This window comes from Ruminococcus sp. AF17-1AC (assembly GCF_003461385.1).
Lineage (GTDB): Bacteria > Bacillota > Clostridia > Oscillospirales > Ruminococcaceae > Hominimerdicola > Hominimerdicola aceti.
The window spans coordinates 1-57,671 of record NZ_QTWZ01000008.1 but is presented as its reverse complement, the minus strand read 5'-3'; the positions used below and the strand labels follow the sequence as shown (position 1 = coordinate 57,671).

At 42.0% G+C, this 57,671-nt stretch carries 44 protein-coding genes (1 of these 44 running past the window's edge); 38 read left to right on the top strand and 6 right to left on the bottom strand.

The window, feature by feature from the left end:
• The 5 genes from recF to gyrA all read left to right on the top strand — a co-directional run.
• On the top strand, positions 1-1,003 hold the 3' portion of the coding sequence (gene recF / locus DWW81_RS07170; protein WP_022287191.1) for a DNA replication/repair protein RecF. It extends 128 nt beyond the left edge of the window; only the last 1,003 of its 1,131 coding nucleotides appear in the window; its start codon lies off the left edge, out of view; its stop codon occupies positions 1,001-1,003.
• On the top strand, positions 1,003-1,263 hold the full coding sequence (locus DWW81_RS07165; RefSeq protein WP_022287192.1) for an extracellular matrix/biofilm biosynthesis regulator RemA family protein: 261 nt from the start codon (positions 1,003-1,005) through the stop codon (positions 1,261-1,263). Before recF ends, DWW81_RS07165 begins: the two co-directional genes overlap by 1 nt.
• A gap of 103 nt (positions 1,264-1,366) precedes the next feature.
• Positions 1,367-3,295: a DNA topoisomerase (ATP-hydrolyzing) subunit B gene (gene gyrB / locus DWW81_RS07160; protein ID WP_117897153.1), complete on the top strand. Its 1,929-nt coding sequence runs from the start codon at positions 1,367-1,369 to the stop codon at positions 3,293-3,295.
• Positions 3,296-3,310: 15 nt separating this feature from the next.
• A complete protein-coding gene (locus DWW81_RS07155; RefSeq protein ID WP_117897112.1) occupies positions 3,311-4,000 on the top strand; it encodes a YcxB family protein in 690 nt (229 codons plus the stop codon).
• A gap of 46 nt (positions 4,001-4,046) precedes the next feature.
• Positions 4,047-6,584, top strand: a complete 2,538-nt coding sequence (gyrA, locus tag DWW81_RS07150; RefSeq protein ID WP_117897111.1) for a DNA gyrase subunit A — start codon at positions 4,047-4,049, stop codon at positions 6,582-6,584.
• Between the two features lie 82 nt (positions 6,585-6,666).
• Here gyrA and DWW81_RS07145 read toward each other — a convergent pair whose 3' ends face one another.
• Complete coding sequence (locus DWW81_RS07145; protein ID WP_117897110.1) at positions 6,667-6,912, bottom strand: helix-turn-helix transcriptional regulator; 246 nt, start codon at positions 6,910-6,912, stop codon at positions 6,667-6,669.
• Positions 6,913-7,439: 527 nt separating this feature from the next.
• Between DWW81_RS07145 and DWW81_RS07140 the strand changes: the two genes are divergently transcribed.
• Positions 7,440-7,790, top strand: a complete 351-nt coding sequence (locus tag DWW81_RS07140) for a hypothetical protein (RefSeq protein WP_117934579.1) — start codon at positions 7,440-7,442, stop codon at positions 7,788-7,790.
• 37 nt (positions 7,791-7,827) lie between these two features.
• On the opposite strand, the gene DWW81_RS13250 is transcribed toward DWW81_RS07140, so the two are convergent.
• Entirely contained in the window at positions 7,828-8,001 is a 174-nt protein-coding gene (locus DWW81_RS13250) for a hypothetical protein (protein ID WP_181982697.1), read from the bottom strand.
• Positions 8,002-8,143: 142 nt separating this feature from the next.
• On the opposite strand from DWW81_RS13250, the gene DWW81_RS07135 reads away from it, so the two are divergent.
• From DWW81_RS07135 to DWW81_RS07050, 18 genes are all read left to right on the top strand, one after another.
• Positions 8,144-9,208: a hypothetical protein gene (locus DWW81_RS07135; RefSeq protein WP_117897108.1), complete on the top strand. Its 1,065-nt coding sequence runs from the start codon at positions 8,144-8,146 to the stop codon at positions 9,206-9,208.
• A gap of 106 nt (positions 9,209-9,314) precedes the next feature.
• Entirely contained in the window at positions 9,315-10,550 is a 1,236-nt protein-coding gene (locus DWW81_RS07130; RefSeq protein WP_117897107.1) for a CpaF family protein, read from the top strand.
• Between the two features lie 47 nt (positions 10,551-10,597).
• Positions 10,598-11,587 carry a kinase gene (locus DWW81_RS07125; protein ID WP_117897106.1) on the top strand — a complete coding sequence of 330 codons (990 nt, stop codon included), beginning with the start codon at positions 10,598-10,600 and terminating at the stop codon, positions 11,585-11,587.
• Between the two features lie 82 nt (positions 11,588-11,669).
• Positions 11,670-12,542, top strand: coding sequence for a type II secretion system F family protein (locus tag DWW81_RS07120; protein ID WP_117934585.1), 873 nt, complete (start codon positions 11,670-11,672; stop codon positions 12,540-12,542).
• Between the two features lie 17 nt (positions 12,543-12,559).
• Positions 12,560-12,775 carry a Flp1 family type IVb pilin gene (locus tag DWW81_RS07115; protein WP_117897104.1) on the top strand — a complete coding sequence of 72 codons (216 nt, stop codon included), beginning with the start codon at positions 12,560-12,562 and terminating at the stop codon, positions 12,773-12,775.
• A gap of 110 nt (positions 12,776-12,885) precedes the next feature.
• Positions 12,886-13,641, top strand: coding sequence for a hypothetical protein (locus tag DWW81_RS07110; RefSeq protein ID WP_117897103.1), 756 nt, complete (start codon positions 12,886-12,888; stop codon positions 13,639-13,641).
• Between the two features lie 59 nt (positions 13,642-13,700).
• A complete protein-coding gene (locus tag DWW81_RS07105) occupies positions 13,701-17,741 on the top strand; it encodes a DUF5702 domain-containing protein (protein WP_117897102.1) in 4,041 nt (1,346 codons plus the stop codon).
• 56 nt (positions 17,742-17,797) lie between these two features.
• Entirely contained in the window at positions 17,798-18,538 is a 741-nt protein-coding gene (locus DWW81_RS07100; RefSeq protein WP_117945379.1) for a hypothetical protein, read from the top strand.
• A 35-nt stretch (positions 18,539-18,573) separates the two neighbouring features.
• Complete coding sequence (locus DWW81_RS07095; RefSeq protein ID WP_117897100.1) at positions 18,574-19,296, top strand: hypothetical protein; 723 nt, start codon at positions 18,574-18,576, stop codon at positions 19,294-19,296.
• A 1-nt stretch (position 19,297) separates the two neighbouring features.
• Positions 19,298-20,038 (top strand): hypothetical protein, encoded by a 741-nt coding sequence (locus DWW81_RS07090; RefSeq protein WP_117945378.1) that lies wholly within the window; start codon positions 19,298-19,300, stop codon positions 20,036-20,038.
• Positions 20,039-20,142: 104 nt separating this feature from the next.
• Positions 20,143-21,519, top strand: a complete 1,377-nt coding sequence (locus tag DWW81_RS07085; protein ID WP_181984648.1) for a TadE family protein — start codon at positions 20,143-20,145, stop codon at positions 21,517-21,519.
• Between the two features lie 225 nt (positions 21,520-21,744).
• Positions 21,745-22,470, top strand: a complete 726-nt coding sequence (locus DWW81_RS07080; RefSeq protein ID WP_207661178.1) for an A24 family peptidase — start codon at positions 21,745-21,747, stop codon at positions 22,468-22,470.
• Between the two features lie 164 nt (positions 22,471-22,634).
• Positions 22,635-23,936 carry a WG repeat-containing protein gene (locus tag DWW81_RS07075; protein ID WP_147339768.1) on the top strand — a complete coding sequence of 434 codons (1,302 nt, stop codon included), beginning with the start codon at positions 22,635-22,637 and terminating at the stop codon, positions 23,934-23,936.
• A 56-nt stretch (positions 23,937-23,992) separates the two neighbouring features.
• Positions 23,993-25,450: a DUF6382 domain-containing protein gene (locus DWW81_RS07070; protein ID WP_117897095.1), complete on the top strand. Its 1,458-nt coding sequence runs from the start codon at positions 23,993-23,995 to the stop codon at positions 25,448-25,450.
• A 125-nt stretch (positions 25,451-25,575) separates the two neighbouring features.
• Positions 25,576-26,349: a PP2C family serine/threonine-protein phosphatase gene (locus tag DWW81_RS07065; RefSeq protein WP_181982696.1), complete on the top strand. Its 774-nt coding sequence runs from the start codon at positions 25,576-25,578 to the stop codon at positions 26,347-26,349.
• Between the two features lie 126 nt (positions 26,350-26,475).
• Complete coding sequence (locus DWW81_RS07060) at positions 26,476-28,224, top strand: serine/threonine-protein kinase (protein ID WP_117897093.1); 1,749 nt, start codon at positions 26,476-26,478, stop codon at positions 28,222-28,224.
• Positions 28,221-28,697, top strand: coding sequence for a hypothetical protein (locus DWW81_RS07055; RefSeq protein WP_117897092.1), 477 nt, complete (start codon positions 28,221-28,223; stop codon positions 28,695-28,697). The genes DWW81_RS07060 and DWW81_RS07055 overlap by 4 nt, the downstream gene beginning before the upstream one ends.
• A gap of 60 nt (positions 28,698-28,757) precedes the next feature.
• Positions 28,758-35,216, top strand: coding sequence for an Ig-like domain-containing protein (locus DWW81_RS07050; RefSeq protein ID WP_117897091.1), 6,459 nt, complete (start codon positions 28,758-28,760; stop codon positions 35,214-35,216).
• Between the two features lie 168 nt (positions 35,217-35,384).
• Here DWW81_RS07050 and serS read toward each other — a convergent pair whose 3' ends face one another.
• Positions 35,385-36,668 (bottom strand): serine--tRNA ligase, encoded by a 1,284-nt coding sequence (gene serS / locus DWW81_RS07045; RefSeq protein WP_038670146.1) that lies wholly within the window; start codon positions 36,666-36,668, stop codon positions 35,385-35,387.
• Between the two features lie 315 nt (positions 36,669-36,983).
• Here serS and DWW81_RS07040 point away from each other — a divergent pair, with 315 nt between their 5' ends.
• Both DWW81_RS07040 and secF read left to right on the top strand, forming a co-directional pair.
• The gene (locus tag DWW81_RS07040) at positions 36,984-38,366 is read left to right on the top strand and encodes a SecD/SecF family protein translocase subunit (protein ID WP_117856982.1); all 1,383 of its coding nucleotides are present in this window, start codon (positions 36,984-36,986) and stop codon (positions 38,364-38,366) included.
• The gene (secF, locus tag DWW81_RS07035; protein ID WP_117897090.1) at positions 38,359-39,339 is read left to right on the top strand and encodes a protein translocase subunit SecF; all 981 of its coding nucleotides are present in this window, start codon (positions 38,359-38,361) and stop codon (positions 39,337-39,339) included. The genes DWW81_RS07040 and secF overlap by 8 nt, the downstream gene beginning before the upstream one ends.
• Positions 39,340-39,396: 57 nt before the next feature.
• On the opposite strand, the gene DWW81_RS07030 is transcribed toward secF, so the two are convergent.
• A complete protein-coding gene (locus DWW81_RS07030; RefSeq protein WP_022287199.1) occupies positions 39,397-40,092 on the bottom strand; it encodes a JAB domain-containing protein in 696 nt (231 codons plus the stop codon).
• Between the two features lie 260 nt (positions 40,093-40,352).
• On the opposite strand from DWW81_RS07030, the gene DWW81_RS07025 reads away from it, so the two are divergent.
• Both DWW81_RS07025 and guaB read left to right on the top strand, forming a co-directional pair.
• Positions 40,353-41,687: an MATE family efflux transporter gene (locus tag DWW81_RS07025; protein ID WP_117897089.1), complete on the top strand. Its 1,335-nt coding sequence runs from the start codon at positions 40,353-40,355 to the stop codon at positions 41,685-41,687.
• 252 nt (positions 41,688-41,939) lie between these two features.
• Positions 41,940-43,418, top strand: coding sequence for an IMP dehydrogenase (gene guaB / locus DWW81_RS07020; protein WP_181982695.1), 1,479 nt, complete (start codon positions 41,940-41,942; stop codon positions 43,416-43,418).
• Between the two features lie 114 nt (positions 43,419-43,532).
• Here the strand turns inward: guaB and DWW81_RS07015 are convergent, their stop codons facing one another.
• The gene (locus tag DWW81_RS07015; protein ID WP_117897088.1) at positions 43,533-43,982 is read right to left on the bottom strand and encodes a C-GCAxxG-C-C family protein; all 450 of its coding nucleotides are present in this window, start codon (positions 43,980-43,982) and stop codon (positions 43,533-43,535) included.
• A gap of 293 nt (positions 43,983-44,275) precedes the next feature.
• Here DWW81_RS07015 and DWW81_RS07010 point away from each other — a divergent pair, with 293 nt between their 5' ends.
• The 10 genes from DWW81_RS07010 (at position 44,276) to cbiB (ending at position 55,738) form a co-directional block, all read left to right on the top strand.
• Positions 44,276-44,827, top strand: coding sequence for an NADH peroxidase (locus DWW81_RS07010; protein ID WP_022287215.1), 552 nt, complete (start codon positions 44,276-44,278; stop codon positions 44,825-44,827).
• A gap of 188 nt (positions 44,828-45,015) precedes the next feature.
• Positions 45,016-45,357, top strand: coding sequence for a hypothetical protein (locus tag DWW81_RS07005; RefSeq protein WP_117897087.1), 342 nt, complete (start codon positions 45,016-45,018; stop codon positions 45,355-45,357).
• Complete coding sequence (locus tag DWW81_RS07000) at positions 45,354-46,310, top strand: D-2-hydroxyacid dehydrogenase (RefSeq protein WP_117856972.1); 957 nt, start codon at positions 45,354-45,356, stop codon at positions 46,308-46,310. The genes DWW81_RS07005 and DWW81_RS07000 overlap by 4 nt, the downstream gene beginning before the upstream one ends.
• 19 nt (positions 46,311-46,329) lie before the next feature.
• Positions 46,330-47,127, top strand: coding sequence for a glutamate 5-kinase (gene proB, locus DWW81_RS06995; RefSeq protein ID WP_038670159.1), 798 nt, complete (start codon positions 46,330-46,332; stop codon positions 47,125-47,127).
• A gap of 5 nt (positions 47,128-47,132) precedes the next feature.
• On the top strand, positions 47,133-48,386 hold the full coding sequence (locus DWW81_RS06990; RefSeq protein ID WP_117897086.1) for a glutamate-5-semialdehyde dehydrogenase: 1,254 nt from the start codon (positions 47,133-47,135) through the stop codon (positions 48,384-48,386).
• Between the two features lie 121 nt (positions 48,387-48,507).
• On the top strand, positions 48,508-49,122 hold the full coding sequence (locus DWW81_RS06985) for a TIGR04100 family radical SAM protein (protein ID WP_242843644.1): 615 nt from the start codon (positions 48,508-48,510) through the stop codon (positions 49,120-49,122).
• A gap of 142 nt (positions 49,123-49,264) precedes the next feature.
• Positions 49,265-51,025, top strand: coding sequence for a sigma-70 family RNA polymerase sigma factor (locus DWW81_RS06980; RefSeq protein ID WP_117897084.1), 1,761 nt, complete (start codon positions 49,265-49,267; stop codon positions 51,023-51,025).
• Positions 51,026-51,196: 171 nt separating this feature from the next.
• Positions 51,197-53,392, top strand: a complete 2,196-nt coding sequence (locus DWW81_RS06975; RefSeq protein ID WP_117897083.1) for a sigma-70 family RNA polymerase sigma factor — start codon at positions 51,197-51,199, stop codon at positions 53,390-53,392.
• Positions 53,393-53,482: 90 nt separating this feature from the next.
• Positions 53,483-54,544: a histidinol-phosphate transaminase gene (gene hisC, locus DWW81_RS06970; protein WP_117897082.1), complete on the top strand. Its 1,062-nt coding sequence runs from the start codon at positions 53,483-53,485 to the stop codon at positions 54,542-54,544.
• Between the two features lie 222 nt (positions 54,545-54,766).
• Positions 54,767-55,738, top strand: coding sequence for an adenosylcobinamide-phosphate synthase CbiB (gene cbiB / locus DWW81_RS06965; RefSeq protein WP_117897081.1), 972 nt, complete (start codon positions 54,767-54,769; stop codon positions 55,736-55,738).
• Positions 55,739-55,874: 136 nt separating this feature from the next.
• Here cbiB and DWW81_RS06960 read toward each other — a convergent pair whose 3' ends face one another.
• On the bottom strand, positions 55,875-57,509 hold the full coding sequence (locus DWW81_RS06960) for a cellulase family glycosylhydrolase (protein ID WP_181982693.1): 1,635 nt from the start codon (positions 57,507-57,509) through the stop codon (positions 55,875-55,877).
• Positions 57,510-57,671: the final 162 nt, after the last annotated feature.

Genomic DNA, 57,671 nt, shown 5'->3' with positions numbered 1-57,671 from the left:
ATGGCTTTGCAGCGGAGTGAGGTCTTTTCGCAACACAAAAGACAGAGAAATGATAGATATAAACGGACAGTTCATGAATATCGACATTTCATTTAAAAACAGCTTTCGCAGTCAGGATATACATTTTGCAATGGCAAGACCTAATGTGAGAGAAAAAAACGTCACCTTGAACGGCGTAAAGCTGAAAACTCCCTCAAAGCTTTTCGGAAGCCTTGATTGTGTTATCTTTACTCCTGAGGATCTGGAGCTTTCAAAAGGCTCTCCCGAAAACAGACGGCAGTTTCTTGACCTTTCAGTGTCACAGATAAAAAATTCCTACAGCTCTGTTATCTCAAAATATGATGATCTTATAGAGCAGAGAAATATATTGTTAAAAAATATCTGTTACGGCAGATCAAAAAGAGAAGAGCTTGAAGTGTGGGATATCCAGCTTGCTCAGCTTGGGGCTTATATCTCGCTTTTAAGATATAATTATACCAAAAAGCTCGATATGTTCGCAAAAAAGCTTTATGAGGATATATCAGAGGGCAGAGAAAGGCTGGAGCTTGAATATTATTCCACTGTGTATTCCAATCTGGAGGGCAGAAAAGATTATGCAGGAGAAATGGCTGAAGAGTATCTAAGCTGTCTGCAAAATAATCTTGATGACGATATAAGAGCAGGATTTACACAGAAAGGCGTTCACAGAGATGACCTTGCGGGAAAAATAAACGGACTGGCAGTTAGACAGTTCGCTTCTCAGGGACAGCACCGCTCTCTCGCACTTATTTTGAAGCTTTCGCAGGCTTATATACTTGCCGAGGAGATAGACGACAGCCCGTGTATACTTCTCGATGATGTTTTGAGCGAGCTTGACCTATCAAGGCAGAAGTTCGTTATCTCGAAAATACACGATATGCAGGTCTTTATAACCTGCTGTGACAGGAATATCCCCTTTGACGAGAAAAGCCATGGAAAGATATTCAATATAGAAAACGGAATGATAGTTCAGGAGAATAAGTGATGTTTCTGCATTTAGGAAATAACTATTTAGTCAATACTAAAGATATCATAGGGATCTTCGATATAGAGAACACCTCTGTTTCTGCCAACACAAAGGAATTTCTAAATTTTGCGGCAAAAAACAGACGTGTTGTGAACTGCACATATGAGATGCCTAAAAGCTTTGTGGTGTGCCTTGATAAAGACTTTACGGAAACTGTGTATATAAGTCAGATGAGCTGTGCCACACTTTTGAAAAGAAGCAAAAGAATGCCTGAATGATGAATCAAAGATATAAGATTATAAGATAAAAACCAAGTGATGAGGGGGTTATTTTTTGGAAAATAACAACGAGATCGAGATCCAGAACACCGAGGAAATATCCATGGTGGATAAGCAAAATGATTATAATGAAAATCAGATACAGGTGCTGGAGGGTCTTGAAGCGGTAAGAAAAAGACCTGGTATGTATATCGGATCAACAGGTCCAAAGGGACTTCACCACCTTGTCTACGAGATAGTTGACAACGCTATCGATGAGGCATTGGCAGGATATTGCACTGAGATAGAAGTAGAGATACTTCCCGGGGACATTATCAGAGTTACCGATAACGGACGTGGTATCCCTACAGGTATACACCCAAAGGAGAAAATATCTGCTGCAACGGTAGTTTATACCATTCTCCACGCAGGCGGAAAGTTCGGCGGCGGCGGATATAAGGTAGCAGGCGGACTTCACGGCGTTGGTGCGTCTGTAGTAAACGCCCTCTCGGAATATCTTGAGCTTACAGTTTATGACGGAAAACATATTCATTTTCAGAGGTTTGACAGAGGTAATTATTCAGAGCCGCTGAAAATAATCGGCGATACTGATAAAACAGGTACTTCCGTTCTCTTTAAGCCTGACCCTGAGATATTTCAGGAAACAACAGTTTTCGATTATGAAACACTGCTGAAAAGACTTAGAGAACAGGCATTCCTTAATGCCGGTATAAAGATAATATTCACTGATAAGAGAAATGAAGCCGAGCCTGTGGGCGAAACTCTCCATTATGAGGGCGGTATAAGACAGTTTGTGGAGCATATCCACAAAACAAGAGGCGTTACTCCGCTTTCTGAGGAAGTTATCTACGTCAACGGCATGGAGGGCGATACCTTTGCCGAGATAGCTTTGCAGTATAACGATACTTATAATGACCTTATACTTTCATTTGCTAATAATATCCATACTCCTGACGGTGGTACTCATGAAACAGGCTTCAAAAATGCTCTTACAAAGGTAATAAATAACTACGGTAAGAAGTTCGGCTATCTTAAAGACGACGATAAGCTTCTTGGCGACGATGTAAGAGAGGGTCTGACAGCTATAGTATCCGTTAAGCTCACAAACTGTGAGTTTGAGGGACAGACAAAGGGCAGACTTGGCAATCCTGAGGTAAGACCTTTCGTTGACAAGATAGTTACCGAAAAGCTTATGAACTACTTCGAGGAAAACCCTACTGTGGCAAAGGCTATTTTTGATAAGTCCGTTCAGGCACAAAAGGCAAGAGAAGCCGCAAAGAAAGCAAGAGAGCTTACAAGAAGAAAATCTGCTCTTGAATCCTCTTCATTGCCTGGCAAGCTTGCTGACTGTTCTGAGAGAGATGCTTCACTCACTGAGATCTATATCGTCGAGGGAGATTCTGCGGGCGGCTCTGCAAAGGAAGGCAGAGATAGAAAATATCAGGCTATACTTCCTTTGTGGGGAAAAATGCTCAACGTTGAAAAAGCTAGGATAGATAAGGTATACGGCAATGAAAAGCTTATGCCTGTTGTTACCGCACTGGGAACATCAATAGGCGAGGACTTTGACCTTTCAAAGCTCCGTTACGGCAAAGTTATAATCATGGCCGATGCCGATGTGGACGGTTCTCATATCAGAACACTTCTGCTCACATTCTTCTTTAGATTTATGCGTCCTCTTATCGAGGATGGTCATATCTATCTTGCTCAGCCGCCGCTTTTCAAGGTCGCAAGGGGCAAGCAGGTCAGATATGCTTTCTCAGACGCAGAGAGAGATCAGTATATTTCTGAACTTTCGGGTGAAAACAATCTGAAAGTAAACGTTCAGAGATATAAAGGTCTTGGTGAGATGGACCCTGAACAGCTTTGGGAAACAACCATGGATCCTGAAAGAAGAACTATGATAAAGGTGACAATGGAGGACGCTGTTAAGGCGGACGAGATATTCACTATTCTTATGGGCGATAAGGTCGCACCGAGAAAAGAATTTATAGAGAAAAATGCAGAGTATGTAAAGGATCTTGACGTTTAAAGAAAGGATACTGCTTTGGATAACAACGAAAATAAAAATCAGGAAAAAGAGCTTGAAGAGGTAAAGACAGAGGAAGCTGTTGAAACGGCTGAGAAAGCTGTTGATAATGCTGATGGGGTGGAAGAAGCACAGATAGAAAAAGAGCCTGTTTTGAGCTTTGAGTATGATGTGAAAAACGAGGAAGAGGAAAGAGCTTTTTTAGCCTTTCAGAAGAAATTCGTTTATGCGCATAACTGGAAGATAACAGCGGCTTTCGGCGTTGTTGCGGTGCTTTTTATAGTGTCCATAGTGAGAAACCCTTCGGGATATCTTAACTGGGTGCTGGCGTTCATATGCCTTGCAATAATCGTTCTCACATGGTATAACACCAGAAGAATAAGAAAATATCTTATGCAGGCACTTAAACCTCTTGAGGACGACAAGTATGTTTTCACCCTCTATGATGACAGCTTCAAAATAGAAACGCTGCCGACAGAGGAGGAAAAGCAGGAGGAGGACTTTACTCCTGTTCCACCGAGGATAGTTGGTTTTGAGGATATCTCACTAAACGTTTTGGAAAATGACGAGATGTTTATTATAATACTCAAAAAAGAAACTATTTATGTGCTTGCAAAAAGAGTTATGAACGAGCAGCAGCAGGAAACTCTTAGAAAAACTTTTTCAGAGCTGCTTGATAGCGATTATGAAATGATAGATAATAAATAAGAACAGGATATGTTCTTTTCAAAGTAAACCGAAAGGTTAAAAAGGAGTGGATAAAGTGAGCGATTATAACGTTATTGACACTGATGTTGAAGCGATAATGAAAGAATCTTTCATTCAATATTCAATGGCGGTAATTGTATCCAGAGCCTTACCTGATGTAAGGGACGGACTTAAACCTGTTCACAGAAGAATTTTATATACCATGTATGAAAATGGTCTTACACCTGATCAAGCTTACAGAAAATGTGCAGATACGGTCGGATCTGTGCTTGGTAAATATCACCCGCACGGTGACGCATCAGTTTATGACGCACTTGTAAGACTTGCTCAGAAGTTCTCAATGAGATATCCTCTTGTTGACGGTCACGGAAACTTTGGTTCCGTTGACGGCGACCCTCCGGCTGCCTACCGTTATACTGAGGCTAAAATGGCTAAGATGTCAGTAAATATGCTGACAGATATAAACAAAACAACTGTTGATTTTCAGTCAAACTATGATGACAGACTTAAAGAGCCTGTTGTGCTGCCGTCAAGATTTCCAAATCTTCTCTGTAATGGCTCAGTAGGTATCGCTGTGGGCATGGCAACGAATATCCCTCCTCATAACCTCCATGAAGTTATCGAGGGCATGAAAACTGTCATGAAAAACCCTGACTGCACACTTGATGAGCTTATGCAGAGCATAAAGGGTCCTGACTTCCCTACAGGCGGTATCATCATGGGCAGGTCCGGTATCAGAGCGGCTTACGGCACAGGTCGAGGAAAGATAACACTGCGTTCAAAGACCTCTATCGAGGAGATAAAGGGCAGAAACTGCATTATCGTTACTGAGATACCTTACATGGTAAACAAGGCAAGACTTGTTGAGTCTATCGCTGACCTTGTTAAGGAAAAGCGTATCGACGGAATACATTATATCAACGATGAATCCGGCAAGGACGGAATGAGGATCGTTATCGAGCTTAAAAAGGACGCTAATCCGCAGGTAGTTCTCAATAAGCTGTTCAGCTATACACAGCTTCAGGATACTGTGGGCGTTATAATGCTCGCTCTTGTGAACGGTATACCTAAGGTGCTGACCCTCAAGGAAATGCTTGAGCAGTATATAGACTTTCAGGTGGATGTTATCACAAGAAGAACTAAGTTCGATCTTAACAAGGCTAAGGAAAGAGAGCATATCTTAAAGGGTCTTGTTATCGCACTTGACAATATTGACGAAGTTATCGAGATAATGAAAACTTCTAAGAATATCCCTGAGGCTAAGCAAAGACTTAATCAGCGTTTTGGTCTTACAGATATTCAGGCTGACCATATCGCAAATATGACCCTCGGACGTCTGACCGGTATGGAAAGACAGAAGATAATCGACGAGTTGGCTGAGATCGAAGTCAAGATAGCTGACCTTGAAGATATCCTTGCAAATCATCAGAGAATACTTGATATAATCATTGAAGAGGTCGAGGCTATTCAGGATAAGTTCGGTGACGAGAGAAGAACTCAGATAGAAAATGTCAGCGGTGAAGTTGATATTGAAGATCTTATCCCTGTTGAGGAAAGCGTTGTTACCTATACAAATGCAGGATATATAAAGAGAATGCCTGTTTCAGAGTATAAGGCTCAGAAGCGTGGCGGACGTGGCGTAACGGGTATGAAACAGCGTGAGGACGATTATATCGACGAGCTTCAGACCTGTTCTTCACATGATAATATACTCTTTATCTCCAATAAGGGCATAATGTATAAGCTAAAATGCTATGAGCTTCCGGAAGGTTCAAAGGCTTCAAGAGGCACAAATATAGTAAATCTTCTTGAACTGGGAGAGGGCGAGAAGATAGCCGCAATGATAAAAACTGCCGATTTTGACGAGGGCAAGTATATCGTTATGGTAACAAAGAACGGCAAGATAAAGAGAACTCCGCTGACTTCCTACAGAAATGTAAGAAAGAATGGTCTTATTGCAATCGGTCTTGATGAGGGCGACGAGATTGCAGGAGTAAGAATGACCTTTGGCGACAATGAGGTCATCGTTGCAACGCATAATGGTTATGCTATCAGGATAAGAGAAACAGATATAAGAGAGATGTCAAGAGTTGCACACGGCGTAAAGGCTATAAAACTCAGGGGCAGCGACTATGTTGTATCAATGGCAAGAGTAAGAGAGGGTGCAAGCGTTCTCACTGTTGCAGAAAATGGTCTTGGCAGACGTGTTCCGCTGGAGTCTTATAAGGTACAGAACAGAGGCGGCTATGGTCTTATGAACTATAAGAGTGGCGGAGTATGCGGAATAAAGGTCGTTGATGATGAAGATGATATCATCATGATATCCACAGACGGCATTGTTATCAGAATAAGAGCCTGCGATATCAGCATGATGAGCAGATACTCCCGTGGCGTAAGACTTATGAGAGTCGGCGAGGACGGCAGAGTGGTTTCATTCACAAGAACTGAGCATGACGATGAAGCTGAAACAGCAGAGGTAGAAAAGGCTACTGCCGAGGAGATAGCAGAGGCTCAGGCTGAGGAAAATGCTGAGGTCATTGTTGAGGATAATGGTGAGAGTGCTGATAATGGCGCAGAAGAATAGTTTATTATTCGGAACGTTATAGTATTATAATTATTATAATAAGGAAAAGCCCTGCACGGGAATGTGCGGGGCTTTTTTTGCGCTATGTATTATTTTCATCTTCGGCGATATCATCGGGTGTGATAAATTTAAGAAGATCGCCAATATCGCAATCAAGATAGCTGCATATTCTTGCCAAAACGGGGAGGTCAACTCTCGATATTTTGTTATTGCAATAGCTGTTGAACTGGGTCGCACTTACGTCGCAATTTTTTATTATCTTATATTTGCTTATGTTATGAGCTTTTCTATACTCTTCAAGGGTTATCACGATCTTGCCGCTGTTCATTTATTATACCGCCCTTTCTATCTGATCTTTTTTGAGGTTTTAAGGCGACCGCATACGCATATTGTATGCAGGTCGCTTTTATTATTTTGTAATTTTGTAATTTTGTAAAATAAAAGGCGGCACTTTTACACATCTTCAAAATAAACAGAACAGAAAAGTGTTGCCTTAAAATAATAATACTCTAATAACAGTATAATATATGATTGAAAAAATATAAAGCTGATAAAGTATTCACTGAAACTATTGACAGTTATAAATATATGTGATATAATGCAAATATATAGAAATATCAAGAGAAATGTAATAAGTATTGTTTTCGGCGTTATTTACATTGTATTATTATTTTGTTGGTACTTACAATGTTCTCAAAGCAAAAGGAAAAAACAAAATGTGCGTTGGTCGCTGCAATTATGTCGTATATCATAATACCTGTATTTTTGATGATAGTCGAAAATATCATACCTCTGGTTTTAATACTTATTGTAACTGTCATTATGGTAATTTTGACGAGGTACGGCTGCAAATTAATGGATAAATATTCAAAAGTATCGAATGAAAGAAGTAAGGAAAGACTTAAAGAACGCAGAGAACGAAGAGAGCGTGCAAAAGAGAGAGAAGAAAATGCCGATAAGGCTGATAAAACAGGTTCAAATCAGTATCAGAAGAAAGTGAATCTTGAACTGAATACAAATTTTTGGAGAAGCAAGGTCGGACAGGCAACAAATGTGCCTGCGGCGGATTGTGTATATTGCTATGACAATCAGCATACGATAATGTTTGTTTGTACTGTTCAGCAATTTGAACAGGGTAAGGTGGCGGTTTATAATAAGAAAAAAAGAATAACGACCGTAGCAGGTTGCAAACCGCCGCAGAGATAAAAAAAGCCTCCCGAAGGCAGCTTTTAAATTTTAAATATCAATTATTTTTCAGCTTATTGAAAAATGTGGGCTTTAGGCTCTTGCTTATTGGGATAATGTGATCGTGTATCATATGTATGTTTTTTAGGATAAAGTCGAGAAATGTGAAGCTGTCTGCATAGCTGTCGATCTTTATCGCAAAGGGTAGCTCAGATGAGATCATTTTCAGCATTTTGGAAAGATCATTATTAATATAGTATATAATTAAAAAATAATGAAGATACAAATATATGATGACTTAAAATAAATATTAAGTTAACTGGTATTAAATATAATAAAGTTATTAAGTTATAAAATTATAAGGAGTTTGGAAAATGAAAATAAGAATAGCTTTGATCGATTCAGATGATCTTTATCTGCAAAGGTTCGTTTCGACCTTTAACAGCAAGTATTTCGATAAAATAACTATTTTCTCTTTCAGCGACCCTGCTATCGCAGAGAGCAATATGCAGATGAGCAAGTACGATATTGTTATCGCTGCGGAGAATTTTGACCTCACTCCCTTTAAGGACAGATGTGCGGTGGCATATTTCTCAAACTCTAACGAGATAAACGAACTCAACGGCGAAAAGGCTATCGGAAAATATCAGAGGGTGGAAAATATCTATAAGCAGATTCTCGACCTTTACTCTGAGATACATAAAGGCATTATATACAACGACAATGGTGGTGACAACGGCACAAAGATCATTGGCGTTTTTTCTGCCTGTGGCGGAGCAGGTGCGACATCTGTCGCTTCGGCTTATGCGAGAGCTTTGGCAGCAAGAGGCGAAAGCGTGCTTTATTTTGACCTTGAGAAAAACAACTGCAACCACGTTTTCAAGGGCGAGGGTCAGCAGGTCACATTCGGCGATGTTGTTTACGCTATCAAGAGCCAGAACGCAAATCTTGGACTAAAGCTTGAAAGCTGCGTAAAGCACGACCCTTCGGGAGTTTATTTCTATGAACCTTGCGAAAGCGTGCTGGATTTTCTCGAGCTTAACGATGAGGAGATACTTGACGTTATTAGAACTCTCAAGGCGGCAGGAAAATACACTTATATGATAGTTGATTTCAACTTTGATTTTGCTCCGCTGCATTTTGAGCTTATGAAGCTTATGTACAAGACTTTTGTTGTGTCTCTCGGTACTGACAATGCTATCGCAAAGTTGAGAAGCCTTGCAGGGGCGTTTGAGCTAAAGGAGGAGCAGGAGAATTTTCCTTATATCGAGCGAATGAACCTTGTTTACAACAGGTTTACTAACGAGACTTCGCTGACTGCGGACGAGCTTAGGATAAAGATCGCAGGTGGCGTGCCTGATTTCGGCAATGCACCGTTTGAACAGACTGTTTTCAAACTCACTACCCTTGGAATGTTCTCGGGGGAAAGCTTTAAGTAAAATAGAAACTTGACAGAACAAAGACGGGTAAACAACGGGCGAACGCTTTGTATCTTATAATAAAATTGGCAAAAAGTTAAGTATAGAAAAAACACAGGTGAAAAATATGAATGAAGATTTCAGCGAGATAATTGCCGCCGTCAAGAAATTTGCGGTGGATAATCTCTCTCTTTCGACACTTTCGGACGAGGAGCTTGAAGAGCAGATAAAGACCATAACCGACAATATGATCGGCAACAGGTATGTGTCTATCAAAAACAGGGTGGATATCGCTCAGCAGGTGTTCAGCTCTATCAGAGGTTTTGGTCTCCTTGACACCATTATGAACGACGACACTATCACGGAGGTTATGATAAACGGCGCTGATAATATTTTTATCGAGCAGGCCGGACGTGTAAAAAGGCTCGATGAGAGCTTTGAAAGTCAGCGAAAGCTTGAGGATATCATTCAGCGTATCGTTGGTAAGGCAGGACGTGAGGTCAATCAGTCTAACCCTATCGTTGATACAAGACTTCCAGACGGCTCTCGTGTAAACGTGGTTTTGCCGCCTATCGCTCTTTGCGGTCCGACTGTTACAATAAGAAAGTTCTCTAAGACACCTATGACTATCGAGAAGCTTATTTCGTACGGCTCTATCACAAGGGAGATAGCGGACAAGCTAAAGCTGTTAGTTGAGGCAAAGTACAATATTTTCATCTGCGGCGGTACTGGTTCGGGTAAGACAACATTTCTTAACGCTCTTTCAAATTACATTCCAAAGGACGAGCGTGTTATCACTATCGAGGACTCTGCGGAGCTACAGATAAGGGGCGTTGACAACCTTGTAAGCCTTGAAACGAGAAATGCAAACGCTTCGGGCGCAGGTGCGGTCACGATAAGAGACCTTATCAAATCATCACTTCGTATGAGACCGGAACGAATCGTTGTTGGAGAGGTCAGAGGCGGTGAAGCCCTTGATATGCTCCAGGCGATGAACACGGGTCACGACGGCTCGCTTTCAACAGGCCACGCAAACTCAACGCAGGATATGCTCAGCAGACTTGAAACAATGGTCTTGCAGGGTGCGGACGGTTTGCCGCTGGAAGCTATCAGACAGCAGATATCTTCTGCTATCGACATAATAATACACCTTTCGAGGCTTAGAGACCATTCAAGAAAGACTATGGAGATAACAGAAGTGCTTGGCTTTGAGAACGGGCAGATAAAGCTCAATCCGCTTTATGTTTTTGAAGAGGACGAGAACACCACACTTGAAAAGGTATCGGGTTCATTGAAGCGAACTTCCAATCCAATGCAGAATGTTTTCAAGCTCCAGCTTTCGGGAATAACTGAGGTTATCTAACTACGACAGTTATTTTATAAGATCATAATTATTAAGGACAGAAATATATGAGGAAAAAGAATAAGAACAATAACGAAAATGCGCAAATGCAGGATATGAATACCGTTCAAATGGACGGGGCGAACGCTGCTTTTGCGGCGAATGCGAATTTCTCTGGGGCGATATTGCAGGACGCTGAGGCAATGGAAACCTTGACTGCGGAAAGCGGTGAGAAGTCTAAGAAAGCTAAAAAGGCTTTGGCTAAGAAAGAGAAAGCAAAAAAGAAAAAAGAAGAGTATATCGAAAAAAAGGGTCTGCTTGGAAATGCGGACGATTACCACGTTTATCATATGAAGCCTGTGGACACTCTCACGGGATATCTTATGGGTGTGGCGGCTGTGGCTGCGGGTGCGTATATATTCTTTTACTCTATCCCATTCAGCATTATCGCAGGTGCGATAGCGGGATTTTTCAGCATTAAACTTTATCGAAAGAGCCTTTTGAAAAAGAGACAGCGCAGGCTGCTTTTGCAGTTCAAGGACTTGCTTGAATCAATAAACAATTCATATGCGGCAGGAAAAAACACTCCCGACGCTTTTCTCGGAGCTTATAACGATCTGCAAATGCAGTACGGCGAGACTTCCGACATTGTAAAGGAAGTTGCCATTATAAATGCAGGTATTCAGAACAACTACAATATCGAGGAGCTGCTCCTTGACCTTGGGGACAGGAGCGGACTTGAGGATATAACGAACTTCTCGGACGTATTTGAGGTATCCAACCGTTTGGGCGGTAATCTGAAACAGGTGGTATCTGAAAGCTATGATATGATAAGAGACAAGATCGACATTGAGCTTGAGATAAACACCATTGTGGCAAGCGGACGAAACGAGCTCAATATTATGGCGGCGCTGCCGTTTCTTGTGGTGCTGATGATGAAGGCGACATCTGATTCGACAGGCACGAATATTCTTGATATCGGTGCAAAGATAATCGGTATCGTGCTTATCGGAATCGCTTATCTTATCGGACTGAAGATGACTAAGATAAAGATTTAGAGATTTTCTTGTAGGGGCGACCTGTGGTAGCCCGCTGGTACAAGTCTTTAAAAAGTTTAGAAAAATTATTGAGGTGAATAATTTGAGTTTTACAAGCTCATATGTAATGGCAGGGATAGGAACATTTTTTATATTGTTCTGGCTGTTCCTGTACATAAAATACAGAAACGCTTACGGTCAGGTCATTGACGCTATCGACAAGAAAAAGTTTATGTTCGGCGAGATATATTTTATCGGCTTTGGGTTCATAACGCTTTTTCACATCAACATCAAGACCGAGAGAGGAAGCAAGAAGATAAAAGAGATAAGCGAGATATACGGCAGAAAATACGCTGAATTTTATCATTACGTTATCACGGGTGGAAGCATTGCATACTTTCTAACTCTCTTGCCAATGGGCTTTTGCCTCGGTGCCATAGCAAATAATGTTATGCTTGGTGTGCTTGGCGTTGTGGCTTCTGCGCTTCTTATGGAATATATGAGCGGTGAGATAAAGAAAAACGTCAACGAGCGAAGAGAGGATATCCTCGAGGACTTGCCGCAAATGCTTTCAAAATTCACATTGCTTATAAATGCGGGACTTATCGTTCGTGACGCCTGGTTCAAGGTGGCATACGCAAACGATAGGCCCATTTATAAAGAAATGCAGGAGGCCTGCGTTGAAATGAACAACGGCGTGCCTGTCAGAGAAGCTGTTTTCCATTTTGCCGACAGGTGTTCGGTGGCGGAGGTAAGAAAGTTTGCAAACTCCGTTAATCAGAATATGGAAAAGGGCGGAAGCGAACTCACGAGAGTTCTTAAAGAGTTAACAACTGTCAGCTGGGAAGAAAAGCGAAGCAGAGTAAAAGTAAAAGCCGCAAGCGTTGGAACTAAGCTTATGTTCCCGTCTATGATAATGTTCATAGCGATAATAATGATGGTTGTTGTTCCGGCGATAGGCAACTCATTAATGTAATAGGGGGGTGAAAAAAAATGAAGAAAATTAATGAAATGATGATCTCAGCATATTTGAAGGGTATGTCAAAGCTTAATGCTTTTAAGGACAATGAGAGCGGTGAAGTAAATATGGTGGCTATCGTACTTATCATCATCGTTGTAATTGCACTTGTTGCTGTATTTAAGGATGGTATTTCTGATGTACTTTCAGCAGCTTTTAAAAAGATCAAGGAAGCTATCGAAACTCTGTAAACATAAGCTTAAAGGCTATTGTTTATATGGAAACAGCTCACAGCTTTTTGCTGCGGGCTGATTCGAGATAAACAAAATATACAAACGCATAAACATAAATTCTTATAGGGGTGATCGGTATTAAACTGAACAGGATATTCGGGAAGAAAGGCGAAAACATCAAGGACGAAAAGGGCGCTGTGCCTATCGTTGAGGCAACGTTTATTTTTCCTATCGTGTTTTTCTGTATGTTCTTTCTTATTTATATCGGAATGTATATTCTGCAAAGTGTGCTTATCTACACGCAGACCCAGAAAGTTGCTTCTATCGTCAGCAAGAGTATGGCTGTGACTGGTTATGAAAAAGTCGGCAAGCACACAGCGGACAATGTGAATTTTGATTTCAAGGACAATAAGTATTTCACTCAGGATTCTGTAAACACGATATATGACGAGAAGGCGAAGCTTTACAGATATTTTTATTCCGACCCGATTGCAGGCAATTCGGATATCAAGTCGATAAATTCGTCTCTCACAAGTCTTATCGACAATCTGAGCATTATAAGCGGCGGAGGCGTTACCTGCGATATAAACGCAAAGAATTATTTTATAAATCAGACCGTCAGCGTGACCATAAAACGTGAGGGAGCTATCCCTGAGGTTTTCAGCTACATAGGAATGGACGGCGTTTCAAGCGATATTACTGTTACTGCCACGGCGGCAAGCTGCGACGGAGCGGAATTTGTGCGAAATACCGATATGGTCTATGACTTTGTGACGTTTTTGAGCGATAGGCTGCACATTTCGGACAAGATATCTTATCTGAAAGAAAAGGTGCAGGGCGCCTTCAAAGAAGATGCCGAGAAAGCTGCTAATGCGGCCGGATAACTGGATAAAAATATAGCAATATAGAAATGCGGATAAATTTTTCTTAGGGGGAAGTATTGATGATATTTGGAAAATTCAGAAAAGCTAAAAACTCAGATATAAATTTAGCTGAAATAAATGAAAATACAGAGCTTGCGGTCTTTTCAGAGGTTGATAATGACGTCAAGCCAAAGAAAAAACGCTCAACAGAAAGAATAAGAAAGAATATCAATGGCGCAATATCAATTTTTCTTGTGCTTATAATGATACCAATGTTCACATTTGCAGGAACGATCGTTGACCTTTCAAGGGTCAATTCCGCAAACGTAGTGCTTTCGGGCGCAAGCGACCTTACGATGAATGCGGCGCTTTCTGATTACAATGAAATTCTCAAAGACGTTTACGGAATTTTCGCAATGAGCGCAACTGAGGACGACCTTACGAACAATCTCGAGAGATATTTCAACAATTCTCTCAGCAATATCAGCGACCTCGACACAACGGATTCATACACAAGAGATTACATAAACAGCCTTACCTCTTGGCTTTCAACAGCAGGCAGCGAAGGTTCGGCGGATTTTGACACGCTTATAAATCTCACAAATGCCACCTGCGATGTATCATATGTCGGCGGCTCTGAGGTATATCATTCAAACATACTCAAGAGACAGATACTAGAATATATGAAGTATCGTGGCGTTGTTGCGGTATCACAGGAACTTATAAACAAGTTCTCAGGCTTTAGCGGCTTTGACAAGCAGAGCAAGGCTATCAAGGCAAAGATGAATTATGAAAAAGAGCTTGAGAAGATAGGTGATTCCTGTCAGACGGCTTATAACGAACTTTATGAAGCAAGAAAACAAAAACATACAAGTGTAACGCAGGATATACTTGGATATGAGATCGAAGCAGACTGTGAGAATAAAATAGAGTTATTCAAGGACGCATATTTAAAGACAGTTTCGCTTGCAAAGAAAAATTATGATAACGTAAGTAAATATCTTGTTTACATAAAGGTCCTTGAGGACACAAGTGCAGATAAGCTAAATGTTAATTCTAATGTGATCCTTTACAATGAAATAATTAATAAATCATCAGAAGCAACAGAAAATATGGGTGAAGGTCTTAAAGAGGGCTATACAGTAACTAATGAAGCCTATACTCATAAAGGTCTTGAGGGCGTACTGTCTAATGTGGAATATTTTAAAAGTAATAATATAGGTCTCACATCTGGTTGCGAGATGAATGATGAAAAGACTGATTTTAATGAAAGTTCCGATTATAAAGGTGGCTTTTATGGAACAATGGAGTCATTTGTAGATGATATAAAGTCTCAAAAGTCTAATATAAATGGAGAGTTAAGTGAAGATAATGTCATTAAGGTTTATCAGCTCAAGCAGACTATAAATAATTGGATAAATAATGATGACAATAAAACATATCTTGCGAATATATGGGCACTTAAGGATTATTTTTATTCTTGTGAAGGTAACGATTGTAAAATAAATGAATATTTTAAAAATATAGAGGGCTTTATTTGTGATATCAATGATATAGCAGATTATACGAATAATTATGTAAATAGTTATAAAGATAAAGTAAAGTCCCTTGCGGTTGAGGCAAATAAGCAGATAAGACTTGTCTTTGATGATTGTACTATAATGATATCGAAATATGAGGCTATCGAAAAAGATCTGAATGCGGTCATAAGCGATATTGAAGCAGCTGAAGAAAAAGGCGATGATTGGAAGAAAAGTATAGATAAGGTAACTGACAACAGTTCAAAGCAGACTATGACCTCAGACTATGAGAGCGAAGCACAGCCACTGAAAAAAGCTGATGTTGAGGCTCTTCGTGACAAGGTCATAATAGTCAATAAGGAATTCTATCAAGATATTTTAGATAGGATAAAATCTTTAAAGTATTGTGGAAATAAGCTTGCCGAAAAATATGACTCTAGTAAGGTAGAAAAAGCGGATTACGAAAAAGATTTCAAAAAGTCAAAAATAATGCCGGATACCGTTGACAGCAATGGTATGGCAGCGGCTATAAATAGTGCAAAGGCAAATTTTGAGTCAGATACAGGTAATAGCTTTAAAGCTTTCTGCAGACTGCTTGAAAATGACGAGTTTTCTACAAAAAGTGGTTTTACCACAAAGGCTCAAGAGGAAAATCAGCAGTTCTTTGAATATCTTGCTTCAAACTTTGAATATAAAGCCGGTACTGAAGAGGAAGAAAAAAGCGAAGCCAGCGATGGAGGAAAGGAAGCTCTTATCGACAAGGGCAAGGTCACTTCGGCGAAGGAAAATGCCAAGAACGACAAGACACTTTCGGGAGACGTTTCATCGGACTTTCTTGACGCAATGGTGACGAACAATTCAAAATCGCAACAAGATATCGGTGTTGACCCGACAGACCCGGAAGGTTCCAGCGATGACAATGTCACAGACACCGCCGATTCGATGAGCGGTGAAGAGACGACTTCGTTCCTTGAAGCCGTAGGCAATATCGCAGCGACAGGCCGTGACAAGCTTTACCTTGTTGAATATATGCGGAATATGTTCAGCTGCTATACAACGAACATTGACCCCGACGCAGGCAATCCGAACATTGAGGAAAAGAAGGATAAGGAAGTCGGTTCACAGTATGAAAACAAGGACGACTTTGAAAAAACGCTCAGCGGAATAGCTATCTCGGCGGACAACAATTACTATTACGGCGGAGAATGCGAATATATCCTTTGGGGCGGAACTCCTAGCAGCGCAGTCAACAAGACAAAAGCTTCTATTTTCGGAATAAGATTCATACTTAATCTTATATACGCAATGTCCGCTCCAGATATCAATGCGCTGACATTTGAGTGGGCGACAGCTATCGCAGGCTGGACGGTTTTCGGCGTGCCGATAGTTCAGACTGTTTTGAAAATAGCCCTTGCGCTGGCGGAATCGGCATATGACTTGAACCAGCTATGCTTAGGCAAATCTGTACCGCTGTATAAGAGTTCCACTACTTGGGCGATGTCGCCGCAGGGAATGATAGGCATTGCAAAAGATGCGGCAGCTGAGTTGATAGAAAATGCGGCAAAAGAAGCTGGAGCTTATTTGAATGACTCTATAACCAACATTTTTGATAAGATAGAAAACACAGCAAATAACAAGATATCAGAAATTGGTGATGATGTAAAAAAATATATGAATCAGACGATAAGAGACGTATCTGATAAGGTCATAAATGCAACTGTTACACCTTTTATGAATGGTATAAAAGGTGTTTTAGGCAAAATTGATTCCAGTTGGGGTAAAGATAAAATAAAAGAAGAACTTCAAAATTGTCTTGACAAGCTTAAAGAAGGCGCAACAGATGATATTTATGGTCAAGCGAAGACAGTTGCTATTGAGTATCTTGAGGGCAAAATCGGCGAAGTAACAGATACGATTTACGATAGTTTACAGGAAGCAGCAGGTGTTAAATCAGAAACTATAATAGGAAAAATAAATGATTTGTTTAAGACAGTCGATTCGGGTGTAAATTCGGGAACAGGCTATATTTCTGAACTTAATGATGTTATATCAAATAAGATAACAGAGTTGAGTGGAGATCTAAAGAAAACAGTTACAGATACTCTTAATAGTACAGAAGATAATGTAAAAGAAAAGCTTAATGAAGCTTTGAATAATTTTTCTAATGAACTTTCAGAAAAAGTGTCAGGTGGTCTTGACAAGGTCGGTGAGTCGGCTCCAGACAGTAAAACTGTTGGAGATGTTTCAAACGCAAAGGCTGCTACCATAAGTCTTAATTATAAAGAATATCTTTACGCTTTTATGCTCATTGGCATATTGGCAAATGAAGATAATATGGTGGCAAGAACCGGTTACCTTATGCAGATGAACATAAGTCAGAAAATGACTGACGCAGGCTTTAATGATTCTGACAGAGAGAATTTTGATATGACGAAGATGTATACAATGGTGCAGATCCATTCAGAAGCTGACGTTGATTCCGTATTTATGGGAATGTTTGAAAAGAAAACTGTCAATGGCGAGGAGTCTTATTCACTCAATTTTGATGGGGATGGAAGCAGTACGGACAGACTGGTTTACAATGGATTCATTGGTTACTAGTTTTTAGTTTTTAATTTTATTTCAATATTTTTTAATTTTTAAGGAGTGTAAATCTAATGAAAACAACAAAAATTATTGCAGCAGTAATGGCAATGACGATGACAATGGGACTTTGTGCTTGCGGAGACAGCGCTGACAGCGGCACAACTGACAGCAAGTCAACAAAATCAACGGTCGCACAGGATAAATCGCAGGCAGAAACAACAGCCTCTAATGACGAAGAAACATCGTCCGCTGTTGAAGAGGTCGATTATCAGTACGGTGTAGTTTCTATTGATGTTCACTTTAGATTTTCAAAGCATTTCGACCACGATTGGAAGGTTTACAGCACAATAAATCCAATGACAAGTACAGAAGACAATTCTTGTTTTCTTACAGTAGGTAAACTTTGTGATGAATATAATAATCTCACTATTGACATAGATAAGCCAGAAGAGTGGTTGGATACTGTTCACGACCAAATGGCAGAAGATCTTAGCAATGGTTACAATTATGTAATGGTAGACCCTGCATTAAATATAAGTGAAAGTGAGATTCAAGAAATAAACGGCAGAACTTTTGTTAGGTTTGTAGGCACATTTTTTGATGATAATTATGACAAAGATGTTGACCTTGTAGGTTATCTGACCGTAGTAAAGGGAGACCCTAATCTATCTTCATATAAAGAAGATAACACTGCAGGATTTATTGTTGCTCAGTATCACGACAAAGCAAATATCGACGAGCTTGACGCATATGCAAGAGAGGCCGCTGAAACTATGGCTGTTGGCAAGGACGAATGGGATAAGATGGAGTAATCATTATTTTTTAATTTATAATGGGAGTAAATCTAATGAAAACAACAAAAATTATTGCAGCAGTAATGGCAATGACGATGACAATGGGACTTTGTGCTTGCGAAGATAGCGCTGACAGCGGTACAACAGATAGCAAAAAAAGCAGTTCAGTTTCAACAGAACAGTCACAGTCTGAGACAAAAAATGAAACAAAAGAAGATGAAACTTCTTCAACAGCAGAAGAAAATGATTATCGTAACGGCGTAGTTTCAATTGATGTTCATTATAAGTTTTCAAATCACTTTGACGATGATTGGAAGCTTTATGGAGATATGAACCCTATTACAAGCAAAGAAGACAATTCCTGTTTTCTGTCGATTCCGAAACTTTGCAATGAGTACAATAATCTGACTATTGATTCTGATAAGCCGGAAGAGTGGCTCGACACAGTTAAAGACGAGCTTGCACAGAAGTTGAACAATGGTGTAATTTATACTGTGTTGAATCCTGAACTGAATATCACAAATCAGGAAGTTCAAGAAATAAACGGAAGAAAATTTGTCAGATTTGAAGGTACATTCTATAATGACGGTTCAAGCAAAGATGTTGCATTTGTTTGCTATCTGACAGTAGTAAAGGGCGACCCGAATTTGTCTGAATATGTAACAGATAATACAGCAGGCTTTATGGTCGCACAAGACGCAGATAAGGCGGATATCGAAACACTTGATTCGTATGCAAGGATACCTGCCGAGACGATGACTGTTGGAGAAGAGTAAAATGACTAAGAAAAAAATTATTGCAGCAGTAATGGCAATGACGATGACAATGGGACTTTGTGCTTGCGGAGACAGCGCTGACAGCGGCACAACTGACAGCAAGTCAACAAAATCAACGGTCGCACAGGATAAATCGCAGGCAGAAACAACAGCCTCTAATGACGAAGAAACATCGTCCGCTGTTGAAGAGGTCGATTATCAGTACGGTGTAGTTTCTATTGATGTTCACTTTAGATTTTCAAAGCATTTTGATTACGATTGGAAGATTGGTAGCACTATTGATCCAATGACAAGCACAGAAGATGATTCCTGTTTTCTTACAGTGAATAAACTTTGTGACGAATACAATAATCTCACTATCGACGCAGATAAGCCGGAGGAGTGGCTGGATACCGTTCACGACCAAATGGCAAAGGATCTGAGTAATGGATATACTTATACAATGGTAAATCCAGCATTGGATATAAGTGAAAATGAGATTCAAGAGATCAATGGCAGAACTTTTGTTAGATTTGTAGGTTCATTCTATGATGATAAGCATAAAAATGATGTTGACTGCGTTGGTTATCTGACGGTAGTTAAGGGAGACCCGAACCTTTCTGAGTATAAAGAAGATAACACAGCTGGTTTCATTGTTGCCCAGACACACGACAAAGCAAATATTGACGAGCTTGACGCATATGCAAGAGAGGCCGCTGAAACTATGGCTGTCGGCAAGGACGAATGGGATAAGATGGAGTAATCATTATACATTTGTAAAAGCATTTGATTTAGGGAAGACGGCGGCGGAAATATTATGGGAATGAGAAGTATAAAGCTATGAAGATAAAAAAATATATAAAAAATATGATAAGTTCTGTCGAGCGCAAAAGCAGGCTTATAAGCGGTTCGTTGACTATCGAGGCGGCGTTCGTTCTGCCCTTCTTTATGTTTGGGTTTATGGCGCTTGCTATGCTTGCCACCACAACAAGGGCACAGAGCACTATCCAATACGCTGTTGACCAGACTGCAAAGGAGGTCTCGCAGTATTATTACGTCATAAACCGCCTTGGATTTAATCACGGCGGCGACGCTAATGACGAAAATATCGACAAAGTGGACGACTTTCTTGAGAATTTTAATACTTTTCAGTCGACCGTTGCTGACGCTTCCGAATATTCGCCAAGTCAGATAAACACTATCGACGATATATCTAAAACTTATAAAGATATGCAGGACAATTTCAAGAATGTGAAAAATGCCAGTCAGGAGCTTTACGGCTCGTTCAAAAGTATTGCTGACAACCCTATGGCGATAATGTCTTCAATGGCGACAATGCTCAAAAATGGCGCAGGAAACGTCGCAGTCTGCCGTATCATCGCCCAGCCGCTTAGCAAAGCACTTGTGCAGAAATATATTTCCAACAACGGCAATATCGACGATACCCTTGAAGCAATGGGCGTTGTTGACGGAATGGATGGCATTGACTTCGGACTTTCCACCTTTGCGATAGACGGAAAAACCGTCAACGTTGTGGCGGTCTATAAGATAAAGCCAATGGGATTTAGTCTTATAGATTATACATATACTGTAAAAACAACAGGCAGCACGGGAATATGGGGCACGAACGTCACAAACTCAGAAGCTAAACAAAAAGAGGATGAAAAGAAGAGCGAGAGCAATGACAGCTCACAGGCAGAGGAAGAAGAACAGGAGCCTGTTTCACCTTGGGACGATACAATAAGCATAGGCGATCAGTTTGAGACTTATGCAAGCGGTATAGAGCAATCTCTTGGCAGCTGTACAAGAACTCAGTCGAGACAGGGCTTCCATTTCTATCTTGATTCAAAGACGTCATATCCCGACGGCGTTGAGCCGGGCGGCAATTTCCCTGCGGACAGTTATATAAAGGTTATGACAAGAAATATGTTCTCTGCGTCATATTATAAAGACGGAAAGATAGATATAAATTTTGTCAAGTCAGATATAGAGAGAGCAGCAAACAAGCTTGATCAGAAAGTCAACGCTGTTGATTCAACTATCAAGGTCGGTCAAAAGGACAGCACGCAAAAGACTGTTCAGTCTGACAAGACAAAGAGAAACAAGTATATCATCGTTGTCGTGCCGGAAAACACAACTGAAGAAATGCGAAAGGACCTTGAGGATATAGCCTCGAATGTAAGATATGATACCGGCGTTACTGTTATCTATCAGTATAAGGATAAGACCACAAAGGCCGGATAGATATTAAAATTAATAAAATTCAAAACAAGTGGGACGTCAATTTATCTACGAGTAACGTCGAGCAGATAAATTTCGCCGTCCCCTACAATTTGCATAAATACGCTGTTTGTAGGGGTGACCTGAGGTCGCCCGTTGAATTACTATTCATAATATGAAGAAAACTGAAAGGGTTGTTTTTGATTGATAGGAAAGTTGATAATTAATGTGCTGATAACGCTTGTGGGTATGGCCTTTTTAGTAAGATATTTCTGCTATTTTGATAAAAAGTATGAAAAATATGATAAAAACGATAATAGCGATAAAAATGAAAAAGGCGCTGGAAAAATTTCCGAAAAGTCAAAAAAGCCCGAAATGCTTGAATTTTCGGAGCTGAAAGAATACATAAAGGCGAAAAAGAAGTTTTTTATCATAAGCGGCGTGTTCTTTATGGTTCTATGCTGCGCAGGAACGTTTTTTGCAAAGTCAAATTCGCTGGCGAATTACCGATTTATGAAGTATTTCGTTTATACTTTCCTGCTTTATATGGCGGCTTATACGGATATAAGAAAGAAGCTTATCCCGAACGATCTTATAATCGCAATGATCGTTGCAAGAGTGCCTTTCCTCTTTGCCGAGGTCTTTTATAATATGGTAAAGTGGCAGGTGGTGCTGAAAGTTTGCGGTCTGGGATTTGTGATGTCCGCAGTTGTGGCGCTTGTTATGATGCTCATTTCAAGGGGACAAATGGGCGGCGGAGACGTTAAGCTTCTTGCGGTGATAGGTCTTTACGTCGGCAGCACCAATGTGCTCACCGTAATGCTTTTCTCTTTCATACTCTCGGCTGTTGGCGGTCTGGGCTGTATGATAATAAAAAAATACAAGGCAAAGGACACTATCCCCTTTGCACCGTTCGTTTTTCTTGGAATGCTTATCTATTTTGTGCTTATCTGCTTTGTGGGCAAGGCGGCTTGACGAAAATTTTATAGCATACAAAATACAAAAGCGTGTAATCAACGGGCGAACACAAATTATAGAATACTAAGGAGCTGACATAGGACTTGAGCAGTCAGAACACTCAAACTAAAGACAGTCAAAACAAAAAAAGCGAACAGAACAAAAAGCTTCTGCTCCTCATAATGATAATACTTCCATTTCTGACTTGGTATGCGGTCTTTAACAACAAGACCACCACCTTGCAGGAATACGACAAGTATATGAAAAAAGCGGAGAATTTCGCAAAGAAGGAAATTTATATCGACGCTGTTTATAATTATCAGCAGGCTTTGAAGCTTGATACGAGTAATTATGATCTTATGCTGAAAATTTTTGACTCTTATGTTCAGCTTGCAGACGATGACGGCATTGAGAAAACCTATGAGCAGGCGCAGGCTTTAGACCCTTCAAGGTCTGATATCTATGTGAGATACATAAACCAGCTTATCGACACGAACGCTTATGATGACGCAGTTGAGGTGGTCACGACTGCAAGGGAAAAATCAAGCGGCAAGGAGATCGACGAGCTTTATGAGAAAATTTACAGGCTCTACAAAGAGACTTTCCTCGACTATGATTATGCTTATCTTTACTGCAAGGGTTATATGAAAGTCACAAACGGTGAAAACGGCGACAGAGTTGGACTTATCAAAACGAATGGTTCGGGCGTGCTCAGAGCAAAGTATCACGATGTTGGTCTTTACAGCGAGGAAAAGGAAGTTATCCCTGTCTGCGATGAAAACGACACTTGGTATTATGTTAACTCTAGCGGACAGAAGAAGCTTGTGCCAGACCACGAATACAGCTATCTCGGTTCTTTCACAGCCGATTATGCTCCTGCGCTTTACAAGGGCAAGTACGGCTATGTGAACGAGGATTTCGAGGAAAAGAACTTTGAATACGACTTTGCAGGCTCTTTCGAGGACGGCATTGCCGCTGTAAGAAAGCATGATAAGTGGGGCATTATAAACGACAAGCTCGAAATGGTCACGGATTTTGAATTTGACGATATAATAATAAATGATTTCGGCATTTGCTCAGAGGGCGGATATTTCTTCGCCTCAAAGGGCGGAAAGTATGCGCTCTACAACAGCAAGGGCAAACAGGTGGGCAGCGAGTCATTTGAAAACGCAAAGATGTTTGTCTGCGACGAGCCTGCGGCAGTAAAGCAAAACGGCAAATGGGGCTTTGTGGATACCGACGGCAAGATCGTAATAAAGCCGCAGTATGAGGACGCAAATTCATTCTGCCTTGATTTTGCACCGATACAGCAGGGCGAATTTTGGGGCTATATAGACGGCAGCGGAAAGATCATAACCGATATCGAAAATGACAAGTTCTCAGCCGCATACAGCCTTGATACAAACGGATACAGCGTAATATACAACGATTTTGATATGCCGAAGCTGCTGAGATTTTACGGCGCTGATCTTAAAGACAAATAAATTTATATAATTTATATAGTTTATACCCACAACCAATATCACGGAGGAAAGCAAAAATGGATAACTTTGTTCAATGGAATTACGAAAACGCCAACACAGCGAACTTTCTTGTTTACACCCTTGGCGAGAATGAGAATTTTGATACAGTAGCTCTTGGAATGCTGCTCAATAACAATATCGAAGGCTTTCTGCCGATGATATATCTTCAGAACGATGAGGAAAGGTATTTCAAATACAATATCACTTCAAAGGTGTCGCTGAAAATGTTCTTTGAGGAAACTGTCAATAAGACACGCTTTCTCAATGTTATCTCAAGCATTTGCAAGGCATTTGAAATGTGCGGAGAGTATATGATCGAGGACAAGTCTATCGTACTTGACGTTGAGCATATTTTTGTGGACGTAAGCTCCGCAAAGGCTGAGCTCGTTTGCCTGCCTGTACTCAAAGAGGGCGGCGCAAACGTCAATGTTGTGAACTTTTTCAAGCTGCTTCTTATGTCAACACAGTTTGACCCAACTGAGAATTGCGACTATATCGCAAAGCTTCTCAACAGTCTCAATAAGTCCGACAAGATGTCATTTGCTGAGATAAGAAACATTGCGGAAGAGCTTCTCGGCAATGTTCAAGAAGAAGAGGACAAGCCTGTTATGAACGCAATGAGCGCTCCGCAGACAGTTTCCGCAGCAGCGCTGATCACGCCAATTGCTCCAATGCAGAATGTTCAAAATGTTCAGTCAGCTCCAAATATCCAGAATATCCAGCGTACCCAAGTTCAGAATATGCAGAGACCTAATACACCGAATATTCCAAATATTCCAAACATACCAAATGTTCCAAATCAGCCTAACCAGCCGCAGAACGTTCCGCCTGTTATAAATGATAATTCAAAGAGCTCGCATAAGGGCGGACTTTTCGGCGGACTTATGAAGTCGGGCAAGAAGAGCAAGGAAAAGAAGCCTAAAAAGGGCAAGGAGGCCGTTCAGGCCGCACCGCAGATGGCTATCCCGGGAGTAAAGGCTTCCGCAGGTCCGCTTATGCCGAATTATCCACAGCCTGCACAGAATGTTGCACCAATGGCAAATAATCAGCCTATGCATTCTATCCCAGCTCAGCAGATGAACGTCCAGCCGGGGATAACATTCCAGCAGAGCGCACCGAAAGCCGCTCCACAGCAGGCAATGACAACTGTCCTCAACAAGGATATGCTTTCAGCTAACTGCACGCCAAAGCTTTACCGCTATAAGACAAACGAACTTATCGAGATAAACAAAGTGCCTTTCAGAGTTGGAAAAGAAGCAAGCTTTGTTGATTATTGCATTTCTGATAACACCGCAGTCAGCAGGAGCCACGCAAATATCGTTAAGCGTGGAAACGACTATTTCATTGTTGACACAAATTCCACAAATCATACATACGTCAACGGCGCAATGATTCAAAGCAATGTTGAGATAAAGCTTGAAGAGAATACAAGAATAAAGTTTGCAAACGAGGAATTTGAATTTAGATTTTTCTGATAAATAAATTCAAAAGTATGTGGGACGTTGTCAACCATAAAATACGTAAATGTGTGTTTGTGTGTAGGGGCGAACAGCGTTCGCCCGTTATGGAGCGTATGCGAATAAAAAAAGGAGTTACTATTTTGGCATATCTAGTTTCTGCTCGGAGTAATAGAGGTAATGTAAAAGAGAATAATCAAGATGCCTGTACAGTCAAAACAGCTTCCACAGCCTTGGGCGAGGTGGCTTTCGGGCTTATCTGCGACGGAATGGGCGGACTTTCTGAGGGGGAGACCGCCAGCGCAACGGTGATATCAGCCTTTTCGGATTGGTTTTATAACGCCCTGCCTTTCCAGCTCGGGGCGGATAATTTCTCGGGACAGCTTTTCAGCTCTTGGAACAATATTATTGATATCTGCAACAAAAAGCTACATACCTATGGCGAAAGCAGAGGGATTAAGCTTGGTACCACCTGCTGCGGAGTTCTTGTGGCGCAGGGGAGATATTACGTCATCAACATCGGCGACTCGAGACTTTACGCCGTGACGAATAAAAGCTTGTCCCAGCTCACCGAAGATCAGACCTTTGTTGCACGAGAGGTGAGAGAGGGAAGAATGACCCCAGAGCAGGCGGAACAAGACCCGAGAAAAAGCGTTTTGCTCCAATGTATAGGCGCTTCAAATTCCGTTACGCCCCAGTTCATTGAGGGCGCTGTCACACAGGATACAGCCTTCCTGCTTTGCAGCGACGGCTTTCGCCACCTTGTTAGCGATAAAGAGCTTCTACGCTCCTATGCGCCGAAAGTCCTCAAAGACAAGGAAACAGCCGACCGCAATTCAGATGAGCTTATAAGGCTCAATATGGAGCGTGGTGAAAGCGATAATATCACCGCCGCTGTTATAAAGGTAACTATATAAAAAATGACAGGAGTATAATTGTAGGGGCGAACATTGTTCGCCCGTTACCTGTCGATGTATTAGATCATATAGCTTTGTTATAAAATTGAAAATCATATAAATTGGAAAGTTTAGGAGTTTGCAGATATGTTGACGATCGGTTCCGTTATTGACGGCAAATATAAAATACTCAATAAAATAGGTCAGGGCGGAATGAGCGTCGTTTATCTTGCGATGAACGAAAAGGCCAACAAGCAATGGGCTATAAAGGAGATCAGAAAGGACGGCGTAAAGGACTTTCAAGTCGTAAAGCAAAGCCTTATCGTTGAGACTGATCTGCTTAAAAAGCTTGACCACCCAAATCTGCCAAGCATAGTGGATATAATCGAGGACGATAACACTTTTCTTATTGTAATGGATTATGTCGAAGGCAGATCGCTGGAAAAGGAACTTGAAGAATACGGCGCACAGCGGCAGGATAAGGTCATAGAATGGGCAAAACAGCTCTGTGATGTGCTTATCTATCTCCATTCGAGAAAGCCGCCGATAATATACCGTGACCTCAAGCCCGAAAATATTATGCTCAGACCTGACGGCAAAGTTATGCTTATCGACTTTGGTACGGCAAGAGAATTTAAAGAGCGCAACGTTTCAGATACAGTTTGCCTTGGAACAGTCGGCTATGCAGCCCCCGAACAGTTCGGCGGACAGGGTCAGACCGACGCAAGAACTGATATCTATGGACTTGGTGCAACGCTTTTTCATCTGCTGACAGGACAAAGCCCCTGCGAGCCGCCATATGAAATGCGCCCCATAAGAGAGATACGCCCCGAGCTTTCATCGGGACTTGAAAAGATAATACTCAAATGCGTCGAAAAAGACCCTGCCCAGCGTTATCAGTCCTGCGAGGAGCTTTTGTATGATATCGAAAATTACGACAAGTTCGACGATATGTACAGAAAAAAGCAAAAGCGCAGATTGTTCGCTTTTTCGCTGACTTTAGTCTTGTCAGCGGCGTTTTTGACATCGGGTCTTGTCCTTGACCACATGGCAAATTCAAAGCGCAATAACAACTATGCACATCTTATCGAAGAAGAAAAGCAGACTGCGGATATAACACAGAAAATGGATATCTGTCAGACTGCGATAGAGATAAAGCCAGCGGACAAAACTGCCTACCTTGAACTTATATTGGCAATGAAGTCAGATTCGGAATATTCCGTTGACGAGGAGCAGCTTCTTGTGAATATCATAAACAAGAACGAGGAGGAGCTTAAAAAAGCCCCAGCCACATATGGCGAGATATGCTTTGAGACGGGCAAGCTTTATTGGTATTATTATTCCTACGGCAAAAACAGTTCCGGCGACGAGGACTCGAACAAGATAATCCGAATGAGATCGGCAAGAAGCTGGTTCGATAACGCCGCAAAGTATTCTGACAAGACTTTCAGCAAGTACAATATGGCGCTTATCTATCGTGATATCGGCAATTTCTATGCGCAGATAGACCAGCTTAGAACGGAAGCAAACGATTCTGGCGAGTATAAAACGCTGTTCAAGAATTATCAGTCCCTTTTGAAACTTATAAAGTCGGGTGACGAGGCTGAGATAGTCCAGCTGGAGCTTTACAATGCGATACTAAATTCCGTTGAGCAGTATGGCGACAAGTTCGCCTCTGACGGCGTGAAAAAAGACGATATCCTTTCAGCCGTTGAGCAGATAGAGCAAAGCCTTGATGATATCTCTGAAAGCTCGGAAAAGCTCACTTCATTGAAGCTTGAAACAAAAAAAGCTGTTGAGGTAGCAAAAACAAAGATAACAACGGCTTATGCTGATAATAATTCAGATGATACAAATAAAACAGACGAAACTGAAAAGGCGGTGGATAAAGAATGAGCGTTGAAAATCTTAGTCTGCTGTCTGTGATAAGCTTTGTGCTGGCTGGTGCGCTGTTTGTGACGGCGGTGCTGCTGTTTTTCCTGCTGAGGATAAGCAAAGTCATATCAGAGCTTTCGGGTCTCGCCCAGAAAAATGCAGTCAAAAAGCTGAAAAACAAGCAGAATATCACCACCACCAAAGAGCTTCCAAAAGTCAGCGGCGGGCTCAAAGCTGTCAGCATTGACAACAAAAATATGACAGACAAGCTTATGGCGTATGATATGTCCCAAAGTCAGACCACCGTGCTCCAGCCCGTCGGCGAGACAACGGTGCTCGGCGCTGGTTATGGCGAAACTACTGTCATAGGCGTAAGCGCAAACGCTGCTCAGCCGCAAGCGCAGGATATGCAGCAAGATCAAAATATGCAAAATACACAGATAGCCTTTGTGGTCTGCGAGGATATAACCCTTTGTGATGGAAATGCGATTTAAAATTGCGATTTTTTGCAATTTAGGATAGGAAATTTGAAAAAGGAGAGGAAAAATAAGTATATGAAGTGCAAAGAACAAAAAATTGCTTACAAAGAGCAATTTAAGCTCGGCAAAAGAGTGACTTCCTTTATGACAGCCTCTGTGCTTGTGCTTTCAATGTGCACAACAGACGTTTTCGCTGGTGCTGACCAGTCGGATGGGAATGTAAAGGATAACGACAGTATAAAGGAACGCCTTTGTCAAGTGACCGTTACTGACGACTCGGTAATGCTTGATTTCGGCTCGGCCATATTTAAGGACAATGGGCATAGCGAGGCTTTAACAGTGGAAGAACTTTCCGACTATGTGGGCTTTGAAAGCGACGACGTCAAGTTCGATATCGAGGCTGACGAGGAGAACAGCTCAAAATTTTATCTCAAACTCAGTCAAGAAAACGAATGGGACAAGCTTATCGATAAGAGCACAAAAGTTGACGACGTTTATTTTTACAAGCTGAAATTCAAGCAGAAAGAAAGCTTCTATGGTGAAACAGGCGAAGAGATAAAGCTTTCGGGGGCTGTTGCCATAAAAATGACAAAGGCCGATGAGAACTATTCAGTGCAGCTTATAACGGCGAAATCTTTTGACGAAAAAACCAAGAGCTTTGAGATCAAACTCGAGGGCGAAAACGGCGAATTTATCGGCGGCAATAATACTATCAAGGTCTTTAACGGCAAATCTGCGGTGGTGAATTTCAAGCCTGCGCAGTATTATAGTTTCAAAGGCTTTAAGATAGACAACGACGAGATAAAAGAGATAAAGGCCGAAGATACGGACTTTGACAACGGCGTTTACAGCTATACGATCGAAAACGTAACGAAAGATATGACTGTCACAGCAATAACTGAAAATATCGTCATAGGCAGCGTTTCTATCAACGACCCTGCAAGCATATGGTATCCAAAGGACAAGGTCATTGACTTTGATATTTCATATTATCCTGCCGAAGCCGAGAACACCCTCAATGTGTGTACTGATAACAAAATCGTTGAGCTTAGATATAACAAGGCAAGCGGCAAATGTACACTCGACCCTAAGGACTATGTTGGAACTGTAACAGTCAAGGCATACGACAATAATGGCAGCGCAGGAGCTGAGAAAACTTTCAAATTTACCGATACATATTACAATATCACAGGCAAGAAAGTTTCCTCTGACTGGTATCACAGCGCCGTGACATTTTCACCTGTTGATGGCACAGATCTTGAGATCAACGGCGAAAATTGTGATAGTTATTACGGCAAGACATTCGATCAGGAAGATAAATATAGTCTTGACCTGAAAGTCAAGAAGGGTGATAAAGTCCTCACAACGGACAGGATAGATTTTAATATCGACTTAAACGCCCCAGAAATGACCGCAGGAACAGACCTCGAAAAGCTTGACAGCAAGAATGGTGAAAAGCTTTATAGGAATTCCAAATGCAAATATTTTTATTTCACAGTCAAGGACATATGGAATGGAAAAGACGCTTTCAGTTCTGATAATAATTTGGACGTGAGCGTTAAAAATACTGGAGCAGTTCAGTCTGTTCAAGTTAAGGATATAAGCGGTGAGATCAGCGGTGAAAGCAATGTACATACTTTCAGAATACCGCTGGAGAGCGATGGTTATAAAAACACCGAGATAGAAGTATCCTATACAGACCAGTCAGGCAGAAAGTGCAGCCTTAAAAAGTCTATCGAGTGGGACAACATTGCCCCAGAGCTTGGACTTTTTATCGACCAAAACGGCGACCTCCAGTCAATTGAAGATAAGGCTTCTGTTGCAATAAGAGATAACTGCCTCTATTTCAAGGCCTCCGATGACAACCTTGCAGAGGTGAAAGCTTTTTATACTATTAATGGCAAAACAACGGATATCGACCTTACGGGATATAAGTCAGGTTTAGATAAAAAGATAATTTTCAATGAAGTGGGCGTTTATAAGCTCACTATCTCCGCAAAGGATCGCTCAAACGCTCCTGTTGAAAAGACTTTCACAGTTGAGTATAACGATCGCAACGTTGAAATAAAGCTTTATGCCGACGGCAAAGAAGTAAAGGGCGGAGAGTTTTTCAACCCGAAGTCTAAAACACAGGACTTTACTTTCAAGATCAATACCGAAAATTCTTTCCCAATCGCAGACGAGTGCGAAGTTCTTCTTGTAAAGGACAGCTCTGTCGAGCGAAAGACTTTTAAAAACGGCGAGGTAAGCTTCACAGCCGATCAGGGCAATTACAATTATATCCTCATTTCGGGCGCATATAAAGTAGATAAGGGCGACAGGTTCACTTATCGAGTCAACAATATCTGTGTTGACGGCACAGCTCCGCAATTTGAAAGAATGGCAACTGACGACTGTTATTTCTCAAGCTTTTATGACACAGTTTTCGTTAAGGGCGAGAGAATGTTAAGGCTTTATATCTCCGATAATGTCAGTGGTATAACAAAAGCGCAGGTCAATTGCGAAAAGGCTGAGGGCTATGACGATAAGTATTCCTCACAGTCCTTTGAATTTGACCAGCAGAATATCAAAATCGATGAACAGACGGGCAGCAAGTATGTTGACATTAGAATTGAGGCGGACTTTGCAGGCAAGATAGACCTTGTTTTGTATGATAAGGCAGGAAATGTTTCTGACACGATCACCACAAATTTCAAAGGCAATGAGTTTTTTGCCGTAGATGCCACAAACCCTGTTATCTCCGATATGACTATTTCGGGCGACAATGTAAAGGACAATTATTATAATTCGGAAAGCAAAGCCGAATTTAACGTAACGGAAGATTTTCTTAACTATGAAAATTCCGTGCTCTATATCACAAAGCAGACCGCTGAGAAAGCAGAGTATGAGCAGTTCACAGTCAAGGAGCTTTTGGACAATACAGACGGCGTTTACAGCTGTAAAAAGAACGGTTCGGTTTACGATTTCACAGTAAACGCAAATGAAGAAGTCAAGTACACTATCAAGATGATAGCGGCGGACGAAGTTGGCCACAGCGACGAAAAGACGATCGAATTTTATGTGGATAAAACAAAGCCGGAGGTCGAATATCTCCGCAATTCACACAATATCCCTGCAGACGATAACGGCAAGATAAAGTCCTCACAGGATATAAGCTTTGATATCGCTCTCACGGATAATGTCAGCGGACTTAAAGAATATTACTATGAGTTCACCCCTGTCAAGGGCAAGGAAGGCACAACTCAAAGCTATGAGAGCCAAGTAATATCTCTTGACGGACAGATAGGCAGCAGCACTGTTAAAGTCACATTTCCTTTCAAGGACGATACAGTTTTCTATGGCACTTTGACCCTTTATGTAACAGACAACTGTGGCAATACTAACACCTATGTGCTTTCGGAAAACACCGCAGGCGATGACAAAAACTGCACTATCATTATCGGCAGCGCAAAGCCTAAGATAGCCGTAAAATATGACAACAAAAACGGCGCTTCAAACGGCTCTGCAACATATTACAGCAAGGCGAGAAAGGCTGAGATAACAGTTTCCACAGCCGATTTCTCAGAGGATAAAACTTTCGTTATCGTCACAAAGGACGGCAAAAAGACCATCAAGACTTTCAAGGAGCTTGGCTATACCTATAAAGAGCAGGGCGGACAGTCTTATTACACCACAAAATATGACTTCACAGCCGACGGCGTTTACAACCTTTCCGTAGATGCAAAGGACGAGATCGGCAACACAGCAGATCAATTCTCAGAAAGCTTTGTTATCGATAAAACAGCGCCAACAGTCAAGGTTCAGTTTGATAACAACAACGCAAGAAATGCAAAGTATTTCGGCCGTGACCGTACCGCAACTATCACCATCACAGAGCGCAATTTTGACGCCGACAAGGTAACATTCACAGGCGAGGGCTATTCAAAGTCCGTCAAGTGGAAAAATAGCGGCGATACCCATACTGCCGAGATAAAATTCTCAGACGAAAAGAATTACACCTTCGGCGTTTCCTGCAAGGATCTTGCGGAAAATTCATCAAGAGATATCACAAGCGGACAGAAAGCCGTAAGCGATTTTGTAATCGACAAGACCGCACCAACAGGCACTATCTCAATAAACGGCGTTTCAGATTGGTCGGGCTTCTTTGGTGGAATAACATTTTCACGCTTCAGCGATAAGGCTCTCGATGGTAGCCTTTCGTCAGCAGACAACCTCAGCGGCGTTGAGTCCGCTCAGTATATCATCGCATATGATGAAAAGACTATCGGCGAACTTTCAAGTGAAACAGGCTGGAAAAACAGCTCAGATATCACACTTGACAACAATACTCAGTCTGTCGTGTATGCAAAGATAACAGACTTGACAGGCAACGTAAGCTACATAAACACAAACGGCATTATAGTTGATACAAAGTCCCCTTCTATCGCAATTTCGGGCACGAACAGCTCTAAAATTTACAACGGCTCTGTACCTGTAAACATCAGCGTAAAGGAAGCTATCGCTGAAAATAACGTTTATTCGGGACTTAAAACAGTTTCCTATCGTGTAAGAAACGGCGGCAGAGTTACGCAGAGCGGCACCCTTTACAGCTTCACAGCAAAGGACGACACAAGAAAGAGCGACCTTTCAACAGGCTGGACAGGCAGCATAACAGTTGACTCTGCACAGAACAATTCAAATGATATCACAGTCGAGGTCACAGCTTATGACAACAGCGGAAATTATTCCACACAGAACATAAGCCTTAAAATCGACACTACAGCGCCGACTATCACAGTCGCATATGACAACAATAACCCCGACGCTTCCTATACGGATATCTATAAGGGCGACAGAACAGCGCACATCACTATCAGAGAGCGCAATTTCGATCCCGATAAGGTGAAGATAAGCATACAGTCTTCTTCCACAGCCCCTAAGATAAGCGGCTGGACGACAAATGAAAACAGCGCAGACCCAGATCAAACTACTCACACAGCACAAGTCACATTCTCTGCTGACGGCGATTATACATTTGATATATCCTGCACGGATAATGCTTCAAACGTCGCAAAGGACGCAGATTTCGGCAACTCAAAGTCGCCAAAGTCTTTCACGATCGACAAGATAAGACCTGCCATTGATGTGACATTTGACAAAAAGATCGCCGAAAAGGGCTTTTACAGCGGTTCAAGACTTTGCACAGTCACAGTAAACGAGCACAACTTTGATGAAAAGCGTATGAAGATAGCCCTCACTTCCACAAAGGACGGCAAGGTCGTTGAGACGCCGACAATAGGCAAGTGGAAGTCAAAGGGCGATACTCATACCGCCGAGATAAGCTTCACAAAGGACGCAGATTACACAGTTGCAGTTACAGGTCGTGACAAGGCAGGCAACGAGTGCGCTCAGCAGGCTTCATACAGCTTCACTATCGACAACACAGAGCCGACCCTCGCAATAAGCGGCATTGAGCCAAATTCAGCAAACAACGGCGACAAGCTCAGCCTTAGCGTTACGGCGGCTGACATCAATCTCAGCTCTGCGGACGTTTACCTCAAGTACATCGCCGCAGACCAAAAGGGCTATAAGGAAAACACCCTCAAGCCGACCGAGAAAAAGAAGGATGGCGGAGAGACTTTCACCTTTGACGACCTCAAGGACGACGGAATTTACACACTTTACTGCACAGTAAAGGACAAATCTGAAAACATCTGCAAGGCCGCTGATATCAACGGCAAGGACGTAAAATTCGACGGCGAAGAGGTTATGACGTTCTCTGTAAACCGAAACGGCTCAGTATTCACATTCGACGAAAACACCGCCGATAACAACGGCAAGTATCTTGTAGCTCCCTCGAGAGTTGTGATCTATGAGACCAACGTTGACGAAGTTCTTCCGCAGGATACCACAATAAATGTGTTCAGAGACAACAAGAACCTTGACCTTGACAAGAGCGGATATAAGCGTGAAAAGGTCAGCAAGGATGGCGAATGGTATCAGTACAAGTACACTATCGAGCGTGATGTCTTTGCGGACGACGGCGTATACAACATTGCAGTCGTTTCCACAGATAAGGCTGAGAACATTTCCGACAGCGCAAGCAAGGGCGCAGAGCTTAGCTTTGCGGTAGACACCACGGCTCCTGTCTGCGTAGTATCAGACTTTGAGAGCGGCAAGGTATACAACACCGCAAAGAAAGACGTAAAAATGAGCGTTACAGACAACGTTGCACTTTCCGAGGTATCAGTAAAGATAAACGGCGAGGACGCATACAGCTGGGATACAGACCAAGTAACGCAAATGCAAAAGAGCGCAGAGCCATTCACATTCTCGATAAACGCAAACAACGGTGAAGAGCTCAGCGTTGAGGTATCCTACAAGGATATGGCAGGCAACTCAAGCAAGCAGACCTTTGACAACGTTCGTGTAACAACGAGCCGTTGGGTACTGTTCTACACAAACAGACCGCTTCTTATCGGTTCTGCGGCAGGACTGCTTGTTGTGATAATTCTCATTATCGTTCTTATCGTGAGAAAGAAACGACGCTTCTAATTTGAATGAGGAATGAGGAATTAAGGTATCGCCTTTGGCGATGAATTATTGATTTTTTTTGAGGCGACCATTGGTCGCCTCTTTTTTTTGTTTGCCTATGTTGTGGGAATATCAAAAAAACGGACAAACGATTTTTCGTCTGTCCGTTTTCTTATATTTCGTACTTTATTACTTTGTTATCTTGTCCTTGCCGCCCATGTACATTCTCAGTGGCTCAGGGATATTAACTGTTCCGTCAGCATTGAGATTGTTCTCAAGGAATGCGATAAGCATTCTTGGAGGTGCAACAACTGTGTTGTTAAGAGTGTGAGCAAAATACTTTGTGCCGTCCTCTGCCTTTATCCTTATGCCAAGACGTCTTGCCTGTGCGTCGCCAAGATTTGAGCATGAACCAACTTCAAAATACTTCTTCTGTCTTGGGCTCCATGCCTCAACGTCACAGCTCTTTACCTTGAGGTCTGCAAGGTCGCCTGAGCAGCACTCAAGTGTTCTTACAGGGATATCGAGTGAACGGAAGAAATCAACAGAATTTTGCCACAGCTTGTCATACCATGCCATGCTATCTTCAGGCTTGCAGACAACTATCATTTCCTGCTTTTCAAACTGGTGTATTCTGTAAACGCCTCTCTCTTCAATACCGTGTGCGCCAACTTCTTTTCTGAAGCATGGTGAATAGCTTGTGAGAGTCTTTGGAAGCTCACCCTCTGGAATGATAGTGTCGATAAATCTGCCTATCATTGAATGCTCAGAAGTACCGATGAGATAAAGATCCTCTCCCTCTATCTTGTACATCATGCCTTCCATTTCAGAAAAGCTCATAACGCCTGTAACAACGTCTGAACGTATCATGTAAGGAGGGATGAAATATGTGAAACCTCTGTCTATCATGAAATCTCTTGCATATGAAAGAATTGCAGAATGAAGTCTTGCAATGTCGCCCATAAGATAATAGAAGCCGTTTCCTGATGTTCTTCTTGCACTGTCAAGATCAATGCCGTTAAAGCTTTCCATAATGTCAACGTGATATGGAATCTCATAGTCAGGAACAACAGGCTCGCCGAACTTTTCGATCTCTACGTTCTCGCTGTCGTCCTTGCCTATAGGAACGCTTGGGTCGATTATGTTAGGGATAACGAGCATTCTCTCACGTATCTTAGCTTCAAGGTCTTTTTCCTTTTCAGCCATAGCGTCAAGTTCAGCACCGATAGCGGATACCTCAGCCTTTACTTTCTCAGCTTCGTCCTTCTGACCCTTAGCCATAAGACCGCCTATCTGCTTGCTCATTACCTTTCTTTTATTTCTCAGCTCGTCAGCCTTTGTCTTGGCTGCTCTGTATTCCTCGTCAAACTGAGCCACCTCGTCAACAAGAACGAGCTTTTCGTCCTGAAACTTCTTCTTGATGTTTTCCTTGACAAGCTCAGGATTTGTACGGATAAGCTTAATATCTATCATTTTACATACTCCTTTTAGCTGACGCAAAAAAATTTCCTTACGTCGCAATATTTATCCTTTTAATAATATCACTAAAAGGAGATTTTGTCAAGACAAAGCCCCTTTAAAACAGGCTTTTGAAACAGGTTTTGAGAGAACTTTTTTCATAGATGAAATATTATCATGATATAAGTAACAGTGCGAATTTCATAAAAACTATTGACATTTTGTATCAAACGTTTTATAATTATAAGGTGAATGTGTTCGTTATGGGCGTATTGTGCCATGACGGCAGAAAAGCCTCTGGGCTTAATAAATTTATCAGGAGGATTAAAGGTGCGAAAAGTTAAAAAACCCGTGTTTTTTATCGTGCTTTTGTGTATAATTGCATTTGGATATCTTACTTATGCAGGAATACATACTCAGTACGGAGATATAAAAACAAGCTATATCAAGGGAGTTGAAGATATCCGCTGGGGTATCGATATTCAGGGCGGCGTAAATGCTACGTTTGAACCTGCCGATAATTACGACGCTACAAAGGAAGAAATGGACGCTGCAAAGGCTGTTATCGAGCAAAGACTTGTAAGCCTTAATATCACAGACAGCGAGGTCTATGTAGACTATAAGAAAAATAAGGTAATGGTTTCATTCCCATGGCAGGCTAACGAAGAAAGCTTTGACCCTGAGGCTGCCGTTTCTGAGCTTGGCGAAACTGCAAAGCTTGTATTCAGAAAGGGTAAAGAAGAAAAAGGCGAGCAGGTGCTTACAGGAAATGACGTTAAAAAGGCTGAGGTAAGACAAACTCAGGACGAAACTACAGGAAATATCAAGTATGTTGTAAGCCTGACACTCAATAACAGCGGTAAAAAAGCTTTTGCCGATGCTACAACTGAGCTTGCCGGAAAAGGCTCTATCTCTATCTGGATGGACGATAAGTGCATTTCTGCCCCAAGCGTAAATTCAGCTATTACTGACGGCGAGTGCGTTATCGAGGGCAACTTCACATATGATTCTGCAAAAGCTCTTTCAGATAAGATAAATGCAGGTTCTATCCCATTCGACCTTAAAACAACAAGCACGAACATCATTTCACCTACACTTGGTGAGGGTGCAAAAAATGCAATGGTCATCGCAGGACTTATCGCATTTATCGTTATCGCTGCATATATCATCGTTATCTATAAGCTGCCGGGCTTTGTTGCGTCTATCGCACTTATAGGTCAGGTAATAGGTTCTATTGCTTGTATCACAGGCTTCTTTGGAAATATCGACAGCTTTACGCTGACTATCCCTGGTATCGCAGGTATTATCCTTTCTATCGGTATGGGCGTTGACGCTAACGTTATCACAGCCGAGAGAATAAAGGAAGAGCTTAACAACGGCAAGACCCTTAACGGAGCTATAGAGCTTGGCTATAAGAGAGCATGGAGCGCAGTATTCGACGGAAACATCACAGTAGTATTCGTTGCAATAATCCTTATGGGTGCCTTCGGACCTACAGACAGCGTTTTCGGAACACTTCTCAGCCCTGTATTCTCAGTATTCGGCGCAAGCACAGCAGGTACTATCTATTCACTTGGATATACTCTCCTTGTAGGTATCCTCCTGAACTTTGTATTCGGTATCTTCTGTTCAAGACTTATGCTTTCGTCCCTCTCAAAGTTCAAGTGCTTTAAGAAACGCAAGCTTTACGGAGGTGCTGAAATAAATGAGTAAAGAAAGAAAGACCCTGAATGTTGTGGGTCACAGCAAGTTATTTTATTCCATATCATGTGCACTTATCGCAATTTTTATCATTCTTACATTCGTTATAGGTCTTAACGTGGCTATCGAGTTCAAAGGCGGTACAGTTTTGACTTATACCTATGAGGGCGATATAAAAACTTCTGACGTTTCAAATACCGTTTCTGACAGTATCGGAGATAAATGTACAGTAACTCTTGGCGAAAACACAGGAAACGCAGGAAAGACAGTAGAGATAAAATTCTCATCAACAAAGGGTATAAGCGATGATAAACAGAATACCCTGAAAACAGCCCTTGAAAAGGATTTTCCTGATAATAACATAGAAGTTTATGAGTCAAACGACGTTGCAGCTTCAAGCGGTATGAACTTCTTCTTCAAGTGCCTTGCTGCTTGTGCACTGGCAATGGTCATCACTATCATTTATATCGGTTTCAGATTTAAGAAGATAGGCGGTATTTCAGCAGGTGTGTTCTCAGTAGTTGCCCTTGCACACGATATGTGCATGGTCTATGGCTGCTTTGTAATATGCAGATTTGACATCAACGCAAACTTTATGGCAGTTCTGCTGACTATCCTTGGATATTCTATCAACGCAACTATCATCATTTACGATAGAATCAGAGAGAATGAAAATCTCCTTGGCAACAAAATGGAGCTTGAGGATCTTGTAAACCTCTCCATTACTCAGACAATGGGACGTTCTATCCATACAACTGTTACAACAGTTCTTGCTATGGCTACAGTTTGTATCGTCTGCATAATCTGCGGAGTAACATCTATTCTGAGCTTTGCTTTCCCACTTATCATCGGTATGATATCAGGTGTCTATTCTTCTAACTGTATCGCACCTACACTGTGGGTACATTGGAAAAAACATCAGGCAAAGAAGTCACATGCAGGTTCAAAAACAGGCAGCGCAAAGAAAAAGGCTTCAAGAAGATAAAATTTTATGGACGGTATGTTAAACATATCGTCCATTTTTTTATGTGATATTCTATTTTTAACACTCCATATCATGGATAAGTCCGCAGTTTCGCATGGAGATAGTTCCGTTATTGCCTGTTATATAATGGTCAAGAACTGTCACACCTAAACATCTCATATATCTCATGACCTCACGGGTGAGAGTAACGTCCTCCTGAGAGGGGGTGTTGGGTGAGTCAGGGTGATTGTGGGCAAGGATAACAATATCAGTGCCGCTGTTGAGAACGGCTTTTGTAAGCTCACGAAAATCAACAGGGGTAAATCTCGCACCGCCTGCGGATATGTCTGTTACGCTCTTTATGTGAAAGCCAGAGTCGATACAAATTACCTTGAACTTCTCCTGCTTTTCGTTTCTGAAACAGTTGTTTACAAAACTCAGCGCCGCAGATATGTTTCTAATGTCTATCCTGCTGTCTGTGACAGTGGAGCAGTAGTTTATAAGCTCTCTGAAAAATAAAAGTGAGTTTGCAGAACTTTCGCCCATGTCCTTTACCGAAGAAAGCTCCTCCACAGAAGCGTTAAGAACGCTGTTTAAGCTTCCGAACTTTTTTATAAGCTCGTGCGCAATATCATTGGTGTTCTTTCTCGGCACAATGTAAAATAAAAGCATTTCAAGTATCTCATGTTCGGAAAAGCCCTTGAAATTTCCCGATTCTTTGAAACGCTTCCTCATTCTCTCTCTGTGTCCGCCGTGGTCTGCTTGACTGCTCATTTTATCACCTCTTATACAAGTATAAAATATCCGCACTTTTTTGTCAATAAAAAACCATTGTGACTTTATTCTTTACAGATAATTTCAGCAAGAGGGTAAGCTAATAATATTTAGAGAATTTTATTAATAGATCACAAATAGCGTAAAATGCTAAAAAAAGCTTCAAAAATATCAAAAGTGTCTGTGCGAAATGACGTTGAAAAAGGTTGTTTTTTTATGATATAATGAAATGGTAACTATTATATTATGGAGATGTTTTTATGACAGACCTGACGGTGGGAAAACCGTGGACAGTGCTGTGGAAATTTTCCCTGCCTATGTTCGTGAGCGTGATATTTCAGCAGATGTATTCCATTTTCGACAGTATCATAGCAGGAAAATTCGCAGGCGAGGACGCTCTTGCGGCAGTTGGTGCGTCTTATCCTATAACAATGATATTTATGGCGTTTGCAGTGGGAAGCAATGTTGGCTGTTGTGTGGTGATATCTCAATTTTTCGGTGGAAAAGAGTTCTCAAAGGTAAAAACTGCGTCAACTACTACTATAATTTCATGTACGGTACTTGCGACAGTGCTGACGATCTTCGGACTTGCGTTCTCTACTCCTCTTATGAGAATGATAAACACGCCCGATAACATCTTCCGTGACGGCGAGCTTTATCTGAAGATCTATATCGCAGGTCTTATCTTCCTGTTTCTTTATAACGTGGGTACAGGTATTTATAACGCAATGGGCGACTCGAAAACACCATTGTATCTCCTTATCGGCTCATCAGTTGGAAACGTTGTTCTCGACTATGTGTTCGTGAAGTTCTTTAAATGGGGTGTGGCAGGCGTTGCATGGGCTACTTTTATCGCTCAGGGAGTGGCTTGCGTGTTCTCACTGCTTATTTTGGTGAAGAAAACCGCAGAAATTAAAACAGAGGATAAACCACCGCTGTTTTCAGGAAAAATACTTAAAAAGATAACCCTTTATTCTATACCTAGTATTTTACAGCAGAGTTTTATCTCAGTGGGAAATATCTTTGTGCAGTATCTTGTAAACAGCTTCGGCTCGTCTTGTATCGCAGGATATTCTTCTGCAATAAAGCTAAATACCTTTGCTATAACAAGCTTTACAACGCTTTCTAACGGGCTTTCAAGCTTTGTTGCACAGAATTACGGTGCAGGCAGGAACGATAGGATAAAAAGCGGATATAAAGCAGGACTTGTTATCTCGGCTATCGTGGCAGTGCCTTTTATACTCTGCTTTTTCTGTATGCCAAAAACTATGATAAATCTGTTTCTTGACGACGGCGGAACAAAAGCCGTTGAGATAGGCACAACATTTTTGAGAATAATATCGCCTTTCTATGTGTTTGTGGGCATAAAAATAATGTCAGACGGAGCATTGAGAGGTAAGGGTGCAATGCAGTATTTTATGATATCAACTTTTACGGACTTGATACTCAGAGTAGTGCTTGCGTTCGTGTTGGCAAGACCATATGGGTCAACGGGAATATGGCTGTCATGGCCGATAGGTTGGCTTGTATCAACAGTGTTGTCAGTGGTGTTTGCGAGAGTGAAAGTGATGAAAAAGGAATTGAATGAGGAATGAGGAGTGAGGAGTGAGGAATGGCAAAGCCAACCGAACAAATCACAAGTAATAAGTAAAATAAAGAGCCGATCACAGCGATTTTGCGGCATAACAAACCATGGCGTAAACCTTGGCTAAAACAACGTAACTCCGATTAGCAAAGACTAAATTAAAAAAAAGTTCTCAATAATGATGTTGACAAGTTTAATTAAATGTTGTATGATTATAAGAATAATAAATTAAGAATTCAAAATGTTTGCGGGAGGTTAATTTATGCTGGATACTAATGTAAACAATAAGTTTGGTAAAGAGGGTCTTACCTTTGATGACGTTCTCCTTATCCCGGGCGAGTCGGATTGTACACCTGATATGGTGGATATCCATACACACCTTACTAAGGATATAGTCCTCAATACACCTATAATGACATCTGCTATGGATACAGTCACAGAGTCAAAAATGGCTATCGCTATCGCAAGAGAGGGCGGTATCGGTATTATTCATAAGAATATGACTATCGCTCAGCAGGCAGAAGAGGTGGATAAGGTAAAGCGTTCTGAAAACGGCGTTATCGTTAATCCTTTCTCTCTTACAGCCGATAAAACTGTTGCTGAAGCTGATAAGCTCATGGGCAAGTATAAGATCTCCGGCGTGCCTATAGTCGATGAGGAAGGCAAGCTCGAGGGTATCCTCACTAACAGAGATCTTAGATTTATCACTGATTTTGAAAATATCAAGATCGGTGACGTTATGACTAAGGAAAACCTCGTTACTGCTCCTGTTGATACGGATCTTGAAGGCGCTCAGAAGATACTTATGAAGCATAAGATCGAGAAGCTTCCTCTTGTTGATGCAAACGGCGTTCTTAAGGGTCTTATCACTATCAAGGATATTGAAAAGGCTGTTCAGTATCCAAATTCCGCAAGAGACAAAAAGGGCAGACTTCTTTGCGGTGCTACTATCGGCATGACTAACGATATTCTTGAAAGAGTTGCCGCTCTCGTTGAAGCTCAGGTAGACGTTCTCGTTCTTGACTCTGCTCATGGTCATTCTATGAACGTTATAAATTGTCTTAAAAAAGTTAAGGCCGCTTTCCCTGATACACCGGTTATTGCAGGTAATATCGCTACTGCCGAAGCCGCCAGAGCACTTTGCGAAGCAGGTGCTGACGCTATAAAGGTCGGTATCGGCCCTGGTTCTATCTGTACTACCCGTGTAGTCGCTGGTATAGGTGTTCCTCAGGTCACTGCAGTTTATGACGCTGCTTGCGCTGCTGCTGAGTATGGTATTCCTGTTATTGCTGACGGCGGTATCAAGTATTCAGGCGATATTGTTAAGGCTCTTGCTGCCGGTGCAAACGTTGTAATGCTTGGTTCACTCCTCGCAGGCTGTGACGAAGCTCCAGGCGAAACTGAGATCTATCAGGGCAGACAGTTCAAGGTATACAGAGGCATGGGTTCTCTTGCCGCTATGAATAAAGGCTCAAAGGACAGATATTTCCAGACAAACTCAAAGAAGCTCGTTCCAGAGGGCGTTGAGGGTCGTGTGGCTTATAAGGGTCCGGTTTCAGATACTATCTTCCAGCTCGTTGGCGGTATCCGTTCAGGTATGGGCTATTGCGGTTGTCATACTATTGCAGAGCTTGGCGAAAAGGCTAAGTTCATCAGAATAACAGGCGCAGGTCTTAAGGAGTCACACCCACACGATATTTATATCACAAAGGAAGCTCCAAACTATTCCGCAGGTATCTAATAGAATTTTATATACAAAAAGAGCAGAGATCTCGTTTCTCTGCTCTTTTTTGCATTATTTTGTAGGGGAAAACAGCGTTCGCCCGCAGTTTCAAAGTTTTTTTTCTGAAAAAAATTACTCCATAAATTCTCCTAAAAGACCACTTGCAATTGCTACAGTTTCAGGACATGGACGCTTCTGATAGTATTCTTTTGTGCGCTTTGCAGGGTCAGGGTCACTAGGTCCGCTCAGACCAAGAAGCTCACGGCAGATGATAGTGTCAGAGCCAAGCTCTTCCTTGAAACGCTTTGCAAAAAGCTGAACACGCTCATAATCCTTGCCCTTTGCCGCTCTGTCACTGCCTATGGTGTTGCCAAATTTCAATCCAAGCACCATGACTGCACCTGTAAATGCTCCGCAGACCTCTCTCATTCTGCCTATTCCACCGCCAAAGCCCGAAGCTATCTTGTATGCAGTTTCGCTGTCAAGTCCGATATCCGCAGCCCATGCGCCTACTACCGCCTGTGAACAGTTGTAGCCCTCCATGAAAAGAGCCTTTGCTGCCGCTGCTTTTTCCTTATTCATTTAAAAAACTCCTTTTTTGTCATATATTGATCTTCATTATAGCACAGCTTTAAGTTTTTTTCAAGACGTATTATTGGTTAGTATAGTCTACGTCAAATTGCATAAAATTTTGCCATAAAATTTTGCAATATTTTTATATTGTTAGACAAAACTAACCTATTGACAAATGTACACTAACGTGGTATACTTTAATCACAGCAAGGGAAAAGCTGCAAAGAATAACGCAGATAAAGCGAAAACGCTGGTCTGTGGAAAAGTAAAAAAATGATATCTAAATAAGGAGGACAAAAATTATGTCAAAGTTTGTATGTTCAGTATGCGGTTATGTTTATGAGGGCGAGGCTGCTCCTAAGGAGTGTCCAATCTGCCACGCACCAGCAGAAAAGTTCAATAAAGTAGAAGAAACAGCTATCACATGGGCTGACGAGCATAAGGTAGGCGTTGCAGAGGGTCTTGATGAGGAAGTTGTTGCAGGTCTTAGAGAGAACTTCAACGGCGAGTGCTCTGAGGTAGGTATGTATCTTGCAATGGCAAGAGTAGCTTACAGAGAAGGCTATCCTGAGGTAGGTATGTACTATGAGAAGGCTGCTTATGAAGAGGCAGAGCATGCTGCTAAGTTCGCAGAGCTTCTGGGCGAGGTAGTAACACCTTCTACAAAGAAAAATCTCGAGATGAGATATATGGCTGAGAACGGCGCTTGCGAGGGCAAGATGAAGCTTGCTAAGAGAGCAAAGGAGCTTGGCTATGACGCTATCCATGACACAGTTCATGAAATGGCTAAGGACGAAGCAAGACATGGCTGCGGCTTCAAGGGTCTGCTTGACAGATATTTCGCTAACAAGTAATTTATCTTAAAACTGTATAAATTAAAGATTACGACGAATTTTTCCCGAAAAAGGCAGAGGTATTTGAAAAAATACTTCTGCCTTTTTGTTTTATAAAGCCGTTATAAAGACTCAAATCTATTGCAAATGACGTAAAACTGTGGTATAATATTTTAGTATGATAAAATAACGCTTTAGGAGATGATAGTGTGATAGAAACACTGGCGGCGGAAACTGCGACCTTGCAGAACGTTTATGCTCCCTTGCCTTTTAAGGTGCATATGATATTCTGCGTTATCGCTACGCTTTTATATATAACTCAGTTCATAAGGAAAGGCTCTTGTCATTATCTTACATTAATGATAGCTATCGACCTTACTATAGTTACTCAGTTTACCACAAAAAGCGTTGTTATCGGTATGCTTTTCGGCGCAGAGGTAGCGCTTCTTGCGGCAACAGCTTTTATTTCCCATAGGTTTGCTAAAAAGCAGAAAGCTTTGGAGAATGCCGGGGAAAAGTCGGAAACTGCTCAAAAGGAAGATGAAGAATGAAAATAGTTATACTTGACTCTGAAACAGTTTCAAGAAACGATGTGTCGCTGGAGGGTATAACAGTCCTTGGTGAAAGCATTGTTTATGGTTTTACACCAAATGAACAGGTCGCAGAAAAGATAGGCGACGCTGACGCTGTTATATGTAACAAGTGCCTTATAACAGAGGAGGTATTCTCAAAGTGCAAAAACCTGAAATACGTCGGTCTTTTTGCAACGGGATATAATAATGTTGACCTATCCGCCGCAGACAGGCATGGTGCGGTGGTCTGCAATGTGCCTGCATATTCAACAAATGCGGTGGCACAGCATACTTTTGCGCTTATCCTCAACTATTTCAGCAAGATAAGAGAATATGCCGAGAAAGTTGACGAGGGCGGCTGGGTGAATTATAAGCTGTTTTCATATTTTGGTATTCCTACCTATGAGCTTGCTGGAAAAACCATTGGTATAGTAGGCTATGGCGACATAGGAAAGAAAGTTGCTGAGATAGCAAGAGCGTTCGGCATGAAGGTCATCACCTTTACACGTTCACCCCAGAAAATAACTGACGGCACGCCTGCGGTAAGCCTTGAAGAACTTCTAAAGACCTCTGATATAGTGACGCTCCATTGTCCTCTTACAAAGGATAATGAGAAAATGATAAATGCCGAAAGCCTTGGCATGATGAAAAAGTCAGCATTTTTCGTCAACACTGCAAGGGGCGGTCTTGTGGACGAAAAGGCTCTTGCACAGGCTCTTGAAAATGAAGTCATTGCAGGGGCAGGAATTGATGTTCTCACAAACGAGCCAATGGGTGAAGACTGCCCTCTCAGAAACGCAAAGAACTGCACTGTTACCCCACATATAGCGTGGGCGCCAAAGCAGACGAGAGAAAGGCTTCTTGAAACTGTTGCGCAGAACTTGAAAATGTGGATAGAGGGTACGCCACAGAACGTTGTCAACGGAAAATAACAATAAGGACATGATAAAAATGATAGATATGACAAAAAAGAAAAGAGTTGTGGTAAAGGTAGGAACTTCTACTCTTACTCACAGCACGGGGCTTCTTAATATACGCCGTGTGGAACAGCTCGTTAAAACTCTTGCCGATCTGCAAAATGCAGGACATGAGATAATCCTTGTATCAAGCGGTGCGGTGGGTCTTGGCAGAGCAAAGCTGGGCATAAAGGAAAGACCAAAGGACACTCCCACAAGACAGGCTTGTGCGGCGGTGGGTCAGTGTGAGCTTATGTATCTTTACGATAATCTTTTCTCTGAATACAGTCTTAATGTGGCTCAGCTTCTGCTTACAAAGTATATTCTTCTGGAAGACAGAAAGATAAACGTGCAGAATGCCCTTAACCGTATCATAGAGCTTGGCTCTATCCCTATCGTGAACGAGAACGATACGGTGTCTATTGATGAGCTGGAGCTTGAAATGGGCGAGAACGATTCTCTTGCGGCAAATGTTGCGGTGCTTGCTAATGCAGATCTGCTTATAATAATGTCTGATATCGAGGGACTTTTTGACAAAGACCCTCATAAGTATGACGACGCTGAGCTTATCCCTGTTGTGCCTGAGATAACGGAGGAGATAAAGGCTATTGCAGGGGGTGCAGGTTCTTCACTTGGCACAGGCGGAATGGCGACAAAGATAAAAGCCGCTGAGATATGCAAAAATGGCGGAATAGATCTTATCATAATGAATGGCAGAGATCCAAGACATTTGTATAAGGTATTTGAAAATAAACCTATAGGAACACTTTTTACAGCTAACGGGGAGGTATAGTAAAAATGAGTTATATCGATATTTTGGGACAGAAAGCAAAAGCTTGCAAAAAGGATATCGCCTTCGCCTCAACAACACAGAAAAATGACGCACTTCTTGAGATCACACATATCCTGAGAGTTTGCAAGGACGATATTATCGAAGCAAACAAGGTTGACCTTGAAAATGGCAGAATGAGAAAAATGTCAGAAGCAATGCTTGACAGACTTGCACTCAATGACAGCCGTATCGAGGGCATGGCAAAGGCTTGCGAGGAGCTTGCACAGCTTGACGACCCTGTTGGCGAGGTAGTTTCAGGCTCAACAAGACCTAACGGCATGAAGATCGAAAAGGTAAGAGTGCCAATGGGCGTTATAGGCATTATTTTTGAAGCCAGACCTAACGTTACTGTAGACGGCGCTATACTTTGCCTTAAAAGCGGAAACGCTGTTATACTCAGGGGCGGAAAAGAAGCAATAAACTCAAACAAAATGCTTGCCGACCTTATGAGAAAGGCTGTTGAAAGGGCAGGCTTCAGCCCTGACATCATTCAGCTTGTGGAGGACACTGACAGAGGCATCGCTCTTGATATGATGAAAGCCAATGATTATATTGATGTCCTTATCCCAAGGGGAGGCGCACAGCTTATAAAGGCTGTTGTACAGTCTGCCACTGTGCCTGTTATCGAGACCGGCACAGGAAACTGTCACGTTTATGTTGATGCAAGTGCGGATATAAAAATGGCTGTGAACATTGTTGATAACGGCAAGACCTCACGTCCGTCTGTATGCAACGCAGTTGAAAGCTGTCTTGTTCACAGGGATATTGCGGAGGATTTTCTCCCGAAGCTTAAAGAAAGACTTGACAAGCACCACGTTGAGATAAGAGGCTGTGAGCTTACAAGGCAGATACTTGGTCCTGAGAACGTTACTCCTGCTGATGATGACGATTATGCAACAGAGTTTCTTGACTATATAATCTCTATCAAGGTCGTTGACGACATGGCGGAGGCACTTGAACATATCGACAGATTTTCTACAGGACATTCTGAGTGCATCGTTACGGAAAGCCTTTTTGCCGCACAGGAATTTCAGAAGAGAGTAGATTCTGCGGCAGTATATGTAAACTGCTCAACAAGATTTACAGATGGCGGAATGTTCGGCCTTGGTGCTGAGATAGGCATTTCCACTCAGAAGCTTCACGCAAGAGGTCCTATGGGTCTTAGGGAAATGACCACCACAAAGTATCTTATCTCTGGAAACGGACAGATAAGAGAATAGATATTAGTGAGGAATGAGGAATGAAGGTATCGCCTGCGGCGATGATTTCTCTGTAGGGGCGACCTTTGGTCGCCTGTCTGCTCTGATACTTTGATATATTACAAAAAAAGAGGTAATTATAATGATAAAAGCTATGAATATTTCTTATGAGATAGGCGATAAGCTTTATCTCAACATCACAAACAAGTGCCCATGCAACTGCACATTCTGTATTCGTCACAACGGTGACGGTGCTTATGGCTCTGACCCACTGTGGCTGGAACATCAGCCTACTGCCGAAGAGGTAATAGACAACATCAAAAAGCGTGACCTTGACAGCTACAAAGAAATTATTTTCTGCGGCTATGGCGAGCCTACCTGTGAGCTTGAAATACTCAAAGAAACTGCAAAATATATAAAGTCTGTTACAAAGACGCCTGTAAGACTCAACACAAACGGTCTTAGCGACCTTATCAACAAGCGTGAAACTCCTGCTGAGTTCAAGGGACTTGTTGATATAATCTCAATAAGCCTTAACGCTTCTGACGCAAAGGCTTATGACGAGGTAACAAGACCCTCATTCAAGGGCGTGAACTGCTTTGAAGAAATGCTCTCTTTTGCAAAAAGAGTGAAAGAGTTCGTGCCGGAGGTAATGCTCACTGTTGTGGATATAATCGGCGAAGAGGAGATAAAAAAATCTCAGGCGGTTGCTGACAGCGTGGGCATACATCTCAGAGTCAGAGAATATGTTGATTAATATTTCGTAAACAATATATTAAGTTTTATATTTGCTCAATATTCCGTTTTCAGCAAACATCTAAGTGATGTCGGAACAATAACCGAGTGCTGAAAACGGATATTTTTTTGTTCGATAATAAAAAGAAAGCTGGGTAGAAAAAATGGAAAAGGAAAAGATAAAACGTCTTGTTTTGCAGGCAGGACAGGGTGACAGAGCAGCTTTCGGAGAGCTTTATGAAGAAACGGGCAGGAGCGTATATTTCAACTGCCTGAAGCTTCTTGGAAATGCTCAGCAGGCAGAGGATATAACTCAGGACACTTTTATGAAAGCTCTTGAAAAGCTTGACAGCCTTAAAGAGCCTGAGAATTTCTCAGCGTGGGTGAATCGCATTGCCATAAACAACTGCAAAATGTATTTCAGGAAAAATCCCCGCACTGCGGAGGAGGAGTCGGAAAAGATAATCGATGATACGCCCGACAGCGAGCTTATCCCTGACGATTATGCCGACAGCGAAGAAAAACGCAGGATAATAATGAACATTATCGACACCGCTCTCACTGACGAACAGCGTCAGACAATAATACTTTTCTATTTTGATATGATGAGCGTGGCTGAGATAGCAGAGATAATGGAATGTTCTGTTGGCACTGTCACTTCCCGTCTTAGCGCTGCAAGAAAGAAGATAAGGGAGGCGGTGCTTATTTACGAAAAGAAAAACAATGACAGGCTTCATGCTGTTATTCCTATACCTGTTCTGTCAAAGATATTTATGCAGGAATGTCAGCATTTGAAGCTGCCTGAATTATCCGTTTTCAGCAAGGCGTCAGCCACGGAAGTTGTTCCCGATAAAAATACTACAATAAGTAAATCGGGAGGAAAAGGTATGTTTTCAACAGTAAAAGCAAAGGTAATAGCAGGCGTTTGTGCCGTGGCAGTTGTGGGCGGAGGTATCACAGCGGCGGTGCTTGCAAACAGAGATAGGACGGCAGATATTGATAAGCCAAACACAGCCGTTCAGACAGACGCACAAGGTGACGTGAATGAGCAGGAGATAGAGAATAAGCTAAACGAACTTGATGAAAATACTGATAATAAAGATGATGTTACTGGCGATGCTGCAAGCGGTGTAGATTCTGACGGAGAGCCTGAAATGGCTGTTTACACTGTTTCTGATGAGATAAAAAATGCTGATCTTTCGTCAGGTCTTGTTCAGCTCAACGGTGATATCATGCAGGTTGGCGGATATGAAAAGACCTCTGACTTCTGTGCAAAATATGCCGATGAATATGACATTATGTACAGCGACGGCACATACGAAGAGAAAAAGGACGAGATGCTTAATTATTTTGTGGGCAAAGACGGTCTTTTAACTGGCGAATGGTGGGATATATATTCCCTTACTCTTATCCCAAAAAATGAGCCGAAGGGCGACCAGATAACTGTCTATGTGACAAATCTAACAGCCCCAGACGGTCAGGTATCTCTGGCAGACAGCTATGTGGTATGGGCTGAGGAAAAACCTATGTCAAAGGATATCTACACCCCTGCGTGGATACCGACCGGTATGCCTGCAAGATTGAGCAGTGATGTGTTGAGCACCAAAAAGCTCGATGAGATATATGACAACATAGACGATTATTTAGCACAATCAGTGCAGGATATGCTTGCTTCTCAGGGCATCTCAAAGGGCGAGAACAGCATTTCAGGAAACTATCTTTCCTATGTTTACTCACAGGGCGATATGTCAATGAGCGGAACATACTGTGTGAACAGTGACACTGACCCTGATGTTTTCGTTGCATATGTTGCAGGAGAGAAAAATGCCGCAGGGCTTACACCTCTCTACAGATATCATTTTGCCTTCGATACAAATTCAAAAAAGCTTTATGAAAGCAGAATGTATTTTGCAGGTATGTTCTGAAAAAACTATCCCTCACATCTGTGGGGGATAGTTTTTTTCTCGTTGACAGGCATTTTGTTATGTGATATAATTATTTCGGCAATATTATAATAATAAATATTAATTATATGTAAACTATATATGAAAATTTTGAATTTGCTCAACAAATCGTCTGCGTTTTGCATCTAACTAATGTCGGGACTGATAAAACAGCGGACAAGAAAACGGCAATTCGGAAAGAAAGAGCAGGTCAAAAACATGGAAAAAGATGATATCAAAAAGCTTGTATTGCAGGCGGCACAGGGAAACAAGGCGGCGTTCGGTGCGCTTTATGAAGAAACGGGCAGAACAGTGTATTTTAGCTGCCTGAAGCTTCTTGGCGACCCACAGCTTGCAGAGGATATCACTCAGGAAACTTATCTTACGGCCCTTCAAAAGCTTGGCACTCTTGCACAGCCTGAGAATTTTCCAACATGGGTAAACAGGATAGGGATAAATCTCTGCAAAATGCACTTTAGAAACAATTCCGCCCCTGAGGACAACTCAGAGGAGATAATAGAGGAAATCCCTGACGAGGGGCTTATCCCTGAGGAATATGTGAGCAATGACGCTAAAAGAAAGATAATAATGGATATTATAGATACTGTTCTCACAGAAGAGCAAAGGCGTTCGGTGATACTGTATTATTTTGATATGCTCACAGTGCCTGAGATAGCAGAGGTAATGAACTGCACCACAGGTACAGTAACTTCCCGCCTTAGTGCCGCAAGAAAAAAGATAAAGGAGGCGGTGCTTATATACGAGGAAAACAACAACGACAGACTTCATGCTGTCGTGCCTGTATTTATTCTTTCAAAGCTTCTTAATAAAGAGGCTTCAAACACCGTTCTTCCGAAACTTACCGTTTTCACAGGCTCAGCCTCAGCCGCTAATGCAGTTCCCGATAGCGTAACATCAATAAAAACTATATCGGGAGGAAAAGTAATGTTTTCAACAGTAAAAGCAAAGGTAATAGCAGGCGTTTGTGCCGCAGCAGTAGTGGGCGGAGGTATCACAGCGGCGGTCGTGCTCAGCTCAAACGGCAGTAAGGATAATGATAATGATGACGGCGTGGTTGTTGTGACTGAGTCACAACAAAGCAGTGAAAGCAGTTCGGATGCCGATAATAAAGCTGATACGGCAGGCGATAACAGTGATAAATACTGGATAACAGGCTTTAAAGGGTCTGATCCGTCAGATACTTTGCCGCAGGATATTTTCGGCAGCAAAATATCAGTGCCTGTTGACCTTAGTGCCATAGACGGCGGCAACGCCAACATGGAAATGTACGGCGACGATATTGGCAGATCCAGTGATATTATGAGCGTTGATAAAATGATAGGTGAAAACACTAACGTTGAGATAACCTTCGTTTCATCAGATGAGAGCCAAACAAAATACGACCTTATCAGTGGAAACCCATTTGACCGTGACGCAAGCGTGGCTGACATTCTAAAGGAAAACAGCTGGAGCGTTACAATACCTTTGGAAGAGGCTGTGGATACCTCCGACTGGGAGTATGAAAGCTACGGCAGCTACAGCAACAAAGAAGATCTTGATAAAATAATCGACAAAATGGGCTGCCCTACAAGCATTTATATGAACAGCGAATATGACGGCATGGACGATTACAAATGCTATACAATGTATTGGGAGAACGTTGACTATACAATTTCACTTACCGTGGTGGAAACATATAGTAATTATGAAGAGTATGACGTAGTGCTTGATGACTTCTCGGTTTCCGATTTCACATACTACAGCAAAAACTATCCGCAGGAAGAAATACACGAAAAAGACGGAGAGGCTGTTTTCACATCTGAGTACACAGGCATAACAACACCGGGCGAGAGCACTGTAAACACTGAAGAGAACAGAGTAAAGGTATATGATGACCTCAAGGCACTTGACCTTACTTCAGACGCTGCTCTGCCTAAGGATATAAGCGTAAGCTATAAGGGCATAGACCACGTTTTCACAGGCAATGAGCTTATTGATGATGTAAGAGCAGAAATGGTGGATACCCCTGACGATGAATACGATTCTGCTCTTTGCTACGGAAAAACAAGCTCGACTATGGATAATATCATCATCTTCGACTTCTGGCTCAACAGCGATCATACCCTCCATAAGATAAGAATGAGTTTCACCACCGAAAGCGACTGCTCAATATTCGGTATAACAAAAAATTCAACTCCTGAGGAAATGGCTGCGATCTTAGGCACACCTGAGGTCAGCGACAGAAACGGCAAAGATCAGTTTCTTGATTGGAAGAGCGATTCCATGAGCGTGAACGCATATTACTATGACGGCGTTTTGCAGTCTATACAGGCTTACTTTGAAAACTAGGCGGCTTTTATTTGACAACATAAGCGGTATGTGCTATAATATTTTATATTAATGCTTTACTATGATAAAATATAGAGAGGATAATGTAAAATGAGCGAAAAGCTTTGGAGAAAAAACCTTATAAATATAGAGCCATACGTTGCAGGGGAACAGCCTAAAAACGATAAGATAATAAAGCTCAATGCAAATGAAAACCCTTATCCGCCGTCATCAAAGGTAAAGGCGATATTGGAGGGAAAAACTATTGCAGAGCTTAGAAAATACCCTAGTGCTGACGCTTCTGTACTTAGGGCGGCGCTTGCGGAGCGTGTTGGGCTTAAAAGCGAGAATGTTTTCTGCGGAAACGGCTCAGACGATGTGCTTGCCACAGCTTTCAGAGCGTTTTTCAACTCTGATAAGCCTATACTTTATCCTGATATAACTTACTCTTTCTATCCTGTGTGGTGTGAGCTTTTGAAAATACCATACAAGACTAAGAGAGTTGACGAGGATTTTGTAATTAATATCGAGGATTTCAAAGAGCCTAACGGCGGCGTTGTTATACCTAACCCTAATGCACCGACAAGCCTTGGTGTAGGTGAGAAATTTATAAGAGAACTTCTTGAAAACAATCAGGACAGCATTGTTATAATCGACGAGGCATATGTGGATTTCGGCAGGTATTCCTGCGTGGAGCTTGTGAAAGAGTACGATAATCTCGTTGTAACGCAGACTTTCTCAAAGTCACGTTCCCTTGCAGGCATGAGAGTTGGCATGGCTTTTGCCAGTGCCGAGCTTATCAGCTATATGCAGGCTGTAAAGGACTCATACAATTCTTATCCTCTCGACCAGATAGCCATAGAAACTGCCGTTGCAAGCCTTTCTGACGAGGATTATTTCAAGGCGACAGTTGAAAAGGTCAAGGCAACAAGGGATAGAACAGCGGAAAAAATGCGTGAAATGGGATTCAACGTCCTTGACAGCGAAACGAATTTTCTCTTTGCACAGCATGAAAAGCTCTCCGCAAAGGAGATATTCACATACCTCCGTGAAAATGGTATCTTCGTGAGATACTTCAACAAGCCGAGAATAGATAACTTCCTGAGAATCACTATCGGCACAGACGAGGAAATGGATCTTATGCTTGAAAAGCTTTCGGAGATATGCAAATAATATAGTTATCACAAAAGCTTATGGATATATCTATTCAGTGTAGGGGCAAACAGTGTTCGCACCTTAGTTTCTGTTTTTTTGAAAGACTTTTGTTCGGGCGGCTCTGACCGCCCTTTTTTGTGCCTTATCCCTTAAAATCAGAGCATAAAGGTATTGAAAATCAGAAAATGTTGTGATATAATTATCATAAGTAATTATTGCCTGAAGAAAGGATATGTATATATGTTGATAAATTCACTGGCGGCGCTTGCACTTGGCTTTGCGCTGGATATGCTCATTGGCGACCCTGAAGTAGTGGTCTATCCTCAGTATTTTATAAAAAAGCTTGTGGCAAAGCTTGATAAGTCTTTCAGAAACAGCTATAAAAACACCCCCGAAGCACAGCGCATGGCAGGTCTTATGATGACTGTGATAGTGCTTCTTATAGTTGCCGCTGTGGCATTGCTTCTCCTATTCGTGGGCTATAAGCTAAATGCCGCACTTGGCATCTTCCTCGAGGGCATAATGTGCTGGTCAGCACTTTCTGTAAAGTCCCTTAAAACTGCGGCAGGGGGAGTGATGCGTGCTGCAAGGGCAGGCAATCTTTCTTCTGCACAGCGCAAGGTAAAAAAAGTGACCTTCCGTGACACCGACGATATGAACATTGACGCTGTTATAAAAAGCACGGTGGAGTCGGTTGCAGAGAACACCACAGATTGGGCGGTCGCACCTATTTTCTGGTCTGCGATATTCGGCGGTCTGGGCGGAATACTCTACAGAACAGTGAATATTATCGACAACACAGTGGGCTATAAAACAGACACATACATAAACTTCGGCAAATTCCCTGCAAAGCTGGACGACGTTCTCAGCTTTATACCTGCAAGAATAGCCGCCCTGCTTATGAAAATGAACGTTTCTTATCTTCACCTTGACAGCAAGAACGCTTCTCAGGTATACAAAAAAGACAGAAGAAAATCCCCTAGTCCTAATTCAGCGCGAACTCAGTCGGTGTGTGCAGGTGCATTGGGTATCCAGCTTGGCAGTGATGAGTATTACGGCGGACAGCTTGTAAGAAAGCCTGTTATAGGCAGAAATCTAAAGCCATGCGAGCCTAACGATATATTCTGGGCAAATCAACTTTTGCTTGGCACATCGTTCTATGCTATGCTTTTTACAGCCATTATAAGAACAGCACTGTTCTTTGTGATATGATATAAAATAATAATAGCCGAGAGGTAAATGCCCCTCGGCTGTGTTTTTATAGTGTAGAGGCGACCTTGGGTCGCCCACTTATCGTTAGTTTCTGTGCAAAAAAAAGACCTCCCACCAAGAGAGGTCTTTTGTATTATCAGTGGTTTCTGTACCAATCACGAATGAACTTGCCGCTTGCTGTGAGCTGTGAAGTGCCGCTCTTTATAGCTTTGAGGTTCGTGCCGCTCTTGAATGCGGAAGCCGTTTCGCTCTTTCCGCAGGCTGACCAGTTTATGTAGCCTACTTTTAGTGAGTCGAGAAGCTTGAGCCATTTTGTACTTTCTGCTGAGTTATATCCGCCGTTTCCGCTTGCGTCGCAAGTTCCGAACTCAGATACAAGAACAGGAAGTCCCTTGTTGTAGCAGTTCTGAAGTCTGTTTCTCAGCCAATCTCTGTGAGTGTTTGCATAGAAGTGAAGAGCATAAACGCAGTTTTTGTCTGAAAGCTTGTTGCCAAGCACCTGATCTATGTCCTGACTCCATGTGCCTGTACCGCAAATTATGATAGCGTCACTGTCGTATTTTCTGATAGCGCTTACAACGCTCTGACAGTAACTTTTTATACCGCCTGTCCATGTTACACCGCCGTTAGGCTCGTTGCAGATCTCGTAAATAACGTTATTGTAGTCCTTGTAGGTCTTAGCCATTTCTGTGAAGAACTTGATAGCGTCATTTTTGTGGTTGTTAGGGTTTTTGTCATTGAGAACGTGCCAGTCGATTATAGCATACATTCCAAGAGACTTTGCGTTCTCAACGCCTGTCTTGACTTTCTGCTTTGCCTGTGCCTGATACTTGCCGTTCTCGGTGCAGTAGCCACCCCATTCTTCTGTGTACATTGCAATTCTTATAGTGTTGACCTTCCAATCATCTCTTAACACTTTAAGAGAGTCCTTTGTAAGAATATTTGAGAAATCTTCCCACATGATGCCGTGAGTTGACATACCCTTTATCTTGAATACCTTGCCGTTCTTGTCAACAATATTCGCACCCTTTACAGAAAGCTGACCATGCTGTGAAACCGGGGTCACAACAGCAGGAGCTTTAGATGTGGTAGCCGATACCTCTGCAGAATATTTTCCGTAGTGGTTGGCTTTCTTGTCGTCTGTCTTGCAGGCTCTTATCTTGAACTTGTATGTGGTCTTCTGGTTGAGATTTTTTACAGTGTGGCTTGTGCCTGTGGTCTTCGCGATCTCTTTCCACTGACCATTTTTAAGCTGAAATACTCTGTAATTTGTGCATCCTATCTTTGTCCATGAAAGCTTTACGCTGTCATAGGAAACGCTTGATACTTTAAGACCCTTTGCAGGCTGTGGGTTCGTGGCGGTGTTCCAGTTGTCTGAATATGCGCCGTATACCTTTTTTCCTTTCACGGTCTTGTAGGCTCTTACCTTGAAGTTTTCACGGGTAGCATTTGGCAGATTTTTCACAGTGTATGTGAGGGTCGAGCCACTTTTTACGTCTGCGATCTGCGGATATTTACCGTTTTTTCTCATACAAACTGAGTATCCCGAAGCTCCGCTGACCTTTTTCCAGCTAAGCTTTATCTCGCTGTTGCTAAGTGTTTTTGAAGTAAGCCCTGTGACTTTTCCGACGCTTGCCGCCTCGACAGTTATCGCCGTCTGCGAAAGAAGCGGCGTTTCGTCCACAGCAGGCAGTGCCGCCGCAGCCGACATGAGTGTTACCGAAGTCAGCAGCACAGCGGCGGCTTTCTTCAGACTGGTTAAGTTTCCCATAATTTTTCCTCCTATAATGAACATTGTAACTTTTCATTCATACTTATTATAAGTTTAACATATTTTCGTTCTTTTGTAAACCATAAAAGCCAATTTTAAAGCTCAAATACTGTAGTGCTACAATAGATATTGGACAAAATTAAGAAAAAAGAAAAGAGAGAT

What these genes read in the sequence shown, in the direction of transcription:
- DWW81_RS07165 (WP_022287192.1), top strand. Translation starts at nt 1,003, where the DNA reads ATGTTTCTGCATTTAGGAAATAACTATTTAGTCAATACTAAAGATATC.
- gyrB (WP_117897153.1), top strand. Translation starts at nt 1,367, where the DNA reads ATGGTGGATAAGCAAAATGATTATAATGAAAATCAGATACAGGTGCTG.
- DWW81_RS07145 (WP_117897110.1), bottom strand. Translation starts at nt 6,912, where the DNA reads ATGAACAGCGGCAAGATCGTGATAACCCTTGAAGAGTATAGAAAAGCT.
- DWW81_RS07140 (WP_117934579.1), top strand. Translation starts at nt 7,440, where the DNA reads ATGGATAAATATTCAAAAGTATCGAATGAAAGAAGTAAGGAAAGACTT.
- DWW81_RS13250 (WP_181982697.1), bottom strand. Translation starts at nt 8,001, where the DNA reads ATGCTGAAAATGATCTCATCTGAGCTACCCTTTGCGATAAAGATCGAC.
- DWW81_RS07135 (WP_117897108.1), top strand. Translation starts at nt 8,144, where the DNA reads ATGAAAATAAGAATAGCTTTGATCGATTCAGATGATCTTTATCTGCAA.
- DWW81_RS07130 (WP_117897107.1), top strand. Translation starts at nt 9,315, where the DNA reads ATGAATGAAGATTTCAGCGAGATAATTGCCGCCGTCAAGAAATTTGCG.
- DWW81_RS07125 (WP_117897106.1), top strand. Translation starts at nt 10,598, where the DNA reads ATGAGGAAAAAGAATAAGAACAATAACGAAAATGCGCAAATGCAGGAT.
- DWW81_RS07115 (WP_117897104.1), top strand. Translation starts at nt 12,560, where the DNA reads ATGAAGAAAATTAATGAAATGATGATCTCAGCATATTTGAAGGGTATG.
- DWW81_RS07105 (WP_117897102.1), top strand. Translation starts at nt 13,701, where the DNA reads ATGATATTTGGAAAATTCAGAAAAGCTAAAAACTCAGATATAAATTTA.
- DWW81_RS07100 (WP_117945379.1), top strand. Translation starts at nt 17,798, where the DNA reads ATGAAAACAACAAAAATTATTGCAGCAGTAATGGCAATGACGATGACA.
- DWW81_RS07095 (WP_117897100.1), top strand. Translation starts at nt 18,574, where the DNA reads ATGAAAACAACAAAAATTATTGCAGCAGTAATGGCAATGACGATGACA.
- DWW81_RS07090 (WP_117945378.1), top strand. Translation starts at nt 19,298, where the DNA reads ATGACTAAGAAAAAAATTATTGCAGCAGTAATGGCAATGACGATGACA.
- DWW81_RS07085 (WP_181984648.1), top strand. Translation starts at nt 20,143, where the DNA reads ATGATAAGTTCTGTCGAGCGCAAAAGCAGGCTTATAAGCGGTTCGTTG.
- DWW81_RS07080 (WP_207661178.1), top strand. Translation starts at nt 21,745, where the DNA reads ATGGCCTTTTTAGTAAGATATTTCTGCTATTTTGATAAAAAGTATGAA.
- DWW81_RS07075 (WP_147339768.1), top strand. Translation starts at nt 22,635, where the DNA reads ATGATAATACTTCCATTTCTGACTTGGTATGCGGTCTTTAACAACAAG.
- DWW81_RS07070 (WP_117897095.1), top strand. Translation starts at nt 23,993, where the DNA reads ATGGATAACTTTGTTCAATGGAATTACGAAAACGCCAACACAGCGAAC.
- DWW81_RS07060 (WP_117897093.1), top strand. Translation starts at nt 26,476, where the DNA reads ATGTTGACGATCGGTTCCGTTATTGACGGCAAATATAAAATACTCAAT.
- DWW81_RS07055 (WP_117897092.1), top strand. Translation starts at nt 28,221, where the DNA reads ATGAGCGTTGAAAATCTTAGTCTGCTGTCTGTGATAAGCTTTGTGCTG.
- DWW81_RS07050 (WP_117897091.1), top strand. Translation starts at nt 28,758, where the DNA reads ATGAAGTGCAAAGAACAAAAAATTGCTTACAAAGAGCAATTTAAGCTC.
- serS (WP_038670146.1), bottom strand. Translation starts at nt 36,668, where the DNA reads ATGATAGATATTAAGCTTATCCGTACAAATCCTGAGCTTGTCAAGGAA.
- secF (WP_117897090.1), top strand. Translation starts at nt 38,359, where the DNA reads ATGAGTAAAGAAAGAAAGACCCTGAATGTTGTGGGTCACAGCAAGTTA.
- DWW81_RS07030 (WP_022287199.1), bottom strand. Translation starts at nt 40,092, where the DNA reads ATGAGCAGTCAAGCAGACCACGGCGGACACAGAGAGAGAATGAGGAAG.
- DWW81_RS07025 (WP_117897089.1), top strand. Translation starts at nt 40,353, where the DNA reads ATGACAGACCTGACGGTGGGAAAACCGTGGACAGTGCTGTGGAAATTT.
- guaB (WP_181982695.1), top strand. Translation starts at nt 41,940, where the DNA reads ATGCTGGATACTAATGTAAACAATAAGTTTGGTAAAGAGGGTCTTACC.
- DWW81_RS07015 (WP_117897088.1), bottom strand. Translation starts at nt 43,982, where the DNA reads ATGAATAAGGAAAAAGCAGCGGCAGCAAAGGCTCTTTTCATGGAGGGC.
- DWW81_RS07010 (WP_022287215.1), top strand. Translation starts at nt 44,276, where the DNA reads ATGTCAAAGTTTGTATGTTCAGTATGCGGTTATGTTTATGAGGGCGAG.
- DWW81_RS07000 (WP_117856972.1), top strand. Translation starts at nt 45,354, where the DNA reads ATGAAAATAGTTATACTTGACTCTGAAACAGTTTCAAGAAACGATGTG.
- proB (WP_038670159.1), top strand. Translation starts at nt 46,330, where the DNA reads ATGATAGATATGACAAAAAAGAAAAGAGTTGTGGTAAAGGTAGGAACT.
- DWW81_RS06990 (WP_117897086.1), top strand. Translation starts at nt 47,133, where the DNA reads ATGAGTTATATCGATATTTTGGGACAGAAAGCAAAAGCTTGCAAAAAG.
- DWW81_RS06985 (WP_242843644.1), top strand. Translation starts at nt 48,508, where the DNA reads ATGATAAAAGCTATGAATATTTCTTATGAGATAGGCGATAAGCTTTAT.
- DWW81_RS06980 (WP_117897084.1), top strand. Translation starts at nt 49,265, where the DNA reads ATGGAAAAGGAAAAGATAAAACGTCTTGTTTTGCAGGCAGGACAGGGT.
- DWW81_RS06975 (WP_117897083.1), top strand. Translation starts at nt 51,197, where the DNA reads ATGTCGGGACTGATAAAACAGCGGACAAGAAAACGGCAATTCGGAAAG.
- hisC (WP_117897082.1), top strand. Translation starts at nt 53,483, where the DNA reads ATGAGCGAAAAGCTTTGGAGAAAAAACCTTATAAATATAGAGCCATAC.
- cbiB (WP_117897081.1), top strand. Translation starts at nt 54,767, where the DNA reads ATGTTGATAAATTCACTGGCGGCGCTTGCACTTGGCTTTGCGCTGGAT.
- DWW81_RS06960 (WP_181982693.1), bottom strand. Translation starts at nt 57,509, where the DNA reads ATGGGAAACTTAACCAGTCTGAAGAAAGCCGCCGCTGTGCTGCTGACT.